Origin of the sequence: Duganella sp. Dugasp56 (assembly GCF_047304105.1) — a bacterium.
Classification (GTDB): domain Bacteria; phylum Pseudomonadota; class Gammaproteobacteria; order Burkholderiales; family Burkholderiaceae_D; genus Rugamonas; species Rugamonas hordei.
This window is the reverse complement of sequence record NZ_JBGLYQ010000054.1, coordinates 1-45,151: the sequence shown is the minus strand read 5'-3', so window position 1 is coordinate 45,151 and position 45,151 is coordinate 1. Positions and strand designations below refer to the sequence as shown.

Annotated in this window: 42 protein-coding genes and 1 pseudogene; 19 read left to right on the top strand and 24 right to left on the bottom strand. The window is 64.2% G+C overall.

Annotation, left to right across the window (positions count from 1 at the left end):
* The first annotated feature begins 981 nt into the window (after window positions 1-981).
* Window positions 982-1,236, top strand: coding sequence for a helix-turn-helix transcriptional regulator (locus tag ACCD07_RS28015; RefSeq protein ID WP_413449237.1), 255 nt, complete (start codon window positions 982-984; stop codon window positions 1,234-1,236).
* Between the two features lie 30 nt (window positions 1,237-1,266).
* On the opposite strand, the gene ACCD07_RS28010 is transcribed toward ACCD07_RS28015, so the two are convergent.
* The 3 genes from ACCD07_RS28010 to guaB all read right to left on the bottom strand — a co-directional run bounded on the left by ACCD07_RS28010 (window position 1,267) and on the right by guaB (window position 6,012).
* Window positions 1,267-2,454, bottom strand: a complete 1,188-nt coding sequence (locus tag ACCD07_RS28010) for a tyrosine-type recombinase/integrase (protein ID WP_413449236.1) — start codon at window positions 2,452-2,454, stop codon at window positions 1,267-1,269.
* A gap of 407 nt (window positions 2,455-2,861) precedes the next feature.
* On the bottom strand, window positions 2,862-4,472 hold the full coding sequence (gene guaA, locus ACCD07_RS28005; RefSeq protein ID WP_176651063.1) for a glutamine-hydrolyzing GMP synthase: 1,611 nt from the start codon (window positions 4,470-4,472) through the stop codon (window positions 2,862-2,864).
* A gap of 67 nt (window positions 4,473-4,539) precedes the next feature.
* The gene (gene guaB / locus ACCD07_RS28000) at window positions 4,540-6,012 is read right to left on the bottom strand and encodes an IMP dehydrogenase (RefSeq protein ID WP_070271573.1); all 1,473 of its coding nucleotides are present in this window, start codon (window positions 6,010-6,012) and stop codon (window positions 4,540-4,542) included.
* A 372-nt stretch (window positions 6,013-6,384) separates the two neighbouring features.
* On the opposite strand from guaB, the pseudogene ACCD07_RS27995 reads away from it, so the two are divergent.
* From ACCD07_RS27995 to ACCD07_RS27965, 7 genes and pseudogenes are all read left to right on the top strand, one after another.
* Window positions 6,385-6,732 (top strand): annotated as a pseudogene (locus ACCD07_RS27995) (FxDxF family PEP-CTERM protein); the annotation flags it as partial.
* A gap of 100 nt (window positions 6,733-6,832) precedes the next feature.
* Window positions 6,833-7,354, top strand: a complete 522-nt coding sequence (locus tag ACCD07_RS27990) for a DUF4124 domain-containing protein (protein ID WP_413449235.1) — start codon at window positions 6,833-6,835, stop codon at window positions 7,352-7,354.
* A 63-nt stretch (window positions 7,355-7,417) separates the two neighbouring features.
* Window positions 7,418-8,446: a LacI family DNA-binding transcriptional regulator gene (locus ACCD07_RS27985; RefSeq protein ID WP_176651067.1), complete on the top strand. Its 1,029-nt coding sequence runs from the start codon at window positions 7,418-7,420 to the stop codon at window positions 8,444-8,446.
* 107 nt (window positions 8,447-8,553) lie between these two features.
* Window positions 8,554-9,090: a gluconokinase gene (locus ACCD07_RS27980; protein ID WP_353404562.1), complete on the top strand. Its 537-nt coding sequence runs from the start codon at window positions 8,554-8,556 to the stop codon at window positions 9,088-9,090.
* A 103-nt stretch (window positions 9,091-9,193) separates the two neighbouring features.
* Window positions 9,194-10,537: an MFS transporter gene (locus ACCD07_RS27975; RefSeq protein WP_176651068.1), complete on the top strand. Its 1,344-nt coding sequence runs from the start codon at window positions 9,194-9,196 to the stop codon at window positions 10,535-10,537.
* 13 nt (window positions 10,538-10,550) lie between these two features.
* A complete protein-coding gene (locus tag ACCD07_RS27970; protein WP_413449234.1) occupies window positions 10,551-12,920 on the top strand; it encodes a GH36-type glycosyl hydrolase domain-containing protein in 2,370 nt (789 codons plus the stop codon).
* Window positions 12,921-12,956: 36 nt separating this feature from the next.
* A complete protein-coding gene (locus ACCD07_RS27965) occupies window positions 12,957-15,203 on the top strand; it encodes a glycoside hydrolase family 3 C-terminal domain-containing protein (RefSeq protein ID WP_413449233.1) in 2,247 nt (748 codons plus the stop codon).
* A gap of 12 nt (window positions 15,204-15,215) precedes the next feature.
* Here the strand turns inward: ACCD07_RS27965 and ACCD07_RS27960 are convergent, their stop codons facing one another.
* Window positions 15,216-16,067: a substrate-binding periplasmic protein gene (locus ACCD07_RS27960; protein ID WP_413449232.1), complete on the bottom strand. Its 852-nt coding sequence runs from the start codon at window positions 16,065-16,067 to the stop codon at window positions 15,216-15,218.
* Between the two features lie 152 nt (window positions 16,068-16,219).
* On the opposite strand from ACCD07_RS27960, the gene ACCD07_RS27955 reads away from it, so the two are divergent.
* Window positions 16,220-17,464, top strand: coding sequence for an esterase/lipase family protein (locus ACCD07_RS27955; RefSeq protein WP_413449231.1), 1,245 nt, complete (start codon window positions 16,220-16,222; stop codon window positions 17,462-17,464).
* On the opposite strand, the gene ACCD07_RS27950 is transcribed toward ACCD07_RS27955, so the two are convergent.
* Window positions 17,448-17,744 carry an RnfH family protein gene (locus tag ACCD07_RS27950; RefSeq protein WP_413449230.1) on the bottom strand — a complete coding sequence of 99 codons (297 nt, stop codon included), beginning with the start codon at window positions 17,742-17,744 and terminating at the stop codon, window positions 17,448-17,450. The two genes, ACCD07_RS27955 and ACCD07_RS27950, sit on opposite strands and share 17 nt — an antisense overlap.
* Window positions 17,734-18,168 carry a type II toxin-antitoxin system RatA family toxin gene (locus ACCD07_RS27945; protein WP_353404555.1) on the bottom strand — a complete coding sequence of 145 codons (435 nt, stop codon included), beginning with the start codon at window positions 18,166-18,168 and terminating at the stop codon, window positions 17,734-17,736. Before ACCD07_RS27945 ends, ACCD07_RS27950 begins: the two co-directional genes overlap by 11 nt.
* Before the next feature lie 75 nt (window positions 18,169-18,243).
* On the opposite strand from ACCD07_RS27945, the gene smpB reads away from it, so the two are divergent.
* The 3 genes from smpB to ACCD07_RS27930 all read left to right on the top strand — a co-directional run bounded on the left by smpB (window position 18,244) and on the right by ACCD07_RS27930 (window position 20,119).
* Window positions 18,244-18,693 (top strand): SsrA-binding protein SmpB, encoded by a 450-nt coding sequence (smpB, locus tag ACCD07_RS27940; protein WP_176651075.1) that lies wholly within the window; start codon window positions 18,244-18,246, stop codon window positions 18,691-18,693.
* A 196-nt stretch (window positions 18,694-18,889) separates the two neighbouring features.
* Window positions 18,890-19,570 (top strand): hypothetical protein, encoded by a 681-nt coding sequence (locus ACCD07_RS27935; RefSeq protein WP_413449229.1) that lies wholly within the window; start codon window positions 18,890-18,892, stop codon window positions 19,568-19,570.
* Complete coding sequence (locus ACCD07_RS27930; protein WP_413449228.1) at window positions 19,571-20,119, top strand: FlgO family outer membrane protein; 549 nt, start codon at window positions 19,571-19,573, stop codon at window positions 20,117-20,119.
* A 4-nt stretch (window positions 20,120-20,123) separates the two neighbouring features.
* On the opposite strand, the gene ACCD07_RS27925 is transcribed toward ACCD07_RS27930, so the two are convergent.
* The gene (locus ACCD07_RS27925) at window positions 20,124-20,975 is read right to left on the bottom strand and encodes an NAD-dependent protein deacetylase (protein ID WP_176651289.1); all 852 of its coding nucleotides are present in this window, start codon (window positions 20,973-20,975) and stop codon (window positions 20,124-20,126) included.
* Window positions 20,976-21,078: 103 nt separating this feature from the next.
* On the opposite strand from ACCD07_RS27925, the gene ACCD07_RS27920 reads away from it, so the two are divergent.
* The 5 genes from ACCD07_RS27920 (at window position 21,079) to ACCD07_RS27900 (ending at window position 25,539) form a co-directional block, all read left to right on the top strand.
* Entirely contained in the window at window positions 21,079-21,642 is a 564-nt protein-coding gene (locus ACCD07_RS27920; protein WP_176651078.1) for a sigma-70 family RNA polymerase sigma factor, read from the top strand.
* Window positions 21,639-22,367: a zf-HC2 domain-containing protein gene (locus tag ACCD07_RS27915; RefSeq protein WP_413449227.1), complete on the top strand. Its 729-nt coding sequence runs from the start codon at window positions 21,639-21,641 to the stop codon at window positions 22,365-22,367. The genes ACCD07_RS27920 and ACCD07_RS27915 overlap by 4 nt, the downstream gene beginning before the upstream one ends.
* Window positions 22,364-23,716 (top strand): S8 family peptidase, encoded by a 1,353-nt coding sequence (locus ACCD07_RS27910; protein ID WP_353404548.1) that lies wholly within the window; start codon window positions 22,364-22,366, stop codon window positions 23,714-23,716. Before ACCD07_RS27915 ends, ACCD07_RS27910 begins: the two co-directional genes overlap by 4 nt.
* Window positions 23,713-24,408 (top strand): TorF family putative porin, encoded by a 696-nt coding sequence (locus ACCD07_RS27905; RefSeq protein WP_413449226.1) that lies wholly within the window; start codon window positions 23,713-23,715, stop codon window positions 24,406-24,408. Before ACCD07_RS27910 ends, ACCD07_RS27905 begins: the two co-directional genes overlap by 4 nt.
* An 84-nt stretch (window positions 24,409-24,492) precedes the next feature.
* On the top strand, window positions 24,493-25,539 hold the full coding sequence (locus tag ACCD07_RS27900) for a TIGR03118 family protein (protein ID WP_413449225.1): 1,047 nt from the start codon (window positions 24,493-24,495) through the stop codon (window positions 25,537-25,539).
* Window position 25,540: 1 nt separating this feature from the next.
* Here ACCD07_RS27900 and ACCD07_RS27895 read toward each other — a convergent pair whose 3' ends face one another.
* From ACCD07_RS27895 to ppsA, 4 genes are all read right to left on the bottom strand, one after another.
* A complete protein-coding gene (locus tag ACCD07_RS27895; RefSeq protein ID WP_413449224.1) occupies window positions 25,541-25,957 on the bottom strand; it encodes a DUF4259 domain-containing protein in 417 nt (138 codons plus the stop codon).
* Between the two features lie 9 nt (window positions 25,958-25,966).
* On the bottom strand, window positions 25,967-26,917 hold the full coding sequence (locus ACCD07_RS27890; RefSeq protein ID WP_413449223.1) for an SPFH domain-containing protein: 951 nt from the start codon (window positions 26,915-26,917) through the stop codon (window positions 25,967-25,969).
* A 21-nt stretch (window positions 26,918-26,938) separates the two neighbouring features.
* Window positions 26,939-27,361 (bottom strand): NfeD family protein, encoded by a 423-nt coding sequence (locus tag ACCD07_RS27885; protein ID WP_176651084.1) that lies wholly within the window; start codon window positions 27,359-27,361, stop codon window positions 26,939-26,941.
* 156 nt (window positions 27,362-27,517) lie between these two features.
* Window positions 27,518-29,950, bottom strand: coding sequence for a phosphoenolpyruvate synthase (gene ppsA / locus ACCD07_RS27880; protein ID WP_353404594.1), 2,433 nt, complete (start codon window positions 29,948-29,950; stop codon window positions 27,518-27,520).
* A gap of 153 nt (window positions 29,951-30,103) precedes the next feature.
* Here ppsA and ACCD07_RS27875 point away from each other — a divergent pair, with 153 nt between their 5' ends.
* Both ACCD07_RS27875 and ACCD07_RS27870 read left to right on the top strand, forming a co-directional pair.
* Complete coding sequence (locus tag ACCD07_RS27875; RefSeq protein WP_176651085.1) at window positions 30,104-30,952, top strand: pyruvate, water dikinase regulatory protein; 849 nt, start codon at window positions 30,104-30,106, stop codon at window positions 30,950-30,952.
* A 72-nt stretch (window positions 30,953-31,024) separates the two neighbouring features.
* The gene (locus tag ACCD07_RS27870) at window positions 31,025-31,390 is read left to right on the top strand and encodes a hypothetical protein (protein WP_413449222.1); all 366 of its coding nucleotides are present in this window, start codon (window positions 31,025-31,027) and stop codon (window positions 31,388-31,390) included.
* A 217-nt stretch (window positions 31,391-31,607) separates the two neighbouring features.
* Here ACCD07_RS27870 and ACCD07_RS27865 read toward each other — a convergent pair whose 3' ends face one another.
* The 13 genes from ACCD07_RS27865 to uppS all read right to left on the bottom strand — a co-directional run bounded on the left by ACCD07_RS27865 (window position 31,608) and on the right by uppS (window position 44,999).
* Window positions 31,608-32,816 (bottom strand): EAL domain-containing protein, encoded by a 1,209-nt coding sequence (locus tag ACCD07_RS27865; RefSeq protein ID WP_413449221.1) that lies wholly within the window; start codon window positions 32,814-32,816, stop codon window positions 31,608-31,610.
* A 19-nt stretch (window positions 32,817-32,835) separates the two neighbouring features.
* Entirely contained in the window at window positions 32,836-33,621 is a 786-nt protein-coding gene (locus tag ACCD07_RS27860; protein ID WP_413449220.1) for a TrmH family RNA methyltransferase, read from the bottom strand.
* Window positions 33,618-34,265: a ribonuclease HII gene (gene rnhB / locus ACCD07_RS27855; RefSeq protein WP_176651089.1), complete on the bottom strand. Its 648-nt coding sequence runs from the start codon at window positions 34,263-34,265 to the stop codon at window positions 33,618-33,620. The genes ACCD07_RS27860 and rnhB overlap by 4 nt, the downstream gene beginning before the upstream one ends.
* An 11-nt stretch (window positions 34,266-34,276) precedes the next feature.
* On the bottom strand, window positions 34,277-35,479 hold the full coding sequence (gene lpxB, locus ACCD07_RS27850) for a lipid-A-disaccharide synthase (RefSeq protein ID WP_413449219.1): 1,203 nt from the start codon (window positions 35,477-35,479) through the stop codon (window positions 34,277-34,279).
* Window positions 35,463-36,254, bottom strand: a complete 792-nt coding sequence (gene lpxA / locus ACCD07_RS27845; RefSeq protein ID WP_176651090.1) for an acyl-ACP--UDP-N-acetylglucosamine O-acyltransferase — start codon at window positions 36,252-36,254, stop codon at window positions 35,463-35,465. The genes lpxB and lpxA overlap by 17 nt, the downstream gene beginning before the upstream one ends.
* Window positions 36,255-36,256: 2 nt before the next feature.
* Window positions 36,257-36,772 (bottom strand): 3-hydroxyacyl-ACP dehydratase FabZ, encoded by a 516-nt coding sequence (gene fabZ, locus ACCD07_RS27840; protein ID WP_176651091.1) that lies wholly within the window; start codon window positions 36,770-36,772, stop codon window positions 36,257-36,259.
* 3 nt (window positions 36,773-36,775) lie between these two features.
* Window positions 36,776-37,831: a UDP-3-O-(3-hydroxymyristoyl)glucosamine N-acyltransferase gene (gene lpxD, locus ACCD07_RS27835; RefSeq protein ID WP_353404530.1), complete on the bottom strand. Its 1,056-nt coding sequence runs from the start codon at window positions 37,829-37,831 to the stop codon at window positions 36,776-36,778.
* A 21-nt stretch (window positions 37,832-37,852) separates the two neighbouring features.
* Complete coding sequence (locus ACCD07_RS27830; RefSeq protein WP_353404529.1) at window positions 37,853-38,356, bottom strand: OmpH family outer membrane protein; 504 nt, start codon at window positions 38,354-38,356, stop codon at window positions 37,853-37,855.
* Between the two features lie 72 nt (window positions 38,357-38,428).
* Complete coding sequence (bamA, locus tag ACCD07_RS27825) at window positions 38,429-40,765, bottom strand: outer membrane protein assembly factor BamA (protein ID WP_353404527.1); 2,337 nt, start codon at window positions 40,763-40,765, stop codon at window positions 38,429-38,431.
* Window positions 40,766-40,828: 63 nt separating this feature from the next.
* Window positions 40,829-42,211 carry an RIP metalloprotease RseP gene (rseP, locus tag ACCD07_RS27820; protein WP_413449218.1) on the bottom strand — a complete coding sequence of 461 codons (1,383 nt, stop codon included), beginning with the start codon at window positions 42,209-42,211 and terminating at the stop codon, window positions 40,829-40,831.
* Window positions 42,208-43,401: a 1-deoxy-D-xylulose-5-phosphate reductoisomerase gene (gene ispC, locus ACCD07_RS27815; protein ID WP_176651096.1), complete on the bottom strand. Its 1,194-nt coding sequence runs from the start codon at window positions 43,399-43,401 to the stop codon at window positions 42,208-42,210. The genes rseP and ispC overlap by 4 nt, the downstream gene beginning before the upstream one ends.
* 9 nt (window positions 43,402-43,410) lie before the next feature.
* Window positions 43,411-44,247, bottom strand: a complete 837-nt coding sequence (locus ACCD07_RS27810; RefSeq protein WP_413449217.1) for a phosphatidate cytidylyltransferase — start codon at window positions 44,245-44,247, stop codon at window positions 43,411-43,413.
* Window positions 44,247-44,999, bottom strand: coding sequence for a polyprenyl diphosphate synthase (uppS, locus tag ACCD07_RS27805; RefSeq protein ID WP_176651098.1), 753 nt, complete (start codon window positions 44,997-44,999; stop codon window positions 44,247-44,249). Before uppS ends, ACCD07_RS27810 begins: the two co-directional genes overlap by 1 nt.
* Window positions 45,000-45,151: the final 152 nt, after the last annotated feature.

The following is a 45,151-nucleotide window of genomic DNA, read 5'->3' as shown; positions in this document are numbered from 1 at the left end:
GTCCATCCCCCCACAAGTCCCCCTCGCCCGACCCGGGGGCTTGTGGGGGGATGGATGCAGTGGGCGTCGCGGCCCATGCTGCCCTCGTGGGGTTGGCGCCGCAGGCGCCCCAGGGCGGGATGCGGCCGGCTTCATAGCGCGAGCGGCGGCTCAAAGGCCATGCCAGCGGCCTTATCGCTGGCATGGCCTTTGAAAGCGGCCTGCCCTCACTTCAGGTCGTTCGGGGTCAGCGGAGCGCGCAGCGCTGCGCGGGTGTCGGGGATTAGCCGTGCGGCCAAGGGGGAGCGCAGCTGCCCCTTGATGAGCAGGCGTTGCGAGAGGAGGACTGGAGGCGGACCACAGGTCCGGTCCCGCAGGGACGGAGCGCAGCGACCCGCAAGGAGGACGGGCCCGCAGGGCCTCGCCCGGCGTTTCCTACGGCTTGACGGCAGCACCGTGACCGGCGTGCAGCTGCCGGATCAGGTTCTCATAGTCGAACGAATGCTCATGAGTCGGATAGGCGTAGGCGACATAGGCCTGCGCCGCGTAGGTAATCGTCCAGTGCGCCGCCTCGGGCGACAGCGCCCAGCCCAGCGGCGCCGCATGCCCATGACGGCGCGAAGTATCTGAAACCCCACGCAGGCTCTATTCCGCCAGCACCTCCGGCGCGTGGCGCGCCGCAGCCCGCTCCGCTTCCTTGGCCCCAGATGGTTCACCGGGGCGCCGCGGCGATGCGAAGCTACAGCAAGCCTTGCTAATCAGGTTCCCGCTTACGGCGACCAGCTGCCCGGTAGCCTCGATGCGGTCACGTTGTTGACAATGAGTGACCCTTCATATCCCCACCGGAAAGTCAAACTGATCGTATTTTGATGCAAGTAAAAGAAGCTCCTTCGCACTGAGGCGGACGATCCGATAAACGCGCGATACTGGACATGAATAGCGCCCCCGTCACTAGAAAAACCATAGAACCCCACCTACAGCTTCTACTCACGAGGCACCTCCATGACAACCCGCCCTCTCACCACCCACGATCTGCTCGCTCCAGGCCGTGTCCTGATTCTGCGTCCACAGCTACTGCAAAAAGTGCCGCTCAGTGCCCGCACGATCTACGATATGGAACAGCGCGGAGAATTTCCCAAGCACTTCACCATCAGTCCTACCAAAGTCGCATGGGACCTCGCCGAGGTGGACGCATGGATCGCCGAAAGAAAAGCATCCGCAGGCCAAGGCCCGCGGCCCGGTCACAAAAAGCCATAGACCAGTTTAGAAAGTGGCGAATACCCATGCTTACTTGGTCCATTCATCGATCATGTCGGCCCAGGCCTGCAGCATCTCGCGCCGCTGCTCAGCATATTCCGCCTTGTTGTACACAGCTCGCACATTGCGCTGCTCGTGCGCCAGGCACTTCTCTATCCAATCGGTGTTGTACCCGGCCTCATGCAGCAGGGTTGACGCCGTGCGCCGCAAATCGTGGGGCGAAAATTCATCCAGCGCGCAACCGTCCCGGCTCGCGGTTTCTATAACCTTAGTCAGCACGCCATTGAGACTGACGCCGCTCATCGGCCTGTCAATGTCGTAGCGGTTCGGTAGCACGAAACGCGAGCCGCCAGCACAGGTCTTGAAAGCCACCATGATATCCATCGCCTGGCGCGACAAATAGACATTGTGGGGATTGCGCCGCTTCATGCGCGATGCCGGAATCGTCCACAACGCATGTTCAAAATCGACTTCATCCCAAGCCGCGTCCGTCAGTTCGGATTTGCGCACCAGCGTCAACAAGAGCATCTTGCACGCCAGCTTGATCGTCGGTGCGCTATTGATCCGCTCCAGGTACTTGTAGAACTGTTTGATTTCGTTTGGAGACAGGGCCCGATCGCGTGGCACAAACGTCGCGATCGATGTCGGCCGAACGCCTTCGGCCGGATTGGCATGCCGCTCGCCACGCGCGTCCGCATACCGGTACACCTGCAGCACAATTTCGCGCGCATGCACCGCCACCGCCGGCGCGCTCCTATCCACGATACGGTCACACAGAGCTCGCAGCTGCTGCTCCGAGATTTCTGACAGCAGTAACGACCCCAACGCCTTCTTCAGGTCATGCTCGTAAGTGTGTCGCCGCATCGCGCGTGTCGACTCGGCCATCCTGTATTTATCGAGCCACCTTTCTGCCCATACCGAAAACGATTCCTGTGCCTTTTTGCGCTGGATACGTTCGGTCTTGGTGCGTGCGGGCGATTTGCCACCGGACAGAGTCTTGCGCGCTTCAGCAAGGGCCGTGCGGGCCTCGGCGAGGGTCATGCCGCCTCCCCCATACCGGCCAAGCGTCAACGTCTCCTGGCGGCCGTTGACGCGGTAATTGAAGCGAAACGAAATCCCACCGGCGGTGGAGACGTACACATACAGACCGTCGCGGTCCGCGACCTTATAAGGCCGTTCCCGCCCTTTCAAGGATCTCAGCTTTGCGTCTGTTAGCATTTCGCACCTCTGTCGCATACCAGCACGATCGGAAAAACACCGTAAAATCAACAACTTAGAAAATAAACTAGATGTAGTTAGACCTCGCGGAGAAGGGTAAAATTCCGCAAAAATACCATCAACGCACGAACCAACCAAGGCAGACGAAAAAGACCATAGAAATCAAATACTTACACGAATTTCTACCATCAACAGTACCATCACGTACTGTTCAGGCTGTGATGGTATTCGTTGCCTTGGATCATCTACCCCAATTCGCCGTGCCATCATGATGACCATCAAGCCCTCTTGCTTTGCGTTGCATGAGTTTGCCAAAATTCGCGCGACCAAAAAGAAAAAGCCCCTGAAAATCAGGGGCTTAATCTCGTCCGTTTGCCAGCCAACGCCAGCAGCTACCAGCTACGGAATCATTCCCACTCGATGGTCGCAGGCGGCTTGCCCGAAATATCGTAGACCACGCGGTTAATCCCGCGTACTTCATTAATGATGCGGTTCGACACCTTGCCCAGCAGCGAGTGCGGCAGGTGCGCCCAGTGCGCGGTCATGAAGTCCTGCGTCTGCACCGCGCGCAGCGCCACCACGTATTCGTAGGTACGGCCGTCGCCCATCACGCCCACCGATTTCACCGGCAGGAACACGGCAAACGCTTGCGACGTCGCCTCGTACCAGTTGGTCGGCACGCTGTCCTGATCGAAGCCGGGAACCACGACCGGCTCGTACGGCGTGTTGCGCAGCTCTTCGATGAAGATGGCGTCCGCGCGGCGCAGCAGGTCGGCATACTCCTTCTTCACTTCGCCGAGGATGCGCACGCCCAGGCCCGGGCCCGGGAACGGGTGACGGTAGACCATGTCGTGCGGCAGGCCCAGCGCCACGCCCAGCTTGCGCACTTCGTCCTTGAACAGTTCGCGCAGCGGTTCCAGCAGCGACAGCTTCATGTGCTCAGGCAGGCCGCCCACGTTGTGGTGGCTCTTGATGGTCTGGCCCTTCTTGCCCTTGCCGGCCGACTCGATCACGTCCGGGTAGATGGTGCCTTGCGCCAGCCACTTGGCGTTGACCAGCTTGCCCGATTCCTTGTCGAACACTTCGACGAACTCGCGGCCGATGATCTTGCGCTTCTGCTCCGGATCGGCGACGCCGGCCAGGTGGCCCATGAACTGGTCTTCCGCATCGATGCGTATCACCTTGACGCCCAGGTTCTTGGCGAACATGTCCATCACCATCTTGCCCTCGTCCAGGCGCAGCAGGCCGTGGTCGACGAACACGCAGGTCAGCTGGTCGCCGATGGCGCGGTGGATCAGCGCGGCGGCCACCGACGAATCGACGCCGCCGGACAAGCCCAGGATCACTTCATCGGTGCCGACTTGCGCACGGATTTTTTCGACCGCTTCCGAGATGTAATCCGGCATGTTCCAGTCCGACTTGCAGCCGCAGATCTCGTGCACGAAGCGGCCCAGCATGGCCTTGCCCTGCACCGTGTGGGTGACTTCCGGGTGCCACTGCACGCCGTAGAAACGCTTCTCCTCGTCGGCCATGGCGGCGATCGGGCAGCTAGGCGTGCTGGCCATCAGCTTGAAGCTCGGCGGCATTTCCAGCACCTTGTCGCCGTGGCTCATCCACACCTTCAGCATGCCGTGGCCCTCGTCGGTGACGAAGTCGTTGATGCCGTCGAGCAGCTTGGTGTGGCTGCGGGCGCGCACTTCGGCGTAGCCGAATTCGCGCACCAGGCCGTTCTCGACCTTGCCGCCCAGCTGCGCGGCCATGGTCTGCATGCCGTAGCAGATACCCAGCACCGGCACGCCCAGTTCGAACACGGCGTCCGGCGCGCGCGGGGCGTCGCCTTCCAGGGTCGAGCTGTGGCTGCCCGACAGGATCACGCCGGCGGCGCCGTAGTTGCGCACGAACTCGTCGCTGACGTCATACGGGAACACTTCCGAGAACACGCCGGAGTCGCGCACGCGGCGCGCGATCAGCTGGGTCACTTGGGAGCCGAAATCGAGAATGAGGATTTTTGAGTGCATGAGTATCTACTGATGAAGATGAGAATAGAAAAACGCCGGCTCCAAGAGCCGGCGTTGCAAGGACGGTTTAGTCACCGGAACGGTAGTTCGGCGCTTCCTTGGTGATTTGCACGTCGTGCACATGCGATTCGCGCATGCCGGCCGAGGTGATCTCGACGAACTCGGCTTTGTTGCGCAGTTCGTCGATGGTGGCGCAGCCGCAGTAACCCATCGATTGACGCACGCCGCCGACCAGCTGGAAGATGATCGCCAGCACGCTGCCCTTGTAGGCGACGCGGCCTTCGATTCCTTCGGGCACGAACTTGTCGGCCTTCATGGTGGCGTCCTGGAAGTAGCGGTCGGCCGAGCCGTCCGACATCGCGCCCAGCGAGCCCATGCCGCGATACGACTTGTACGAGCGGCCCTGGTACAGGATCACTTCGCCCGGCGCCTCTTCGGTGCCGGCAAACATGGAGCCCATCATCACGGTCGATGCGCCGGCCGCCAGCGCCTTGGAAATGTCGCCCGAGAAGCGGATGCCGCCGTCGGCGATACATGGCACGCCGGTGCCTTCCAGCGCTTCGGCAACGTTGGAGATCGCGGTGATCTGCGGCACGCCGACGCCGGCGACGATACGGGTGGTGCAGATCGAGCCCGGGCCGATGCCGACCTTGACCGCGTCCGCGCCGTATTCAACCAGCGCCTTGGCGGCGGCCGCGGTGGCGATGTTGCCGCCGATGACGTCCACGTGCGGGAACTTGGTCTTAATCCATTTCACGCGGTCCAGGATGCCTTGCGAGTGGCCGTGGGCGGTGTCGACCACCAGCACGTCGACGCCGGCCGCAACCAGCAGCTCGATGCGCTCCTCATCTTTTGCGCCCACGCCGACCGCGGCGCCCACCAGCAGCTTGCCCTGCGAGTCTTTCGACGCCAGCGGGTGCTCGGTGGATTTCTGGATGTCTTTGACGGTGATCAGGCCGCGCAGTTCGAACGCGTCGTTGACGACCAGCACGCGCTCGAGGCGGTGCTTGTTCATCAGGCGCTTGGCCTCGTCGCGATCGGCGCCTTCCGCGCCTTCCTTGACGAACACCAGCTTTTCGCGCGGGGTCATCTTGGCGCGCGCTTCGGCGTCCAGTTCCTGCTCGAAACGCAGGTCGCGGTTGGTGATGATGCCGACCACTTCCTTGCCTTCGACGACAGGGAAGCCGGAAATGCCGTACTGCTCGGTCAGCTTGATGACGTCGCGGATCTTCATCGTCGGCGGGATCGTGATCGGATCACGCAGCACACCGGCTTCGAAACGCTTGACGCGCGCCACCTCGCGGGCCTGGTCCTTGGGATTCAGGTTCTTGTGGATGATGCCTATGCCGCCCTCTTGCGCCATCGCGATAGCGAGACGGGCTTCGGTGACCGTGTCCATCGCTGCGGACAGCAAGGGAATATTCAGGCTGATGTTGCGGGTCAGACGAGTTTTGAGGGACGTATCGGCAGGCAGAACATTCGAGTACGCGGGGACGAGCAGCACGTCATCAAACGTGAGTGCTTTTTGGAGTAGACGCATAGCATTTCCTATAGGCGCAAAAGCAGATTATACAGAATAAACCGCCCCCTGTCCTAACTCTGCCGAAACTTCTGTTTCGCTACCTCCAGAAAACTGCCATCTCAATTGTTAAATATTGCAGCGCGGAATATGTGTTGTTTATGCGCTAATTTTTAAATATTGCTATTTTAACGCTGCCATTAGGCAAACTGATCCGGTGCTCATAAGCCGGCAACTTGACTTTTTTTTAGGGGTTCTACGATGAAACTGAAACTGCTCGCACCTGCTGTACTGGCTTTCGCCGCACTATCCGCGAACGCTGCAGACCAAACCTTCAACATCCTCCCCAACGTCACCTTCGACTTCAACGGGCTGGCATTGCCCGGCGACGGGCTGCTGTCGGACGGTTCGGATGTGCTGACCTTCACCGGCCTGTCCGCTGGCGCCTATAACGTCGTGTTGACGTACAGCGCCAACTTCTCGGATATCACGACCGCTTCGCTGAACGGCAATTCGCCGTCGATCCTGTATCACAGCACGCCGATCAGCCTCGGCGCGTTCGATCTGACGTCGACCGCTCCGTTCACGCTGACGCTCTCGGGCACGACCAGCGGTGCGCCGTTGGCGGCATATTCCGGCCACATCACGGTAACGCCTGTGCCTGAGCCGGAAACCTATGGCATGCTGCTGGGTGGTCTGGGTCTGCTGGGTCTGGTGGCCCGTCGCCGCAAGCAGTCCTGATGTCTCTGCCCGCCATCAAATGATGGCGGGTTTCGTTCGCTCCGGTTGACAGTTGCCCTAAATCATGGCGAAATCTGTCCATGCCTTACTGGAGCGTCCTATGAAACATCGCAACTCCCTCGTTCCTGTGCGCGCCATCGTTGGCGCCGTGCTGCTGGCGGCCTCGTCGCTGGCCCTGGCCCAATATATCTGGATAGACGACAAGGGCGTCAAGCAACTGTCGGACCGCCCTCCGCCGCCATCGGTGCCGGAAAAACGCATCCTGAAGGCGCCCGGCAAGGCGCCGTTCAATCCCAACGCCCCGGCGGAAGCGGAACCGGCCGCCAACACGGCAGAGGCCGAACCGGCCGCCAAGCGCCCGCCCACGCTGGCCGAACGCAACGCCGATTTCAACAAGCGCAAGACCGAGGCTGCCGCCGCCGAGAAAAAAGCCGCCGACGAAGCCAGGCAAAAAGCCGACACCGCCGCCAATTGCGACGCAGCCCGTAAAAACCAGCAGGCGCTGGCGGACGGCATCCGCATATCCAATTACGATAAAAACGGCGAACGCGGCGTCATGAGCGACCAGGAACGTGCGGAAATGGCAACAAAGAACCAGAAAGTGCTGGCCGGCTGCAAATAACCCTTGTCGGCCACGGCGCATGCTGCCGTATGATATCGCTATCAACATCCAACAAGACCCATAATGATCAAGACACAAGCGGGCAAGAGCCGGGCCAGCGGCCGCATCACCCTGGCGATGGTGGCGGAGCGGGCCGGCGTGGCGACGATGACCGCCTCGCGCGCCATCACCCAGCCGGACATGGTGTCGCAGGCGCTGCGCGACCGCGTCGAGCAGGCGGTGACCGAACTGGGCTACGTGCCCAACCGCGCCGCGCGCGCGCTGGCCTCGTCGCAATCGAAGGTGATCGCGGTGCTGGTGCCGTCGTTGTCGAACGCGGTGTTCACCGAAGTGCTGGCCGGCATCCAGGACGCGCTGGACGCCGACGACTATCAAATCCTGATCGGCAACACCCGCTATTCCGACAAGGAAGAGGAAAAGCTGATCGGTACCTATCTGCAGTCGAACCCGGACGGCATGCTGCTATCCGGCCTGACCCACAGCCCCCGGGTGCAGCAGATCCTGACCAATTCGCGCGTGCCGGTGGTGTCGATGATGGACATGTCCACCGATCCGTCGCAGCTGACCGTGGGCTTCTCGCAGTTCCAGGCCGGCTGGGCGATGACCAACTACCTGATCGACAAGGGCCACAAGCGCATCGGCTTCATCGGCGCGCAGCTCGACGAGCGCACGCTGCGGCGCGCCGAGGGCTACCGCAAGGCGATGCTGGACGCCGGCCTGGCCGACATCAAGCTGGAGGTGATGGTGGGCGAGCCGTCGACCATCGCGCTGGGTGCCGAGCTGGTGGGCCGCATGCTGGCCCAGGCGCCCGATTGCGACGCCATTTTCTGCTGCAACGACGACTTGGCGCACGGCGCCATCTACCAGTGCCAGCGGCGCGGCATCGCGGTGCCGGCGCAACTGGCGATCTGCGGCTTCAACGACCTGCCCGCCTCGGCCTGGATGAACCCGTCGCTGACCACCATCGGCACGCCGCGCTACCGCATCGGCTTCGAGGCGGCCACGCTGCTGCGCGCCGTCATCAAGGGCGAGGATCCGCCCAACAAGCAGATCGACCTGGGTTTCACGCTGATGGCGCGCGAAAGCGCCTAGGCGCGACACCCTCGCCTGCTGCACCGCAACATCAAATCTTGTTTACAAATCCAGCCAAAAGTCTACACTTCGGTTAATTCTGTTAGCGCTAACATTGATTGGGCAATATGAGTACACACAGGGGTCAGATACGCTGGGTCGTCATGGGCGTCAGCGGCTGCGGCAAGAGTTCCATCGGACTGCAACTGGCGCACGCGCTGAACGCGCCGTTCATCGAGGGCGACGACTTTCATTCCTACGCCAACGTGGCCAAGATGACGGCCGGCCTGCCGCTGACCGACGCCGACCGCGCCAGCTGGCTGCTGGAACTGCACGCGCAGATCCACGCCGCGCGCGACGGGCACACCGGCCTGGTGCTGTCCTGCTCGTCGCTGAAGCGCAGCTACCGCGACCTGCTGCGCAGCGCCGATCCGCAGTTGCACTTCGCCCATCTGGCCGGCCCGCGCGAACTGATCGCGCAGCGCATGACGGCGCGTCCCGGCCACTACATGCCGCCGTCGCTGCTGGACAGCCAACTGGCTGCGCTGGAACCGCTGCAGGACGACGAAGCCGGCATCGTGCTCGATATCCGCAAGGACCCGCGCGAGCTGGTGCGCGAGATTATAGTTACCGCTAACAAATTCGACGCTCCAGCATCAGGCTGAAGCGCCAACGAGCTCTCCCCGGGGTGTACTATCCATACGCGCCCCGTTCGGGCAGTGAGGGCCCTCCTTCACTGCCTGTTTTTACATCTGTCTGAAAGCGATCGTGAACAAACAACTGACCTGGCGGGAAAAGATCAGCTACGGCATTGCCGATATGGGCTTCAATTTTTATTGGACCAATATCGCCACCTTCCTGCTGATTTTCTACACCGACGTCTTCGGCATCTCGGCCGCCGCCGCCGCATCGATGGTGTTTACGATTAAAATCATCAACGCTTTCACCGACCCGCTGATCGGCGCCGTCGCCGACCGCACCACCACCCGCTTCGGCAAGTTCCGCCCTTACCTGATATGGGTTCCCCTGCCGCTGGCCTGCGCCGCCTTCCTGACCTACACCACGCCCGACCTGTCCGAGGGCGGCAAGATCGTCTGGGCCTACGCCACCTACTTGCTGATGATGGTTTGCTACACCTGCATCAACATCCCGTACAACGCCCTGTCCGGCGTGCTGTCGGCCGATCCGCAGGAGCGTTCCACCGTCAACGGCCTGCGCTTCATCTTCGCCTTTGCCGGCGGCACGCTGGTGACGGCGGCCACGCCGGCGCTGGTGCGCTGGCTGGGCCACGGCGACGACAAACTGGGCTGGCAGCTGACGATGCTGGTGTGGGGCGTGCTGGCCTCCGCGCTGTTCGTGACGACCTTCCTCAACACGCGCGAACGCGTGGCGCCGGCGCCCACGCAGCAGTCCAATGTGTGGCAGGACATCCGCGACCTGTCGCGCAACCGGCCGTGGGTGGCGCTGTTCTTCCTGGCGCTGATCATCATGATCACCATCACGCTGCGCACCACCAGCGCCGCCTACTACTTCAAGTACGTGGTCGGCCGGCCGGAGCTGATGCAGGGTTTCGTCCCCGCCTATATGATCTCGGCCGCCGTCGGCGCTTCGCTCACGCCGTTCCTGACGCGCTTCGTCGACAAGCGCAAGCTGATGATGATCTTGATGAGCACCACCGCCCTGCTGTCGCTGGCCTTCTTCTTCGTGCAGAAGGACCAGGTCACGCTGATGTTCGCGCTGCAGATCGCCACCGGCCTGGTGCTGGGACCGAAATCGCCGCTGGCGTTCTCGATGTACGCCGACACCGCCGACTACAACGAATGGCGCACCGGCCGCCGCGCCACCGCGATGACCTTCGCCGCCGCCACCTTCTCGCAAAAGCTCGGCACCGCCGTCGCGGTGGCGGTCATCGGCTGGCTGTTCACCAAGCTCGGATACGTGGCCAACGTCGCCCAGACTTCCGGTTCGCAGGCCGGCATCGTCTGGCTGATGTCCTTCATTCCGGCGGCCTTCGCGGTGCTCGCGGTGGCCGTCATGTTCTTCTACAACCTCGACAACACCAAGCTGGTCCAGATCCAGGCGGATCTGGAAGCCCGCAAATCTCAATCTTAAACGGAGAGTTTCAATGTTAGGCCCTACCCACGACGGCGACCGCTACGAACTGACCAGCCCCACGGCGATGCCGCGCGCGGCTGGCTTCCTGTGGAACCAGAAGATGATGATACAGGTGACCTGCCGCGGCTACGCCACCGCGCAGTTCATGCAGCCGGAGCCGGCCAAGTACGCGTACGCGCCCAACCTGGAAGCGAAAACCTTCATGCAGCCGGAGCAGAACTACTACGCGCACCATCCGGGCCGCTTCTTCTACATCAAGGACGAGGAAACCGGCGAGCTGTTCTCGGCGCCGTACGAGCCGGTGCGCGCGCCGGTGGACAGCTACAATTTCTCGGTCGGTAAAAGCGACCTGTCGTGGACCATCGAGCACCTGGGCGTGCGGGTCGAGCTGAATCTGAGCCTGCCCGTCAGCGACGTGGTGGAGCTGTGGTCGCTGCGCGTGACCAACCTGTCGGGCCGGGCGCGCAAGCTGAGCGTCTACCCCTACTTCCCGATCGGCTACATGTCGTGGATGAACCAGTCCGGCGAATACCGCGCGGACCTGGGCGGCGTGGTGGCCAGCTGCGTCACGCCGTATCAAAAGGTGGCCGACTACTTCAAGCAGAAGGACTTCAAGGACAAGACCTACTTCCTGTGCGAGGAAGCGCCGGTGGCGTGGGAAGTCCGGCAGATGGCGTTCGAGGGCGAAGGCGGCTTGCATAATCCAGGCTCGCTGCAGGACGAACAACTGGGCAACAGCGACGCCCGCTACGAGACGCCGACCGCCGTGGTGCAGTATCGCCTGGCACTGGCCGCCGACGAGGCGCACGACTACCGCTTCATCTTCGGCCCGGCCTTCGACGACGCCGAGATCCGCGCCGTGCGCGAAAAATACCTGAGCGCCGACGCCTTCGCCGCCGCCCGCGCCGACTACGCCCGCTACATCGCCGGCGGACGCGGATGCCTGCAGATCGAAACGCCGGACAAGGAACTGGACAACTTCGTCAACAACTGGCTGCCGCGCCAGGTGTTCTACCACGGCGACGTCAACCGCCTGAGCACCGATCCGCAGACCCGCAACTACCTGCAGGACAACATGGGCATGAGCTTCATCAAGCCCAGCGTGATGCGCAACGCCTTCCTGCACGCGCTGTCGCAGCAGGAAGCCAGCGGCGCCATGCCGGACGGGATCCTGCTGGCCGAAGGCGCGGAGCTCAAATACATCAACCAGGTGCCGCACACCGACCATTGCGTGTGGCTGCCGGTGGCGCTGAAGGTCTACCTCGACGAAACCAACGACTACGACGTCCTCAACGTGGACGTGATCGGCCACGAGAACGGCATCGCCCTCACCGTCTCCGAACGCGTGAGCAGCGCCATGGACTGGCTGTTGCAGTCGCGCGACCAGCGCGGCCTGAGCTACATCGCCCAGGGCGACTGGTGCGATCCGATGAACATGGTCGGCTACAAGGGCCGCGGCGTGTCGGGCTGGCTGACCGTGGCCACCGCCTACGCGCTGAACCTGTGGGCGGATATCTGCGAACAATGCGGCGCCGGCGCATCGCTGGCGGAAAGCGCGAAGCACTTCCGCGCCGGCGCCATCGCCGTCAACCGCGCCGCCAACGAACACCTGTGGGATGGCCAGTGGTACGCGCGCGGCATCACCGACGACAACGTCACCTTCGGCATCGCCAAGGATGTCGAAGGCCGCATCTGGCTCAACCCGCAGGCCTGGGCTATCCTCGGCGGCACGGCCAGCGAGCAGCAGCGCGCGTCGATGCTGGGGCAGGTCGAGGAGCAGCTGGCGACGCCGTACGGCGTGGCCATGTTCGCGCCGCCGTTCAGCGCCATGCGCGACGACGTCGGCCGCGTCACGCAGAAGCACCCGGGATCGGCGGAGAACGGCGCGGTCTACAACCATGCCGCCGTGTTCTACATCTACAGCCTGTACACCATCGGCGAAAGCGACCGCGCCTACCAGCTGCTGCGCCAGATGATACCCGGCCCGGGCGAGGCCGATTACCTGCAGCGCGGCCAGCTGCCGATATTCATCCCCAATTACTATCGCGGCGCGTATCACGAGTACCCGCGCACCGCCGGCCGCTCCAGCCAGTTGTTCAACACCGGTACCGTGTCGTGGGCCTACCGCTGCTTTATCGAAGGCCTGTGCGGCCTGCGCGGCGACGGCGACGCCCTGCTGGTACGGCCGCAGCTGCCGAAGGAATGGGACGGCATCAAGGTCACGCGCGAGTTCCGCTGCGCGACGTTCAAGGTGTCTATACAACGGGCCGACGTCGATGAAATTCAGGTCTGGCAGGGAGGTAATCGTTTGACTGATGGCCGCGTGACCGGTATCGTTACGGGCGGAGCATATGCGCTGGAAGTTTTGATCCCGCGCTGACCATTACATCTCAAAATTATAAGGACACCGCATCATATGAAGAAGCGTCTCTGGCTGTCACTGGCACTGGTTTATCCACTCATGTTAACCGGCGCGGTGCATGCCGCGGACGATAGCCGTCCATGGCTCAACAGCACGCAGTCCGCCGACGTCCGCGCCGATGCGCTGGTCAAGGCGATGACGCTGGATGAAAAAATCCAGACCGTGTTCGGCTACTTCTCCACCGAATTCTCGCCGAAGAACTTCGCCCAGCCCAAAGACGGCCGTCCCGATTCGGCCGGCTACATTCCAGGCATCGCCCGTCTCGGCCTGCCGTCGCAATGGCAGTCGGACGCCGGCGTCGGCGTGGCGACGCAAGCCGTGTCGAAGAAGCCGTACGAGCGCACTTCCCTGCCCTCGGGCCTGGCCACCACGGCCACCTGGAATCCGCAGCGCGCCTTTGAAGGCGGCGCGATGATCGGCTCCGAAGCGCGCAGCACCGGCTTCAATTTCCTGCTGGCCGGCGGTGTCAACCTGATGCGCGAACCGCGCAACGGCCGCAACTTCGAATACGGCGGCGAAGATCCGCTGCTGGCCGGCGTGATGGTCGGCGAACAGATACGCGGCATCCAGTCCAGCCACGTGGTCTCCACCGTCAAGCACTATGCGTTCAACGACCAGGAAACCAACCGCAATCACGTCAACGTCAAGATCGAGGACAAGGCCGGCCGCATGTCCGACCTGCTGGCGCTGCAGTTCGCGATCGAGCGCGGCAAACCGGGCGCCGTCATGTGCTCGTACAACCGCGTCAACGGCGCCTACGCCTGCGAGAACGACTACCTGTTGAACCAGGTGCTGAAGCAGGACTGGGGCTTCCCCGGCTTCGTCATGTCCGACTGGGGCGCGACCCACTCGACGATTCCCGCCGCGATGAACGGCCTGGATCAGCAGTCCGGCCACCCGTTCGACAAGGCGGCCTACTTCAATGAAGGCCTGAAGGAAGCAGTGGTCAACGGTCACGTGCCGATGTCGCGCCTGGACGATATGGTGAAGCGCATCACGCGCAGCATGTTCGCCAACGGCTTGGTGGAGCACCCTGTCGCGGCCCCTGCTTCGCCCAGCGCTGGTATCGATTTCACGGCCCACGGCAAGGTCACCCAGGCCGACGCCGAAGAGGCCATCGTGCTGCTGAAGAACCAGAACAACCTGCTGCCGCTGGGCGCGGGCGTACGCACCATCGCCATCATCGGCGGCCATGCGGACGTCGGCGTGCTGTCGGGCGGCGGTTCGGCGCAGGTCTATCCGCTGGGCGGTTCGGCGGTGCCGAACGAAGGACCTAAGCACTTCCCGGGTCCTATCGTGTACCACCGCTCGTCGCCGATGGTGGAAATCGCCGCGCAGACCAAGGCCAAGGTCGTCTACAACGACGGCAAGGATGCCGCCGCCGCAGCCAAGCTGGCGGCGTCCAGCGACGTCGCCATCGTATTCGGCAACCAGTGGCTGGCCGAAAGCTTCGACGCGCCGGACCTGAACCTGCCGGGCGCGCAGGATGCGCTGATCGCCGCCGTGGCGAAGGCCAATCCGAAGACGGTGGTGGTGCTGCAGACCGGCGGCCCGGTCGTCATGCCGTGGCTGAACAATGTCGGCGCGGTGCTGGAGGCCTGGTACCCGGGCACCAGCGGCGGCAAGGCGATCGCCCGCGTCATCAGCGGCGAAGTCAATCCGTCGGGCCACCTGCCTGCCACCTTCCCTGCTTCGGTGGCGCAGCTGCCGCGCCAGGTGATCGACGGCGACGACAAGACCAAGGATGAGAACATCATCGAGAAGGTCACCACCGACTACAACATCGAAGGCGCGGCGGTCGGCTACAAATGGTTCGACCTGAAGGGCCACAAGCCGCTGTTCCCGTTCGGCTACGGCCTGTCGTACACCAGCTTCGCCTATTCGGACCTGAGCGCCAAGGCGGCCAGCGGCGGCGTCGAGGTGAGCTTCAGCGTGAAGAACACCGGCAAGCGCGATGGCAAGGCAGTGGGCCAGGTGTATGTGTCGCCGGTAGGCGGAGGCTGGGAAGCGCCGAAGCGCCTGGGCGGCTGGGACAAGCTGGCGCTGAAGGCCGGCGACAGCGGCAAAGCCAGCGTGCGCATCGATCCGCGCCTGCTGGGCGTCTACGACAGCGCCAGCAAAACCTGGAGGATCGCCGCCGGCGACTACCTGGTGACCCTGGCCGAATCGGCGGGCGCCGCACCGGCGGCCAGCGTCAAGCTGCACCTGGACGCGCAGACCGTCAACGTCAACGGTCGTTAAGCCGATAATCGGCTACTGCTCGGGCGCGGACAAGGCCGTCAACAACGGCGCCGCGCCCTGGCGGAAGGTGCGCTTGACCAGCGCATCGTCGAAGTATTTTGCGTAGATCATCGGGATGACCTGCTCGCTCACCATCGCTTTCAGCGCCATGGTGAAGCGCGCCCGCACTTCCGGCGTGATGTTCTTCTTCGACAGGTAGACACCGGCAAAGCGCGATGTGGTTTCCGGCATCGGGATCACCAGCGCCCTGTCCTTGAAATACGCCGACTTCAGATACTTGGTGTAGATCGGCGGCGTCGCCAGCGTGCCGGCGGCGCGGCCCATTTCCAGCTTGCCGAACACCGTCTCGAAATCGTTGACCACTTCCAGCCTGCCGGCCGAGGCCAGCAGCGCCAGCTGGGTCTCGACGGCGGCGTCGTAGGTCATGCCGCGCGTGACGTTCAGCCGCCCCGTGCCGCGCGCGACAAAGTCGCTCAGGCTGGTGTAGCGCTGCCCGCCGGGATCGGTCAGGATCAAATCATATTGCAGGTAGGTGTAAGGCAGGTGGGTCGCGTAGGCGTCGCGCTCGGGCGTGCGCAGCGCGGCCATCGTCATGTCGACGCGGCCCGCTTCCAGTTCGACGAACAGGCGCTGGCGCGGGAACCACAGGAATTCGAATTTGCAGCCGGTGCGGCGGGCGAGTTCGTTGACGACGTCGACCGAGATGCCGCCGATGTGGCCGTTGCTGTCGCGGAATGCGGTGTAGCCAAGGTCGCTGAGCCCGACCCGTGTCGACGACGGACAGCCCGCCCCCGCCTGGACGGCGGCCGGACTTAGCCACAAACCGGCAATCAAACAGATCCAGTTGCGCCTGTAGCGTCTCATCGTGGGCTCATTGTGTGGGATAACCAGAGTGTAACGTAGCTGTCCGACATGTACCAGCAGGAAACTTCCGAGTGTTGCGAACGCTTGATCAATGCCGCGCCCCGATCCTGGGTGGCAACGTACACTTGTCGACAGCCACGAAGGAGAATGTTATGAGCCTGTCGCCCGCTAAGCAAGCTGAGCTGCAACGTGCGCTGGATGCGGCCGATGCCGACCTGGTCCGGCCCGCGCGGCAGGCGGCGCTGCTGCCAGGCACCATGCCGGCCACGGCCGCGCCGCAGCCGGCCGCGCAGATCGCCGATGCCAACCTGAACATCGTGCGCCACCAGGACAGCGGCTGCATCCAGTTCATCTTTCCGGCGCCGGGCGTGCAGCCGGCCCTGCTGGCGCCCGCCGCGCGGGGCCGCTGGGAATGGATCGTGCAGGCCGCGTTGCGCTGCAGGGAACAGCTGACGCAATCGATGATCGAGAAGATCGAAGCGGCCAACAAGCCGGAGGCGCTGCTGAGCCTGCGCACCGGCACCCCGCAGCCGGCAACGGCGGCCGATCTCGCGGCCTCGCGCGGACGCAAGGTGCTGCTGCTGGTGCACGGCGTGTTCAGTTCGACCGGGGGCGCGTTCGGCGACCTGGCCGCGGACACCACCATGCAGCAACTGCTGGCGCGCTACGATGGCCGGGTCTATGCCTACGATCACTGGACCATCGCCAAGACACCGCAGCAGAATGCGCTGGACCTGCTGTCCCGTCTGCCGGCCGATGCAGGCTGGAACATCGACATCGTCTGCCACAGCCGTGGCGGACTGGTGGTGCGCTCGCTGTTGTCGAACTCCGATGACGCCGTGCTGGCCGCCATCGCCAACCGGCGCGCGGGGCGTATCGCCAGCGTGGACAAGGTGTTCTTTGTGGCGGCGGCCAATCAGGGCTCGCCGCTGGCCTCGCCGGACGACATCCAGCACTTCCTCAACGTGGCGGCGATGCTGGCCTCGTTCAGCGGCGGCATGGCGCTGGACCTGGTGATAGCGCTGGCGCGGATGGTGGTGTCGCTGGGCTTCGGCCGGCCCAGCGTGGAGGCGCTGGCGAACGGTTCGGCGCTGATCGGCCAGCTGAACCGCGGCGGCACGCTGCTGACCAGCGCCAGCAGCTGGTATGTGCGCGCCGATTTCGACTATGGCCGCTCGGCGCTGGCGCAAACCGGCGCGCTGCTCAACCGCCTGCTGCTGGACGCCGACAACGACGTGGTGGTCCCCTACGGCGGCGTGCCGCTGCCTGGCATGCAGATCGCCGACGGCCACATATTGGATATCGGCACACCGCAGCACAAGCAATCCGAGATCTGGCATACCGAGCTCTTCAAGAGCGCCGACACGCGCGATTTCCTGCTCAAGCGGCTGGGCTAGCCTTGCTGACCTTGCGCCGGCGGGCGTTTTTGGGATCGGCGATCAGCGGACGGTAGATTTCCACCCGGTCATGCTCGCGCAGCACGGTGTCCAGCGTCTTCTTCTTGGCGTAGATGCCGACCTGCATGATCGACAAGTCCACCTCGGGCACCTCCTGCAGCACGCCGCTGATGGCGATCGCCTGCTCGATGGTGGTGCCGGCCGGCACCCGCAGCGCGCGCAGGAATTGCACCGCGTCGCTGGCGTAGCACACCTCGATATTGAAGGTCTCAGCTGCCATATACCGTTTCCGCCCGCTTGCAGAAGGAATCGACCATGCTGTTGGCGATCATGCCGAACACCGGCCCGACCAGCTTGGCCAGGATGGCGCTGGAAAACTCGTAATGCAGGTCCAGCTCGATCTTGCAGGCATCCTCGCGCAGCGCTTTAAACGTCCACACGCCGTCCAGGCACTTGAAAGGACCGTCCACCAGCTTCATCTTGATCTCGGTCGATGGCGTGTTCTCGTTGGCGGTGGTGAAGCTCTGGCGCACGCCGTGATAGTTGATGCCGACGCTGGCCACCACCGATTTTTCTTTCCGTTCACGGATTTCCACACCACCGCACCATGGCAGAAATTTGGGATAGTCCTCGATGGCGGCGACCAGATCGAACATCTGCTGGGCGCTATAACCGAGGAAAACTGATTTGTGCACTACTGCCATTGTCTAACCATTTGCTATGATGTTGAATTATCCGCATTTCCATGCGTGAAGCAGTAGTTTAACCGATACCATCTCATGACCATAGCCGACAACAAAAAAGCCTTTTTTGACTACTTCATCGAGGACCGCTACGAAGCGGGCATCGTCCTGGAAGGCTGGGAAGTCAAGGCCATCCGCGATGCCCGGGTCCAGATCAAGGAAGCCTACGTCACCATCAAGGGCGACGAGCTGTTCCTGTTCGGCGCCCATATCAGCGCGCTGCCGACCGCCTCCACCCATATCCACCCGGAAGCCATCCGCACCCGCAAGCTGCTGCTGCACCGCGCGGAGATGGACAAGCTGATCGGCAAGGTCGAGCGTTCCGGCTACACGCTGGTGCCGCTGAACCTGCATTACAAGGGCGGCCGCATCAAATGTGAAATCGGCCTGGCCAAGGGCAAGAAGATGCACGACAAGCGTGCCACAGAGAAAGATCGCGACGGTAAGCGCGAAGTGGCGGCCGCCATGAAGACCCACAGCCGCTGATCCGCCGTGCGCCAGTGTTGCGCGTCCTGTACAAAACCCGGCCCCGCGCCGGGTTTTTTATTGCCTGACGAGTTTCTAATTAGAAACACCCATGCTAAACTGGGAGCAGAATGATTTTACATTCGCGGGTGGTGTTCGCCTGCGAACCAGACAGTGTACTTTTGACGACGAGGCAATAATGGCGCTGAAAACTGCAATGGCCCTGGGAGCCGCAGCCGCTCTGCTACTGGCGGGATGCGCATCGCGCTACACGCCGACCCCGCTGGCCGCGAACTTCCCGACCACCAAGCAGGCCAAGCTGCAAGCGGCTTACCATTGGGGCGTCATTTCCGACAGCATCGAGAAACGCGTGGTGGCCGAGCTCAAGAAGAGCCCGCCCCGTCCGGTCTTCATCAACGAACCCAGGGATCCGTCCGCCTTCCAGCGCGCGCTGTCGACCCAGCTGACCACCTCGCTGGTCAATGACGGCTACGTGGTCACGCGCTCCCCGGCCGGCTCGCTCAAGATCGACATGGACGTGCAGGCCGTCACCTTTACCGCCAACCGTCCGCAATACCGCTATCACGGCGAGCGCGCGGTGCTGGGCACCGGCGTCTGGCTGCTGAGCGAGATCGAAGCGCCGGTCGTGCTGAACCTGGCCGTGGCCGCCGGCGCCTGGGACTCCTACGACTGGTTCAACGCCCAGTTCGCCCCCGGCGCGACGCCCAAGACCGAAATCATCGTCACCGTGTCGGTGTCCGACCAGTTCCGCTACGTGGCGCGCAATACCTCGGCGTACTACGTGGCCGACAGCGACCGCGTCCTTTACGGCATCGTCGATCCGGAGCCGGAGGAACCCAAGCTGACCCGGCTCTTCAAAGTCCGTGGAGACATGTAAATGACCCTGATGTTACGCGCGTCCCTGCTGGTCCTGCCGCTGCTGCTGGCGGCCTGCTCCTCCACCCCGACCAAGGATGAAGGCAATTATTCGACCATCTCGTCCAACCAGTTCATCGACGCCAACTACAAGGCCGCCGATTCGCTGATGCACCAGTTGAGCGGCAAGCTGCTGGCCGACAAGCCGCTGATCATGGCCACCATCGTCAACATCGACGCGCTGGAGCAGACCACGACGCTGGGACGGCTGGTGTCGGAGCAATTGTCGACGCGGTTGGCGCAAGGCGGCCTGAGCATGCTGGAGATGAAACTGCGCAACAGTGTCTACCTGAAGCGCAACCAGGGCGAGCTGATGCTGACGCGCGAGATCGGCGAAGTGGCGACCGCCCACAACGCCCAGGCCATCGTGGTCGGCTCGTATGCGGAGACCAGCGACATGGTGTTCATCAACATCAAGGTGATCCAGCCCAACACCAACTTCGTGCTGGCCGGACAGGACTACGTGCTGGCCAAGGAAGCCATCGTCCGCTCGATGCTGCAGCGGAACTAGCGATCTATACCAGGCGCGGCAGCACATCCACCGCCGACGCCTCCACTTTCAGTCCGATCAGGTCGTCCGCCCGGGTCTTGCCCAGGTTGATGGCCGCGATCGGCTTGCCCGCCTCGGCCGCCAGCTTGCAGAAGCGGTAGCCGGAAAACACCATCAGCGACGAGCCCACCACCAGCAGCGCGTCCGCCTGCTCCATCATGCGCAGGGCGTCGGCCGTGCGCTGGGCTGGAATGTTGTCGCCGAAGAAAATCACGTCCGGCTGCAGCGTGCCGCCGCAGGCGTCGCAGCTGGGCATGTGGAAGTGCTGCAAGGCGTCCAGCTCGACCTCGGCGTCGCCGTCGGGACGGGATTCGGGCACCACGCTGTCCACGCCCGCCGCCGCGCTGGCGGCCAGCTCCGGATTGGCCTGGACCAGCCATTCCTGGATGGCGGCGCGCGGGTGCAGCGTGCGGCAGTCCAGGCAGATGGCGCCGTGGATGTTGCCGTGCAGTTCAATCAGCTTGCGGCTGCCGGCGCGCTGGTGCAGGCCGTCGACGTTCTGCGTGATCAGTCCGTCGATGCGGCCGGCCGCCTCCAGCGCGGCCAGCGCCTGGTGGCCGACGTTCGGCGCCGCCTGCGCCAGCGTCGGCCAGCCGGCCATGCTGCGCGCCCAGTAGCGCCGCCGCACGGCCTCGTCGCGGCGGAAATCCGGGCCCTGGATCGGCGTGCGGCCGCGGCGGACGCCGTCCTTGTCGCGGTAGTCGGGTATGCCGGAGGCGGTGCTCAGGCCGGCGCCGGTGAGCACCAGCACGCGGCGGTGCCGTTGCAAAAAGCCGCCAAGATGGTCGAGTTGCTGATTCAGGTTCATGTGCGCCATGTTAGTCGAGAATCGCGGTGGTAGCATGGAGGCATAAAATTTCCAGGTCCGTAGAACCGTTTTCGTTCGGCAAGGTATTAACTGTGGTAATGGAGGATGTCGGATGCAGCACGGGCAGCACGAGAAGGATGAAGTCGCACTGTTGGCCAGGGTCTCGGCCGGGGACCGGCTCGCCTTCGAAGCATTGTACCGCTCATATTTTTCCCGCTTGTCGCGGTTTATCGGCCGCATGACGCGCAACGCCGCCCTGATCGAGGAAGTGGTGAACGATACAATGTTGGTGGTCTGGCAAAAAGCGGCCAGCTTCGACGGCAGCTGCAAGGTATCGACGTGGATCTTCGCGATCGCGTATCGCAAGACCTTGAAGGGATTGAAGGCCGGCGACGATCCGGTCGAGTCGGACGCCTCGCTGTACGAGGACGACAGCGGCAACCAGCCGGAACAGGCCATCGGACGGCACCAGTTGCGCCAGACCGTGGCCGACGCGCTGGACCAGCTGCCGGCAGCCCAGCGGGCGGTGATGGTGCTGACTTATTATCATGACATGGCCTACAGCGAGATCGCCGAAGTGGTCGATTGCCCGCTGAATACGGTCAAGACCCGCATGTTTCATGCGCGGCACAGATTGAAAGACTTGTTGTGGAACGAAAGAGAGAGCACGCGATGAACGGGCGCATATTCAGGATGGATATCCCGGCGCACCAGGCGGTGCAGGAATTGCTGCCATGGTATGCGGCGTCGCAACTGGCGCCGGAAGAGACGCAGCGGGTGCAGCAGCACTTGCAAACCTGCGCCGAGTGCCGGCAGGAGCTGGAATGGGAACGCGAGATGCGGGCGCAGGCTGCCGTGGCGGCGGCGTCCGGCGCGCTGCCTGACGGCGTCGACATGGAACGGGCATTGGCCCGGCTGATGCCCGCGCTGGGAGCGCAGGAGCACGCCACGACCGGCGACGGCGGCGTGCTGGCCTCTGCTCCCGCCCAACCACCGGCCGCCGCGCCTGGCGCCGTTGCTGCTCGCCAGCCCTGGTGGCGGACTGCGGCGGCCAACCAGCCGTCCTGGCTGCGCTGGACCGTGGCGGCGCAATGGGTGGCGATCGTCGGCCTGCTGGTGTTCCTGGTACGGCCCGGCGACGAGGCGCCGGCCTACCGCGTGCTCGGCTCGTCCGTCAGCAACGGCGGCAATATGGTGGTGGTGTTCCAGCCCGGCGCCACCGAGCGCGACCTGCGCCGCATCTTGCAGACACAGGGCGCGCGCGTAGTCGACGGCCCGACCGTCACCGACGCCTATCTGCTGCATGTGCCCGCCGCCAGCCGCGACCGTGCGCTGCAGGCCTTGCGCGCCGAGCCGGCCGTCAAGCTGGCCGAGCCGCTGGATTCGGGTAGCCCGCCGTGAACGCCCTGATACGTCTGTGCATGTTGCTGGCCTGCCTGGCCGGTCTCGCATCGGCGCCGCTGGCCGCCGCGCAAACGGCCGCGCCGCCCGATGGCGACGAGATCGTGCAGCCGCAGGCCGTCACCACCGGCGAGGCCCCCGGCGCGCATCAGCTGCTGGTCATGCTGCGGCTGCCGGCGACCCACTTCCGTCCGGACGCCAGCTACGGCGGCCGCTACATCGACGACGGCGGACGCAGCGCGCGCCGCCGCCGCGCCGAGGCGCTGGCCACGCTGCACGGCCTGACCCTGGTCGACGATTGGCCGATGCCGGTGCTCGGCCTTGATTGCTACGTCATGCGCTACCCGGACAACGAGTCCGCCGAGCGCATCATCGCCGTGCTGGCGCGCGATCCGCAGGTCGAATGGGCGCAGCCGGTCGCCAGCTTCAACGGCATGGCCGCCGCCGGCACGGCTCCTACTGACAGCGGCGATGCCCTGTATCCGGTGCAGCCCGCCGGACGCTACTGGCATGTGGCCGAGCTGCATCGCTACACCACCGGGCGCGACGTCAAGGTCGCCGTGGTCGACAGCGGCATCGACGCCAGCCATCCCGACCTGCAGGGCCAGTTGGCCGTCAACGCCAACTTTGTCGACGCCGCCGCCATCCCGGCCGAGAACCACGGCACCGCCGTGGCCGGCATCATCGCCGCGCGCGCCGGCAACGGCGGCATACTCGGCGTTGCGCCGCAGGCCAGGCTGATGGGCCTGCGCGCCTGCTGGCAGCAGCCCGACCTGGCCACGCGCTGCAACAGCTTCACGCTCAGCAAGGCGATCAACTACGCCATTCTCAACGGCGCCAAGGTCATCAACCTCAGCCTGTCCGGCCCGCCCGACCGCTTGCTCGACAAGCTGCTCGACGTCGCGCTCGAACGCGGCATCGGCGTGGTCGGCGCGATCGATGCCAAGGCCGGCGGACCGGCCTTCCCGGCCAGCCACCGCGGCGTGCTGGCGGTGGCCTCGCAGGCGGCCGTGGGCAGGACGCCGGCACCGGCGCCGCCAACGGCCGACGCCGCCAGCGATCCGCCGCTGCTGGCGCCCGGGACCGACGTTCCGACCACGGCGCCCGGCGGGCGCTGGTCCTTCGTCAGCGGCAGCTCGTATGCGGCGGCCCATGTCAGCGGCATGCTGGCGCTGATGGACCAGCTGCAACCGGCATCGACACCGGTGCAGCTGCGTCATCTGCTGCAGCCCGGCGAAACGCCGAACACTGTTAATATTGATGCATGCGCTACCATCTCCCGCTTACTCCGCAATTGCGGCTGCTCATGCACCGCCGCCGGCCTCGCTCAACGCGGCCTCAATCCGTGACCTTACGCCGCTGCGCGCTCGCCCTTTTATGCATACTGCCGTGGCACCAGGCCACCGCCCAAACCGATTTCAGCGGCAGCGCCGCGCTGCAATCGGATTACCGCTATCGTGGCCAGTCGCTCGGTGACGGCCGCCCGGTGCCGCAGCTGACGCTGAACCTCGACGACGCGTCCGGCTGGTATGGCGGCCTGTTCGCCAGCGGTTCGTCGATCGGCGACCGGAACGGCCTCAAGCTGCAAGGCTATGCCGGCTACGCGCTGCGCCTGGCCTCGGGCTGGAGCGTGGAGGCCGGCTGCAGCCGGTCCGCCTACACCCAGCTGCACTCCACCGATTTCAATGAATGCTATATCGGCGCATCCGGCGAGCGGCTGACCACGCGGCTGTATTATTCGCCGCGTTACTTCGGCTATGCGGCGCGCACGCTGTATGGCGAAGTCAACTTGTTCTATCCGGTCCACCCCAGCGTCAACCTGATCGCGCATGCGGGACTGATGCACACGCTGCACGGCATGGCCTGGCCCGGCATCCCCGCCAATTCACGCTACGACCTCAAGCTGGGCGCCAGTGTCCCGATCGGCAATTGGACCCTGCAGCTGGCGCGCGAGCAGACCCAGGACGACGGCGTACGCTATATACATTACCCCCCGTCATCGAACCGGGCCTGGACGATGAGCGCGACTTATTCTTTCTAAAAATATATTCAAGCGACGACGAAACCTGCGAGCGACGGGCTGGAATCCACAGTCCACCAACCCGAGCTCTCGAAAGGAATCGCCATGCGCACTTCGACTTTCCCCCTGCTGGCCGCCCTGATCCTCACCGCCTGCGGCGGCGGGGGCTACGACAACCCGCCGATGGCGGCGCCGCCGGCCACCGCCACCCACTTCGCCGTGGCCAACCTGGTCACCGACACCGCGACCGGCGCCGCCCACACCGATGCCAAGCTGGTCAATCCATGGGGCATCGCCTTCAATCCGGCCGGCTTCGTCTGGGTCGCCAACAACGGCAGTGACAGCTCGACGCTGTATGACGGCAACGGCGTGCCGCAGACGCTGGTGGTCGCCACGCCGGCGGCGCCGACCGGCATCGTCTACAACGGCAGCGGCGACTTCCGCGCCAGCCCGTTCATCTTCAGCCATGAGAGCGGCGCCATCTCCGCCTGGTCGCCGGCCGTCGACCGCAACAACGCCGTCAAGGTGTACGACGGCGCCGCCGCGCAGGCGGTGTACAAGGGCCTGGCGATCGCCACCTGGAACAACGCCAACTACCTGTACGCGGCCGACTTCCACAACAAGCGCGTCGACGTCTTCGACGCCGGCTTCAACAAGGTGGCGCTGCCGGGCGGCTTCAGCGACAGCTCGCTGCCGGCAGGCTATGCGCCGTTCGGCATCCAGGCCATCGGCGACCGCATCTATGTCGCCTACGCCCAGCGCGAAACCAGCGGCGACGACGAGCAGGCCGGCGCCGGCCTGGGCGCCATCGACGTGTTCGACACGGCCGGCAACCTGCTCAAGCAACTGGTGCGCGGCGGCGCCCTGAACGCGCCCTGGGGCATGGCGATGGCGCCGTCCAATTTCGGCAGCTACAGCGGAAAATTGTTGGTCGGGAATTTCGGCGACGGCAAGATCAACGCCTATGATCCGGTCACCGGCGCCAGCGCCGGCACGCTGGCCAGGGGCGACGGCAGCGCCATCGTCATCGACGGCTTGTGGGGCATCGCCTTCGGTCCCGGCATCAACAGCCAGCCGACCAACACGCTGTTCTTCAGCGCCGGCCCAGGCGACGAGCAACACGGCGCCTACGGCCGCATCGATATGCTGTGACTTATGCGGTGAGGCGGGAACGCAAGTCTTCGACCGAGGCCAGCCATTCCTGGTAGTGCTCGCTCTCCTCCCACAGCTCGCGCAGCTCCGAGCGCTCCGACAGGATGCGCTCAATGGCGCGGCCCGCCTTTTCCGCCAGGTCGGTGCGCAACCTGGCCTTGGGCTTGCGCGCGTCCGCCCAGTCGTCGACGGCGGCGCTGTCCTCGGTGCGCGCGCCGCCCTTGCCCTGCAGCCGCGCCAGCACTTCGATCGCCACCAGCGCCTCGACGGCGAACGGCATTTCCAGTTCGTCGCCGTTGTCCTCCAGCGCCACGTCCAGCGTGTTCTCGACCGCGTCGAGATTGCTGGTTTCCTTCAAGTCCTCCGCCCAGTCCTGCGCGTAGTCGTTGCCGAAGGCGTCCACTGCCCATGTTCCCATCGTTGCTCCTTATGCCTTGGCCGGCTTGACCAGCGGCGCATCTTTCTGTGATTTGACGACCTGCATGGCGGTGGCGATCAAGCCGCTCATCTCGCCCAGGTTGGCCGGGATGATAATCGAATTATTGGTCTTGGCCAGCTGCGAGAACGCGCCCACATACTGCTCGGCCACCTTCAGGTTGACGGCGTCCTCGCCGCCCGGCTCGCGGATCGCCGCGCCGACCTGGCGCAGCGCCGACGCATTCGCTTCGGCCAGCGCGATGATGGCGGCGGCCTGGCCCTGGGCGCGGTTGATGGCGGCCTGCTTGTCGCCTTCCGAGCGCGCGATCTGCGCTTCGCGCTCGCCGCTGGCGATGTTGATCTGCTCCTGCTTGCGGCCTTCCGAGGCGGCGATCAGCGCGCGCTTTTCACGCTCGGCGGTGATCTGGGCCTGCATCGCGTGCAGGATTTCCTTCGGCGGCGTCAGGTCCTTGATCTCGTAGCGCAGCACCTTGACGCCCCAGTTGGCGGCCGATTCGTCGATGGCGTTGACGATGGCGGTGTTGATATGCTCGCGCTCCTCGAAGGTCTTGTCCAGCTCCATGCGGCCGATCACCGAGCGCAAGGTGGTCTGCGCCAGCTGCGTGATGGCGGCGATGTAGTTCGACGAACCGTACGAGGCGCGCATGGCGTCGGTGATCTGGAAGTACAGGATGCCATCGACCTGCAGCTGGGTGTTGTCGCGCGTGATGCAGACCTGCGGCGGCACGTCGAGCGGGATCTCCTTCAGCACGTGCTTGTAGGCGATGCGGTCGACGAAGGGGATGACGATGTTCAGGCCGGGGCCCAGCGTGGCGTGGTACTTGCCGAGCCGCTCGACCACCCAGGCGTGCTGCTGCGGCACGACGTTGATGGTCTTGAACACGAACACCAGGGCCAGTATGAACAGGATGAAGGTGACGTTGCCGATGCTGATATCCATTGAATTCTCCGTAGGTTGATCTCAGGCCGCCACGATCAGGCGGCTGCCGCGTACTTCGCGTATCGTGTACTGGCCGGGCGCCGGCGTAGTCCCCGGCTCCAGTTCCACATCCCACAGCGCGCCGCGGTACATCACGCGCGCCGCGCCGTCCTGCCAGGCCGGCACGTGGACGGTCTGGCCGATGTCGAGGTTGACGTTCGGATCGCGCTCGGCCCGCACCCGGTCTTCCTGCTTGCCGAAGCGGCTGCGCCGCAGCAGCACGGTGGCGGCCACGCCGACCACGGCGGCGAGCACCGTCTGCGCCTCCATGCCGAAGCCCAGCAGCGCGGCCAGCACGCCCGAGCTCATGCCGATGGCGATCATCAGCAGGTAGAAGGTGCCGGTGAACAGTTCCAAAATGACCGTCGCGCCGGCGGCAAAGGCCCAGTAACTCCAGTCAGCCATGGTGCTCTCCTTTCAGGTTTCAAAATGCAAAAACCCCCGCTTCCCGGTGCGGGCTGCGAGGGTTTTTACTGCGGGGCAGTTGGTATTGATAGTGTTATTTGCTACTAAATTCGATAACTCCAGTCTAAACCAAATCCGTCCCGCGTCAACACTTTATTATTGCTTGGTCAGTGACGCCAGTTTCTGCCAGGTATCGATCACCGAGTCCGGGTTCAGCGACATCGATTCGATGCCCTGCTCCATCAGCCAGGCGGCGAAGTCCGGATGGTCCGAAGGACCCTGGCCGCAGATGCCGATGTACTTGCCCTGGTCGCGGCAAGCCTTGATCGCCATCGACAGCAGCGCCTTGACGGCCGGGTCGCGCTCGTCGAAGTCGGCCGCCAGCAGCGCCATGCCGGAATCGCGGTCCAGGCCCAAAGTCAGCTGGGTCAGGTCGTTGGAACCGATGGAGAAGCCGTCGAAGTGTTGCAGGAACTGGTCGGCCAGGATGGCGTTCGACGGCACTTCGCACATCATGATCAGGCGCAGGCCGTTTTCGCCGCGCACCAGGCCGTTCTTGCCCAGCAGGTTGACGACCTTCTCGGCCTGGCCCAGGGTTCGGACGAACGGCACCATGATCTCGACGTTGGTCAGGCCCATGTCGTTGCGCACGCGCTTCATCGCCTGGCATTCCATTTCGAATGCGCCGGCGAAGTCGGCCGCCAGGTAGCGGGCCGCGCCGCGGAAGCCCAGCATCGGGTTCTCTTCATCCGGCTCGTAGCGCGAGCCGCCGATCAGCTTCTTGTACTCGTTGGACTTGAAGTCCGACAGGCGCACGATGACCGGCTTCGGCCAGAACGCGGCGGCGATGGTGGCGATGCCTTCGGCCAGCTTGTCGACGTAGAAGGCTTTCGGCGAGGCGTGGCCGCGCGCGACCGACTCCACCGCCTTCTTCAGGTCGGCGTCGATGTTTGGGTACTCGAGGATGGCCTTCGGGTGCACGCCGATGTTGTTGTTGATGATGAACTCGAGACGGGCCAGGCCGACGCCGCCGTTCGGCACCGACTGGAAGTCGAACGCCAGCTGCGGATTGCCGACGTTGAGCATGATCTTGGTCGGCAGCTTGGGCAACTCGCCGCGCGACACTTCCGAGATCTCCGTTTCCAGCAGGCCGTCGTAGATCTTGCCTTCGTCGCCTTCGGCGCAGGAGACGGTGACGAAAGTGCCGTCCTTCAGCACTTCGGTCGCGTCGCCGCAACCGACGACGGCCGGCACGCCCAGTTCACGGGCGATGATTGCCGCGTGGCAGGTGCGGCCGCCGCGGTTGGTGACGATGGCCGAGGCGCGCTTCATCACCGGTTCCCAGTTCGGGTCGGTCATGTCGGCGACCAGCACGTCGCCCGGCTGCACGCGTTCCATGTCGGCCGGGTCGTGGATCACGCGCACCGGACCGGCGCCGATCTTCTGGCCGATCGCGCGGCCGGAGGCCAGCACCGTGCCGGACGATTTCAGCTTGAAGCGCTGCTGCACGTCGGTCGCCTTCTGCTGCGACTTGACGGTCTCGGGACGCGCCTGCAGGATGTACAGCTTGCCGTCGCGGCCGTCCTTGCCCCACTCGATGTCCATCGGACGGCCGTAGTGGTTCTCGATGATGACGGCGTACTTGGCCAGCTCCACCACTTCCTGGTCGTTGAGCGAATAGCGGTTGCGCATTTCAACCGGCACGTCGACGGTCTTGACGGAGCGGCCGGCCTTGGCTTCGCTGGTGAATTCCATCTTCAGCAGCTTGGAGCCGATGTTGCGGCGGATGACGGGCGACTTGCCCTTTTCCAGCATCGGTTTGTGGACGTAGAACTCGTCCGGATTGACCGCGCCCTGCACCACCGTCTCGCCCAGGCCGTAGCTGGAGGTGACGAACACCACGTCCTTGAAGCCGGACTCGGTGTCGATGGTGAACATGACGCCGGCCGCGCCCAGGTCGGAGCGGACCATGCGCTGCACGCCGGCCGACAACGCCACTTCGGCGTGGGTGAAGCCCTTGTGCACGCGGTAGGAGATCGCGCGGTCGTTGTACAGCGAGGCGAACACGTGCTTCATCGCGTCGAGCACGTTGTCGATGCCGACCACGTTGAGGAAGGTTTCCTGCTGGCCGGCGAAGGAGGCGTCCGGCAAGTCTTCGGCGGTGGCCGACGAGCGCACGGCGAACGACATCTCGGTGCTGGAGTCGGCGACCAGTTGATCGTAGAAGGTTTCGATTTCCTGCTGCAGACGCGGCTGGAACGGGGTTTCGACGATCCACTGACGGATCTCGGCGCCCGCTTGCGCCAGCGCGCGCACGTCGTCGATGTTCAGGTCGGCGAGGCGGTCGGCGATGCGGTCGGCCAGCGGCTTGCCGCCACCGATGCTGTGCGACAGGAAGTCGCGAAATGCCTGCGCCGTGGTGGCGAAGCCGCCCGGAACCCGGACACCGGCTTCAGCCAGCTGGCTGATCATTTCGCCCAGAGAGGCGTTCTTGCCGCCGACGGATTCGACATCCGTCATTCGCAAGTGTTCAAACGAGGCAACATAAACCGCTTCGTTGTTTTGCTCCTTCAATGCTGCGTTGGACATAATTACACCTTTTTGATGATAGAAATCTTCCAGCGAGGCGCAGACTTGTTTCTTGTTATTCTGGTCGTCGTGCAGCACAATCTTAACTATGGCGCCCATTCTACAGCCTGCGGCCCAAATTGACGATTCACAATACTGACAGGCTCACTCTACATGACACAAGAACAACGCCCCACGCTGCCTTCCTCCGCCCGCACCGTGTTTTTCGTCTCCGACGGCACCGGCATCACGGCGGAAACCTTTGGTCACTCGGTGCTGACCCAGTTCGAGCTGCGCTTCCGCCAGGTCCGGCTGCCGTTCATCGATACGCTGGACAAGGCGCACGACGCGGTGCGCAAGATCAACGAAGCCTTTGCAACCGACGGTCAACGTCCGATCATCTTTTCCACGCTGGTGAAGACGGAGTTGTCCGACGTCATTCGCCACTGCAAGGGCATGTATATGGACATGTTCCAAACATTTGTTGCGCCGTTGGAACAGGAGCTGGGCGTCAAATCGACCCACACCATCGGCCGTTCGCACAACATCGTCGACAGCGAGGAGTACAAGAACCGCATCGAGGCGATCAATTTCTCGCTGGCGCACGACGACGGCCAGTCGCACAAGAACCTGTCGTCGGCCGACGTGATCCTGGTCGGCGTGTCGCGCTCGGGCAAGACGCCGACCAGTTTGTACCTGGCGATGCAGTACGGCATCAAAGCGGCCAACTATCCGCTGATCCCGGACGATTTCGAGCGCGGCAAGCTGCCGTCTTCGCTGTACGAGTTCAAATCCAAGATCTTCGGGCTGACGATCACGCCCGAGCGGCTGTCGGAGATCCGCAACGAACGGCGGGCCGGCAGCAAGTACGCGGCGCTGGAAAACTGCCGCTACGAGGTCAACGAGGCCGAAATGATGATGAAGCGCGAAGGCATACGCTGGCTGTCGTCGACCACCAAGTCGATCGAGGAAATCTCCACCACCATCCTGCAAGAGATCAAGCCGAACCGGCGCGAGTACTGAGGGGCTGCTGATTATGCCGGCAAGTGCGCGCGGCTGGAGGCCAAGCTCGCGTTCCTGCGCAAACTGAAGGCGATGGCGGATGCCGGCGTCGAATTACTGTCGGGAACTGACGCACCATCTATTCCCGGACTGGTACCGGGATATTCGCTGCACGATAATCTGGCTGAATTGGAACGCTCGGGACTGAGCCGTTACCAGGTATTATCTACCGCAACCCGCGCGCCAGGAACCTTTATCTCGCGCACAAAAGGCGGCGTGCAGTTTGGCCAGATTATTACTGGTTATCGCGCAGACCTGATATTAACTAAGCAGAATCCGCTGGATGGTTTATCGACTTTACGTTCGCCATTGGGCGTAATGGCCGAGGGCCGCTGGCGCGACAAACAAGCACTGGCGGAATTAATGGCCGGTGTGCGCCGCAGTTATCTCCCGGATTAAATAAATACGCCGGCTGCATTATATTGCAGCCGGTTTGATATATTACCCTCCCATACCCTAGTCATGCCATATTTTAGCGAAAACATGCCAATTTTAAGCATGAATTGAGCGAATTGCGGGGCAACGAAGCGCAATGAAAAAAAAGAGACGAGAGGAGTATAGGCGAGTCAATACCCCGGTTATATAAACCAGGTACATTTATACTCGGGGGAAGTGATTAGAAGAAGTGCTGCCAGTCGGCCAGCCAGGCGGGGAATTCCTCGACCGGCATAGGCTTGGCGATATAATAGCCTTGGGCATAAGTGCAGCCCAGGCCTTGCAGGAAATCCCAATCCTGTTTTGTTTCTACGCCGACCGCCACCGAACGACGATCCAGGCTGCGCGCCAAGCCAAGGCAGGAACGCAATACGGTGCCAATGGCTTGTTTCTTGGACGCCCCGTCGACAAAACTGCGGTCTATTTTCAGTTCCGAAAAAGGTATGCGCGCCAGTAATTGCAGATTACTGCGGCCGGTGCCGTAATCGTCGATGGCCAGGCCGAATCCCTTCATCCGCAAACGCAATAACCGTTCGAGAAAATGCGGATCGGTGGTCAGCACCGCCGACTCGGTCATCTCGAAAGTGATGTAGTCGGGCATGATGCGGTGCCGGTCCAGGCAGGCCGCGATCTGGTCCATGAACTGCGGATGCGCCAGCGTGCTCTGATCAACATTGATGGAAAACGAGATCGGTATGCCCTGGTCGTGCAAGGTGCGGCAGGCCGCGACCGACTTTTCGATCATGCTCCAGTCGAGGAAATCGACGCGCCGGTTATCCTCCAGCACCTGCATGAACGAGGCCGGTCCCAGCACGCCGTACAGTGGGTGGCGCCAGCGGGCGAACATCTCCAGGCCCTTGACCTGCCCCGTCTCGAGCTCGATCTTCGGCTGGAAGAAGGGGTCGAACTCGCGCGCCTGCAGTCCCTGCCCCACTTCGGCAAACGAAATCGGCGGCACTTGCTGGCGCGCGGCGGCCCGCGCTTCGCCCGGCTGCAGGTAATTGGTGATCAGCGCCTCGAGCCGGCTGCCGATGACCGGCTTGCCGATCGCGCCCAGCATGTTGATGCCGTAGGCGGCGGCCATGGTCTCGACCGAGAACAGCACCGCGTTCGACTGCGCCCCCACCACCACCACGCCCACGCGCGACTTGGCGTCGGCCAGGCGGCGTATCAGTTCCAGCGCGTCCATGCCCGGCAGCGCCAGGTCGATGATGGCGATATCAACGGGCGGCGCCATGTTGGCGGCGGCGCTGAAATGGCGCAGCGCCGTGTGGCCGTCCGGCGCCTGCGTAATCCGGCCGACGCCGAGGTGCACCAGGATGTCGGCCAGCGCGTGGCGTTGTACCTGATCCCCTTCGGCTACCAGAAAGTGCAACTGCGCGATATCCATGAACTGCTCCGTTGATGCGTTAAGACTGATTCTGCCTTACTTGTTCGAAAAAGCATACTGCCGCGCATGCGGCCACGTTCAGCGACTCGACCTGGCCCAGGTGCGGTATCACCACCTGATGGGTCGCCATCGACAGCAGATCGTCCGCCACGCCCTGCCCCTCGTGCCCGAACAGCCAGGCCACAGGCTGGCGCAGGTCGACGTCGTACAGCCGCTGGGTCGCATAGCCGCTGGTGGCCAGCGTGGTCACCTTGGCCGCCGACACCAGCGCCGCCAGGTCGACGTTCTCGAAAATATCCAGCACAAAGTGCGCACCCATGGCCGCGCGCAGCACCTTGGGCGACCAGCAGAACGCCGAACCGGCGCTGCAATAGACCTGGGTGATGCCGGCCGCCGCCGCGCTGCGCAGGATGGAGCCGACGTTGCCGGGATCCTGCACGTTATCGAGCAGCACCGCCGACACGGCCAGCGGCCCGCCCACCGCCCGCTCGGGTGTCTCGATCAGGAACATCACGCCGACGCCGTGTTCGACCTGGCTGACGGCGTTGTACAGCGCGTCCGGCAGTCCCAGCACGTGCGCATGCCGCGCTTCCATCTGGCCGACGATGTCCATCACTTCCGGATTGTGCAGCGCCGATTCGCTGACCACGCACTGTTCCGGCAGGCCGCGCAGCTGCAGGTAGGCCTGGCACAGGTGCACGCCGTCGAGCAGGGTGCGGCCGGACTTGCGGCGCGCCTGCGAACTGCCGGCCAGCTTGACCAGTTCCTTGTATTGCGCGTTGTCGCGCGAGGTGATGGTCTTCATGCCGCCCTCCCGCCACTGGTCCGGGCCGCGAACAGTTCCAGTACCTCGCGCACCGGCGCGAACGAGCGGCGGTGCACCGGCGAGGCACCGTGCTCGCGCAGGCGCTCCAGGTGCAGCGCCGTGCCGTAGCCCTTGTGCTGGTCGAAGCAGTACTGCGGATACTGCGCATGCAAGGCCACCAGCGCGGCATCGCGCGCGGTCTTGGCCAGGATCGACGCGGCCGAAATCGCGTCGACCTTGTCGTCGCCGCCGATCACGGCGATCGACTGGATCTTCATCACCGGGCAGCGGTTGCCGTCGATCAGGGCCAGCGTCGGCACGGTGCTCAGCGCCTCCACCGCGCGCCGCATCGCCAGCATCGACGCCTGCAGGATGTTGAGCTTGTCGATTTCCTCCTCCGACGCCTCGGCGATCGCCCACGCCAGCGCGTGGGCCTTGATCAGCGGCGCCAGCATGTCGCGCTTGGCCTCGGTGAGTTTTTTCGAATCGCGCAGGCCGTCGATGGGCCGCGAGACGTCGAGGATGACGGCGGCCGCGAACACCGGGCCGGCCAGCGGCCCGCGCCCCGCCTCGTCGACGCCGCAGATGATCTCGTCGGGCGAATCGGGCAGGAAGTCGAACAGGCCGGATTGTTGATTATTCACGTTGATACTCTTTATGCTTGGATGACTTTGAGCACGGCGGCCGCGCTCTCCACCGCGCTGTTGCGCAGCAGGCTGTGATGCATGTCGGTGAAGCGCTGCGCCAGCCGCAGGCGGTGCGGCGCGTCGCTCAGCTGCTGCCACATCGCGTCGGCCAGCGCCTGCGGATTGGCCGCGTCCTGCAGCAGCTCCGGCACCAGGAACTCGCGCGCCAGGATGTTCGGCAGGCCGATCCACGGCTGGTAGCCGAAGTGGCGCAGGATCTGCCATTCCAGCTCCATCATGCGATAGGCTATCACCATCGGCTTCTTGAACAGCGCCACCTCCAGCGACGCCGTGCCCGACGCCACCAGCACCGCGTCGGCCGCGGCGATGGCGGTATGCGACTGGCCGTCGAGCAGCTGCACTTCGACGTCCTGCAGGCCGGCCTGCGCCACCAGTTCCAGGAAGTACCGGCGCTGGCGCTCGCCCGCCATCGGCGCGACGAACTTCAGCGTGCTGTCGCGCTGCTTCAGCAGTTTGGCGGCGCCGATGAAGGCCGCCGTGTTGTACTTCAGTTCGGACATGCGGCTGCCCGGCATGATGGCCACCACGCTGGCGTCCTCCGCCAGGCCCAGCGCGCGGCGCGCGCCCGCCTCGTCCGGCGCCAGCGGGATCAGCTCGGCCAGCGGATGGCCGACATAGCTGACCGGCACGCCGGCCTGCTTGTAGATCTCTTCCTCGAACGGAAACACCACCAGCATGTGCGACACCGCCTTGATGATTTTCTTGATGCGGCCGCCGCGCCAGGCCCAGATCTGCGGGCCGATGTAGTGGATGGTCGGGATGCCGGCCGCCTTCAGCTGCTCTTCCAGCCCGAGGTTGAAGCCCGGGTAGTCGGCGCCGATGAAGGCCGCCGGCCGCTCGGCCAGCAGCCGGTCGCGCAGCGCGTTCTGGATACCCTTGATCTCGCGGTAGCGCGGGATCACGGCCAGCAGGCCGCGCACGGTCAGCTTGTCCATCGGATAGTGCGATTCGAAGCCCTGGGCTATCATGTGTTCGCCGCCGATGCCGTGGAAGCGGGTGTCGGGCAGGTGCGGCCGCAGCCCGGACAGCAGGCGCGCCGCCAGCACGTCGCCGGACGGTTCGCCGGCGACCAGCGCTATGGATGGCACGCCCGGTTGCGCGGCCAATGGCGCGGCCATCATCGGCCGCGCGCTGTCAGCGGACGATGCCACGGCTGGCGACGCCGAGGAAGTCGCGCATGGCACGGATGTGCTGCGCCACGTCGGCCGGGCTGGCCTCTTCTTCGGCCTGCAGCGCGGCCTTGGCCTCTTCCAGCGTCAGGCCGGAGCGGTAGATGGTCTTGTAGGCGCCGCGGATGCCGTTGATCTGCTCGCGCGTAAAGCCGCGCCGCTTCAGGCCCTCGATATTGACGCCGTGGGCCTGCGCGGGATTCCCGTTCAACAGCACGAACGGCGGCACGTCCTGCGTCAGCGAGGTGCTCATGCCGACAAACGCGTGCGCGCCGATCTTGCAGAACTGGTGCACATTGGCGAAGCCGCTCATGATGACCCAGTCGCCGATCTCGACGTGGCCGGCGATCTGCGCGTTGTTCGAGAAGATCGTGTTGCTGCCGACCTGGCAGTCGTGCGCCAGGTGGACGTAGGCCGAGATCCAGTTGTCGTTGCCCAGCGAGGTCACGCCCTTGTCCTGCACCGTGCCGGTGTTGAAGGTGCAGAACTCGCGGATCGTGTTGCGGTCGCCGATGGTCAGCCTGGTCGGCTCGCCGTTCCATTTCTTGTCCTGCGGCGCGGCGCCGATCGACGAGAACTGGAACAGCTTGTTGTCGCGGCCGATGGTGGTATGGCCTTCGATGACCACGTGCGGCCCGACCACGGTGCCCGAGCCGATGACGACGTTGGGACCGATGACCGAATACGGCCCGACCTCGACACCGGTGTCGAGATGCGCCTTCGGATCGACGATGGCGGTGGCGTGTATCGTCGCCATGATTACTTGCCTGCTGGCTGGCTGGCGTCCGATGCGCTGCGGATGGTGCACATCAGTTCCGCCTCGACCGCCGTCTGGCCGTCGACCGTGCCGACCGCCTTGTACTTCCAGATGCCGCGCGACACGCGCAGGATCTCGACATTCATCACCAGCTGGTCGCCCGGCTCCACCGGACGCTTGAAGCGCGCGTTGTCGATGCCGACGAAGTACACCACCGAATTCTCGTCCGGCTTGATGTCCATGGTCAGGAACGACAGGATGGCGGCGGTCTGCGCCATCGCCTCGATCATCAGCACGCCCGGCATCACCGGCTTGTGCGGGAAGTGGCCGTTGAAGAATTCCTCGTTGACGGTGACGTTCTTGATGGCGGTGATGGTCTTGCCCGACTCCCAGTCCAGCACGCGGTCCACCAGCAGCATCGGGTAGCGGTGCGGCAGGTACTGCTTGATGGCGTGGATGTCCAGGCACTTCTTGGTGCAGGTGGACGCTTCGGTGGTTTCTGGAGTGGTAGTAGTCATGATTTATTTCTCGTCGTGATACGTCAGTGTTTTAATTGTTTTTTCCAGCGCGCGAATTTTATCGCGCATCGTCGACAAATTGCGGACGATGGCGGCTGATTTTTCCCATTCGCTGTTTTTGGCCAGCGGATAAAAGCCTGTGTACTGTCCCGGTTCCAGGATCGAGCGCGATACCATGCTGCCCGAACCCACGTGGACCTTGTCGACGATGGTCAGGTGGCCCAGCACCATGGCGGCGCCGCCGAAGGTGCAGTACTTGCCGATCTTCGCGCTGCCGGCCACGCCAACGCAGCCGGCCATCGCCGTGTGCGCGCCGATGTGGCAGTTGTGGCCGATCTGGATCTGGTTGTCCAGCTTGACGCCGTCCTCGATGATCGTATCGGCCAGCGCGCCGCGGTCGATGGTGGTGTTGGCGCCGATGTCCACATCGTCGCCGATGACCACGCGCCCGGTCTGCGGAATCTTGATGTAGACCCCGCCCTCGTTGGCGAAACCGAATCCGTCGGTGCCGATGACGGCGCCCGAATGGATGATGCCGCGCTTGCCGATCACGCAGCGCGAATGGAACGTCACGTTGGCGAACAAATGCGTGTCCTCGCCGATCACCGCCTCGCGGCCGATGTAGCAGCCGGCGTCGATCACCGCGCCCTCGCCGATCACCGCGCCCGCCTCCACCACCACGCGCGCGCCGACATGGGCGCTGGCGGCGATGCGCGCGTCGTCGGCGACCACCGCGCTGGCGTGCACGCCCGCCGCCGGCACGATGGCCGTCAGCGATTCGAAATACTGCGCCGCGCGGGCGAAATACACATACGGATTGTTGGTGACGATGCGCGCGCCCTGGAAGCCGGCGGCGATAAAAGCGTCGTCGGCGGCCGACACGATCAGTGCCGCCGCCTGGCTTTGCAGCGCTTGCGCGCGCAGTTTGCTATTGCTGAGAAAGCTGATGTGCGAAACGCCGGCGTCCGTCAATGGCGCGATCCCGGTCACTTCCAGGTTCGCGTCCCCCATCAACTGCCCGCCCAAGCGTTCGACCAATTCCCCTAGTCGAGTGCCCATCGGGTGGTCCAATCTATCGTTTTATTTGTCTTTATCCAGCGCCGCCAGCACTTTTTCGGTGATGTCGATGCGCGGGCTGGCCCAGACCGCGTCCTGCAGCACGATGTCGAAGCCTTCGACCAGTGCCAGCTGCTTGATGATCTTGGTGGCTTTTTCCGAGATCGCCTGGCGTTCCTCGTTGGTGCGCTGGTTCAAATCCTCGCGGAACTCGCGCTGGCGGCGCTGGTATTCCTTATCCAGCTCGAACACGTCGCGCTGGCGCTTGACGCGGTCGGCCTCGGACAGGGCCGGCATGTCCTTTTCCAGCTTTTCGGTCGACGTCTTCAGGCGCGAAGCCATGTCCGCCATGGCTTTCTCGCGGCTCTTGAACTCTTCCTGCAGCTTTTCGCCGGCCAGCTTGGCCAGCTTCGATTCGTTGTAGATGCGCTCAGGGCTGAGCCACGCGATGCGCGAGGCCGAGGTCTGGGCCTGCACCGGCGCCAACGCACACCAGCCCAGTGCAAGCACGGCGAGGGATTTGGTCAAGGTAGCAGATACAGTCTTCAACTTGTTTCTCCGGGGAAAATATTAAAGTCTCTAGTCATCATTGGAAGCGCGTCAGAAGCCGCTGCCCATCTGGAACTGGAAGCGTTCCAGGCGGTCGCCCTGCTTGGCGTTCAAAGGCTTAGCATAACTCAACTTGAGCGGGCCGACCGGCGAAATCCAGCTGATACCCAGGCCGGTCGAGTAGCGCAGCTCGGAGGCGCGCATCTTCTGGCCTTCCTGGTAGACCTGGCCGGTATCGAGGAAACCGAACCAGCGCAGGCTGCGGTCCTGGCCCGAGCCGGGGAACGGCAGCTGCAGCTCGGCGTTGCCGATCAGGCGCGAGGCGCCGCCCAGCGCATCGCCGTAGGTGTAGTCGACCGCGCCCAGCGAGGAGCTCAGGTAGCCGCGCACCGAACCGATGCCGCCGCCGTAGAAGTTCTTGAACACCGGATAACTGCTGCTGCCCAGGCCGTGGCCGTAGTCGATCTCGCCCTTCAGCGCCAGCGTCACTTTCGAGAACAGCGGCTTGTACCACTGGTGCTCGTACACGGCGCGGTAGTATTTCTGCTGGCCGACCAGATCCAGCTCCAGGTTGGCGCGCTGGTAGCGGCCCACGGTCGGCGTCAGCGCCGAGTCGCGGCTGTCGCGCGCCCAGGCGGCCGTCAGCGGCACGGCGTTGGTGGCGGCGGTGCCGATACCGGTGGTGTTGCCGGTGATCGTGGTGACGTATTCCTTGAAGCGGATCGGCGACGTTTCGTCGGTGGTGATCTTCGAGCGTTCCAGGCCGATGCCGAAGAACACCGTGTCCACTTCGGAGAACGGCACGCCGTAGCTGATGCGGCCGCCCTGCTGCTTGATGGTGTAGGAGCCGATGTTGAGCGCCGGCGGCTGCTGCGTGCGCAGGTACACTTCGTACGAGCGCGACACGCCGTCGTCGGTGTAGTACGGGTCGGTCTGCGAGAACGAAATCGTGCGGCTGTACTTCGAGGTATTCAGTTCGATGCCGACGGTGGTGCCCGAACCGGCGAAGTTGGCCTGCTGGATCGCGGCCTGGAAGCTGAACTTCTCGGACTGCGAGAACGCGCCGCCGATCTGGAAGTTACCGGTCGGTTTTTCCACCACGGTCAGGTTGACGTCGACCTGGTCGGACGTGCCCTGCGCTTCAGGCGTGTCGATGGTCACGTCCTTGAAGTAGCCCAGGCGGTCGACGCGGTCGCGCGACAGCTTGATCTTGTTGGCGTCGTACCACGACGACTCGAACTGGCGGAACTCGCGGCGTATCACCTCGTCGCGCGTGGTGGTGTTGCCGGCGATGTTCATGTGGCGCACGTAGGCGCGCTTGCCCGGATCGATGAAGAACGTGAACGCCACTTCGCGCTTGTCGCGGTTGATGTCCGGATTGGCGTTGACGTTGGCGAAGGCGTAGCCGAAGGTGCCCAGGCGATCGGAGATCAGCTTGTTGGTGGCGGTCAGGCGCGCGCCGGAATAGGTTTCGCCTTCGCGCAGCAGCACCAGCGAGCGCAGTTCCTCTTCGCGGCCGAAGGTCTCGCCTTCGAACTTGATGCCCGAGACCTTGTACTTCTCGCCCTCGGTGATGTTGATGGTGATGTAGATGTCCTTCTTGTCCGGCGTGATCGACACCTGCGTCGAGTCGATGTTCATCTCGATGTAGCCGCGGTCCAGGTAGTAGGACTTGAGCGACTCGATGTCGCCGGTCAGCTTGGTCTTGGAGTACTGGTCGGCCTTGGTGTACCAGCTGAACCAGCCGCCGGTGTTCAGCGCCAGCTGGTCTTTCAGCTCCTTGTCCGAGAACACCTTGTTGCCGACGATGTTGATCTGCTTGATCTTGGCGACGTCGCCCTCGTCCACCGCGAAGGTGATGTTGACGCGGTTACGCTCGATCGGCGTGACGGTGGTGACGATCTTGACGCCATACAGGCCGTGCGACAGGTACTGGCGCTTCAATTCCTGCTCGGCGCGGTCGACCGACGCCTTGTCGAAAATCTTGGTCTCGCCGACGCCGATGTCCTTCAGCGCCTTGACCAGCGTGTCTTTTTCAAATTCCTTGGTACCGGTGAATTCCACCTTGGAGATGGCCGGGCGTTCCTCGACCAGCACCACCAGCACGCCGCCGTCGGCTTCGAGCTTGACGTCCTTGAAGAAGCCGGTGGCATACAGCGCCTTGATGGCGGTGATGGATTTGTCGTCGTTGAAGGTCTCGCCCACCCGTACCGGCAGATAGCTGAAGACCGTACCGGCTTCCGTACGCTGGATCCCTTCGACGCGGATGTCTTTGATGACGAAGGGCTCGATGGCCATGGCACTGCCGGCGCACAGCGCCAGGACAGCGGCGCCGATCAGGCTACGGCGAAAGGAAGGTGAAGTAATACGGTCAGAATATAATTTCATTGGGGTTATTCAATGGCTAAATCAACGAACTACTCATATAGATACAAAGCGAAAGCGCGCCTGCTACAGCAGCCGGGCGACGTCGTTAAACACCGCCAGCAGCATCAGGGTCAGTAACAACCCCATACCGACACGCTGCGCAATCTCGCCAAAACGTTCCGGTACAGAACGCCCAGTTAAAACTTCCAGCGAATAATACAGCAAATGCCCCCCATCTAGAACCGGAATCGGTAGCAAATTCATCACCCCCAAACTGATGCTGATGAAGGCGATGAAGCTCAAATAGCTCGCCGCGCCCATCCGCGCCGTTTGCCCGGCATAATCGGCGATCGTGATCGGTCCGGTGACGTTCTTCAGCGAGACCTCGCCGGTGATCATCTTGCCGATCATCTTCAGGGTCATCGTGCAGGTATCCCAGACCCGCGTCATGGCCTTACCCACGGCCGCAACCGGGGATGATGGCACGGTGATCATATCCGGCTGCAGAGCGACGTAGGCGCCGATCTTACCGACTGTTACAGTTCCCTTACCGGTTTTTGCCTCGCCTTTCACCTGCTCCGCCTGCGGCGCCATGGCCAGCGTCAGCGGCTGGCCCGCGCGGCGGACCGCCACCTGCACGGTTTTGCCGGCCGAGGCGCGGATGATGTCGATGAAGGCGATGCCGTCGGCCACCGGCGTGCCGTCGACGGCCACCAGCAGGTCGCCGACCCGCAGGCCGCCCCGGTCGGCAGCGCCGCCGGCGATCACCTGCTCGACCACCGGGGTCGGACGGGACACGCCGACGCCAAGCTTGCCCAGCACGTCGCCCTCCAAGTCCAGCGCGGACAGCGCGGCGGCCGGCAGCGTGAAGGTGAAGCGGCCCTGCCCCACGCGCTCGACGGCGATGCGGGCTTCCTTCTTGTCGATGGCGGCCTGGATCAGGCTCCAGCGCAGCTCGGACCAGACGGCGACCGGCTGCTCGTTGACGGCGGTGACCACGTCGCCGGTGCGCAGGCCGGCGGCCCACGCGGCGGCCGGCGCGGCGTCCACCGTCGCGCGCACGCTGATCTTGCTGGCCGGTTCTTCGACACCGTGCATGTACAAGCCGGCGAACAGCACGATCGCGATCAGGAAATTGGCCAGCGGGCCGGCGGCCACGATGGCGATGCGCTTCCACACGTTCTGGCGCGTGAACTCGCGCTTCAGCTCTTCCGGCGGCAGGTGGCCCAGGTCGGCCTCGCGCGCGTCGAGCATCTTGACGTAGCCGCCCAGCGGCAGCGCGGAGACGGCCCATTCGGTCTGGTCCGGCCCGAAACGGCGCGACCACACCACCTTGCCCATGCCGACCGAGAAGCGCAGCACCTTGACGCCGCACCAGCGCGCCACCAGGTAGTGCCCCAGCTCGTGGAAGATGACCAGGGAGCCCAGGCAGACGACAAATGCCAGCGCGGTTTGCAGGAAGTTCATTTTGCCAGTCCGGCGATATAGGTTTCGGCGGCGGCGCGCGCGGCGCCGTCCTGCGCCATGACGGCGGCGATGCTGTCGGCGGCGCCGTGCGGCAGCGCTTCCATCACGTGCGCGATCACGCGGTCGATCTGGCGGAAGCCTATCCGCAGGTCGAGGAAGGCCTGCACCGCCACTTCATTGGCGGCGTTCAGCAGCGCGGGCGCGGTGCCGCCGGCCTTGAGCGCTTCGAACGCCAGCGCCAGGCAGGGGAAACGGTTGAAATCGGGGCGCTCGAACTGCAGCGTGGCGATTTGCGTCAGGTCCAGCTGGGCCACGCCGGAAGCGATGCGCTCCGGGTAGGCCAGCGCGTGGGCGATCGGCGTGCGCATGTCGGGATTGCCCAATTGCGCCAGCACCGAGCCGTCGGCATACGACACCATCGAATGGATCACCGACTGCGGGTGGATGACGACCTCGATGCGGTCGGCCGGCGCGCCGAACAGCCAGTGCGCCTCGATCACTTCCAGGCCCTTGTTCATCATCGTGGCCGAATCGACCGAGATCTTGCGGCCCATCGACCAGTTGGGGTGCTTGCAGGCCTGCTCCGGCGTGACCGCGTCCAGCGTGGCCACGTCGCGCGTCAGGAACGGGCCGCCGGAGGCGGTCAGCAGGATCTTGGCCACGCCGGCCGCGTCGTCGCGCACCGCCGGCACGCGGCCGCCGAACTGCGGCAGGCACTGGAAGATCGCATTGTGCTCGCTGTCGATCGGCAGCAGCACCGCGCCCGCTTCGTGCGCGGCGTCGATGAACAGCTGGCCGGACATGACCAGCGCTTCCTTGTTGGCCAGCAGCACCTTCTTGCCGGCGCGGGCGGCGGCCAGGGTCGGCGCCAGGCCGGCGGCGCCGACGATGGCGGCCATCACGCTGTCGACTTCCGCCGCGCTGGCGATGCTGCACAAGGCCGCCTCGCCATATTCCACTTCGGTGTCGACGCCGGCCGCGCGCAGCAGCACGCCCAGGCGGTCGGCGGCGGCGGCGCTGCCGACCACGGCGCGCGCCGGACGGAACGCGATGCACTGGGCCGCCAATTCGTCGACGCGGCTGTGCGCGGACAGCGCGTAGACGGCATAGCGCTCGGGGTGGCGGGCGAGCACGTCCAGCGTGGACACGCCGATCGAACCGGTGGCGCCAAGGATGGTGATTTGTTGCATTTTATTCTTTCAGAACCAGGAGCCGATCAGCGCGGCCAGGGGCAGGACCGGGATCAAGGCGTCAATACGGTCAAGCACGCCGCCATGGCCGGGCAGCAGGTTGCTGCTGTCCTTGAGGCCGGCGCGGCGCTTGAGCTGGGATTCGAACAGGTCGCCGACGACGGACGCGGCGACGATCAGCAGCAGCGCCAGCAGGGCCAGGGGCCAGCCGAAGCGCTGCTGCAGCTGGAAGGCGAAGGTGTCCCGCAGCCACGGGAAAGAGGCGGCCAGGACTATGCCCAGCGCCGACAGCGCCAGCACGGCGATGCCGCCGCCGATGGCGCCCTCCCACGACTTGCCCGGCGAGATAGACGGCGCCAGCTTGCGCTTGCCGAAGGCCTTGCCGGAGAAATAGGCGCCGATGTCGGCGATCCACACCAGCACCATCACCGACAGCAGGTACAGCGGCGAATGCAGGTAGAGGCCGACGATGGCGAAGAAGCAGGCGAACACGGCGAAGCTGAAGGTGACGCCCATGGACCAGTTGCCGCCGCCCTTGAGCGGCGGCAGGCCCAGGCCCAGCGACGGCACGTAGCGGATCAGCCACAGCAGGCAGGCCACGCCGTACAGCGAGTTGACGGCGCCCGGCTTGGCCGAGTACATCAGCAGCACGAACAGGCCGGCGCAGACCACGCCGAACACGCGCGCGGCCATGGCGGACAGGCCGAACAGGCGGGCGCCCTCCCACATCGCGGCGCCGACGAACAGGGTGACGACGACGGCAAACGCTGGGAAATAGTTGAAGAACAGGACCGGCAGCAGCACCGCCAGCAAGATCACAGCGGTAATAATCCTAGTTTTCAGCATCAGCTTGTCTTTTCAGCCAGTTGCGCGCCGGTGCGGCCGAAGCGGCGTTCGCGGTGCTGGTAGGAGGCGATCGCCTCGTCAAGGCACTCGATCGAGAAATCGGGCCAGTAGGTCTCGGTGAAGAACAGTTCCGTGTAGGCCAGCTGCCACAGCAGGAAATTGGAGATGCGCTGCTCGCCGCCGGTGCGGATGAACAGGTCGGGCTCGGGCGCGTAGGCCATCGCCAGGTGCGGCGCCAGCTGCTCCTCGCTGAAGTCGGTCGCGCCGGGGTGGGCGGCGACCATCTTGGCCACCGCCTGCATGATGTCCCAGCGGCCGCCATAGTTGGCGCAGACGGTGACGGTCATGCGGGTGTTGTTGGCGGTCTTGCGCTCGGCCGAGGCGATCATGCCTTGCAGCTTGTCGTCGAAACGGGTCAGGTCGCCGACGACCTTGAGGCGGATATTGTTGGCGTGCAGCTTGGACACTTCGCGGTCCAGCGCGGTCACGAACAGGCGCATCAGCAGCGACACTTCCTCTTCCGGGCGGCGCCAGTTTTCCGAACTGAAGGCGAACACGGTCAGGTATTCGACACCGCGGCGGGCGCAGGCCTCGACCACGGTGCGCACCGCCTCCACGCCCTTGACGTGGCCGGCGACGCGCGGCAGGAAGCGCTTGGTCGCCCAGCGGCCGTTGCCGTCCATGATGATGGCAACGTGGCGCGGCACGTTAGGGGCTTCCGGGACCTCGGTAGTCGAACTCGTATATTTCATGAAAACTTTGGTGCCAAAGTGTTAAGTATTGCAGGTGTGACGCAAAAAGACAAGACGCCAGCATAGCGTACCACCCGCGGGGGGGGGGGGGGGGGGGGGGGGGGGGGGGGGGGGGGGGGGGGGGGGGGGGGGGGGGGGGGGGGGGGGGGGGG

Coding starts and splice junctions, on each gene's coding strand:
- ACCD07_RS28015 (WP_413449237.1), top strand. CDS start 982: ATGACAACCCGCCCTCTCACCACCCACGATCTGCTCGCTCCAGGCCGT.
- ACCD07_RS28010 (WP_413449236.1), bottom strand. CDS start 2,454: ATGCTAACAGACGCAAAGCTGAGATCCTTGAAAGGGCGGGAACGGCCT.
- guaA (WP_176651063.1), bottom strand. CDS start 4,472: ATGCACTCAAAAATCCTCATTCTCGATTTCGGCTCCCAAGTGACCCAG.
- guaB (WP_070271573.1), bottom strand. CDS start 6,012: ATGCGTCTACTCCAAAAAGCACTCACGTTTGATGACGTGCTGCTCGTC.
- ACCD07_RS27990 (WP_413449235.1), top strand. CDS start 6,833: ATGAAACATCGCAACTCCCTCGTTCCTGTGCGCGCCATCGTTGGCGCC.
- ACCD07_RS27985 (WP_176651067.1), top strand. CDS start 7,418: ATGATCAAGACACAAGCGGGCAAGAGCCGGGCCAGCGGCCGCATCACC.
- ACCD07_RS27980 (WP_353404562.1), top strand. CDS start 8,554: ATGAGTACACACAGGGGTCAGATACGCTGGGTCGTCATGGGCGTCAGC.
- ACCD07_RS27970 (WP_413449234.1), top strand. CDS start 10,551: ATGTTAGGCCCTACCCACGACGGCGACCGCTACGAACTGACCAGCCCC.
- ACCD07_RS27965 (WP_413449233.1), top strand. CDS start 12,957: ATGAAGAAGCGTCTCTGGCTGTCACTGGCACTGGTTTATCCACTCATG.
- ACCD07_RS27960 (WP_413449232.1), bottom strand. CDS start 16,067: ATGAGACGCTACAGGCGCAACTGGATCTGTTTGATTGCCGGTTTGTGG.
- ACCD07_RS27955 (WP_413449231.1), top strand. CDS start 16,220: ATGAGCCTGTCGCCCGCTAAGCAAGCTGAGCTGCAACGTGCGCTGGAT.
- ACCD07_RS27950 (WP_413449230.1), bottom strand. CDS start 17,744: ATGGCAGCTGAGACCTTCAATATCGAGGTGTGCTACGCCAGCGACGCG.
- ACCD07_RS27945 (WP_353404555.1), bottom strand. CDS start 18,168: ATGGCAGTAGTGCACAAATCAGTTTTCCTCGGTTATAGCGCCCAGCAG.
- smpB (WP_176651075.1), top strand. CDS start 18,244: ATGACCATAGCCGACAACAAAAAAGCCTTTTTTGACTACTTCATCGAG.
- ACCD07_RS27935 (WP_413449229.1), top strand. CDS start 18,890: ATGGCCCTGGGAGCCGCAGCCGCTCTGCTACTGGCGGGATGCGCATCG.
- ACCD07_RS27930 (WP_413449228.1), top strand. CDS start 19,571: ATGACCCTGATGTTACGCGCGTCCCTGCTGGTCCTGCCGCTGCTGCTG.
- ACCD07_RS27925 (WP_176651289.1), bottom strand. CDS start 20,975: ATGGCGCACATGAACCTGAATCAGCAACTCGACCATCTTGGCGGCTTT.
- ACCD07_RS27920 (WP_176651078.1), top strand. CDS start 21,079: ATGCAGCACGGGCAGCACGAGAAGGATGAAGTCGCACTGTTGGCCAGG.
- ACCD07_RS27915 (WP_413449227.1), top strand. CDS start 21,639: ATGAACGGGCGCATATTCAGGATGGATATCCCGGCGCACCAGGCGGTG.
- ACCD07_RS27900 (WP_413449225.1), top strand. CDS start 24,493: ATGCGCACTTCGACTTTCCCCCTGCTGGCCGCCCTGATCCTCACCGCC.
- ACCD07_RS27895 (WP_413449224.1), bottom strand. CDS start 25,957: ATGGGAACATGGGCAGTGGACGCCTTCGGCAACGACTACGCGCAGGAC.
- ACCD07_RS27890 (WP_413449223.1), bottom strand. CDS start 26,917: ATGGATATCAGCATCGGCAACGTCACCTTCATCCTGTTCATACTGGCC.
- ACCD07_RS27885 (WP_176651084.1), bottom strand. CDS start 27,361: ATGGCTGACTGGAGTTACTGGGCCTTTGCCGCCGGCGCGACGGTCATT.
- ppsA (WP_353404594.1), bottom strand. CDS start 29,950: ATGTCCAACGCAGCATTGAAGGAGCAAAACAACGAAGCGGTTTATGTT.
- ACCD07_RS27875 (WP_176651085.1), top strand. CDS start 30,104: ATGACACAAGAACAACGCCCCACGCTGCCTTCCTCCGCCCGCACCGTG.
- ACCD07_RS27870 (WP_413449222.1), top strand. CDS start 31,025: ATGGCGGATGCCGGCGTCGAATTACTGTCGGGAACTGACGCACCATCT.
- ACCD07_RS27865 (WP_413449221.1), bottom strand. CDS start 32,816: ATGGATATCGCGCAGTTGCACTTTCTGGTAGCCGAAGGGGATCAGGTA.
- ACCD07_RS27860 (WP_413449220.1), bottom strand. CDS start 33,621: ATGAAGACCATCACCTCGCGCGACAACGCGCAATACAAGGAACTGGTC.
- lpxA (WP_176651090.1), bottom strand. CDS start 36,254: ATGGCGACGATACACGCCACCGCCATCGTCGATCCGAAGGCGCATCTC.
- fabZ (WP_176651091.1), bottom strand. CDS start 36,772: ATGACTACTACCACTCCAGAAACCACCGAAGCGTCCACCTGCACCAAG.
- lpxD (WP_353404530.1), bottom strand. CDS start 37,831: ATGGGCACTCGACTAGGGGAATTGGTCGAACGCTTGGGCGGGCAGTTG.
- bamA (WP_353404527.1), bottom strand. CDS start 40,765: ATGAAATTATATTCTGACCGTATTACTTCACCTTCCTTTCGCCGTAGC.
- rseP (WP_413449218.1), bottom strand. CDS start 42,211: ATGAACTTCCTGCAAACCGCGCTGGCATTTGTCGTCTGCCTGGGCTCC.
- ispC (WP_176651096.1), bottom strand. CDS start 43,401: ATGCAACAAATCACCATCCTTGGCGCCACCGGTTCGATCGGCGTGTCC.
- ACCD07_RS27810 (WP_413449217.1), bottom strand. CDS start 44,247: ATGCTGAAAACTAGGATTATTACCGCTGTGATCTTGCTGGCGGTGCTG.
- uppS (WP_176651098.1), bottom strand. CDS start 44,999: ATGAAATATACGAGTTCGACTACCGAGGTCCCGGAAGCCCCTAACGTG.